General features: G+C 54.3%; 39 protein-coding genes, 1 tRNA gene and 1 pseudogene (2 of these 41 only partly in view). 15 read left to right on the top strand and 26 right to left on the bottom strand.

The window, feature by feature from the left end:
- From DOLE_RS09255 to DOLE_RS09180, 17 genes and pseudogenes are all read right to left on the bottom strand, one after another.
- On the bottom strand, positions 1-1,170 hold the 5' portion of the coding sequence (locus DOLE_RS09255; protein WP_012175221.1) for an O-antigen ligase family protein. The gene continues 273 nt to the left of window position 1, outside the view; the window shows 1,170 of its 1,443 coding nt (coding positions 1-1,170); the start codon lies at positions 1,168-1,170; its stop codon lies beyond the left edge, outside the window.
- On the bottom strand, positions 1,170-2,516 hold the full coding sequence (locus DOLE_RS09250) for a phenylacetate--CoA ligase family protein (RefSeq protein ID WP_012175220.1): 1,347 nt from the start codon (positions 2,514-2,516) through the stop codon (positions 1,170-1,172). Before DOLE_RS09250 ends, DOLE_RS09255 begins: the two co-directional genes overlap by 1 nt.
- A 1-nt stretch (position 2,517) precedes the next feature.
- On the bottom strand, positions 2,518-3,474 hold the full coding sequence (locus DOLE_RS09245) for a hypothetical protein (protein ID WP_012175219.1): 957 nt from the start codon (positions 3,472-3,474) through the stop codon (positions 2,518-2,520).
- On the bottom strand, positions 3,475-4,362 hold the full coding sequence (locus DOLE_RS09240; RefSeq protein ID WP_012175218.1) for a sulfotransferase: 888 nt from the start codon (positions 4,360-4,362) through the stop codon (positions 3,475-3,477).
- Positions 4,359-5,411, bottom strand: coding sequence for a CapA family protein (locus DOLE_RS17365; protein ID WP_012175217.1), 1,053 nt, complete (start codon positions 5,409-5,411; stop codon positions 4,359-4,361). Before DOLE_RS17365 ends, DOLE_RS09240 begins: the two co-directional genes overlap by 4 nt.
- Positions 5,408-6,769, bottom strand: coding sequence for a flippase (locus DOLE_RS09230; RefSeq protein WP_012175216.1), 1,362 nt, complete (start codon positions 6,767-6,769; stop codon positions 5,408-5,410). The genes DOLE_RS17365 and DOLE_RS09230 overlap by 4 nt, the downstream gene beginning before the upstream one ends.
- A 27-nt stretch (positions 6,770-6,796) precedes the next feature.
- The gene (locus tag DOLE_RS09225) at positions 6,797-7,741 is read right to left on the bottom strand and encodes a sulfotransferase (protein ID WP_083766566.1); all 945 of its coding nucleotides are present in this window, start codon (positions 7,739-7,741) and stop codon (positions 6,797-6,799) included.
- Positions 7,741-8,655: a sulfotransferase gene (locus DOLE_RS09220; protein ID WP_041280468.1), complete on the bottom strand. Its 915-nt coding sequence runs from the start codon at positions 8,653-8,655 to the stop codon at positions 7,741-7,743. Before DOLE_RS09220 ends, DOLE_RS09225 begins: the two co-directional genes overlap by 1 nt.
- Before the next feature lie 53 nt (positions 8,656-8,708).
- Positions 8,709-9,383 carry a fibronectin type III domain-containing protein gene (locus DOLE_RS09215; protein WP_012175213.1) on the bottom strand — a complete coding sequence of 225 codons (675 nt, stop codon included), beginning with the start codon at positions 9,381-9,383 and terminating at the stop codon, positions 8,709-8,711.
- Positions 9,384-9,587: 204 nt separating this feature from the next.
- Positions 9,588-12,386 carry an MSCRAMM family protein gene (locus DOLE_RS09210; RefSeq protein ID WP_012175212.1) on the bottom strand — a complete coding sequence of 933 codons (2,799 nt, stop codon included), beginning with the start codon at positions 12,384-12,386 and terminating at the stop codon, positions 9,588-9,590.
- Positions 12,387-12,779: 393 nt separating this feature from the next.
- Positions 12,780-14,789 carry a GEVED domain-containing protein gene (locus tag DOLE_RS09205; RefSeq protein WP_012175211.1) on the bottom strand — a complete coding sequence of 670 codons (2,010 nt, stop codon included), beginning with the start codon at positions 14,787-14,789 and terminating at the stop codon, positions 12,780-12,782.
- 158 nt (positions 14,790-14,947) lie between these two features.
- On the bottom strand, positions 14,948-15,988 hold the full coding sequence (locus DOLE_RS09200; protein ID WP_041280467.1) for a choice-of-anchor Q domain-containing protein: 1,041 nt from the start codon (positions 15,986-15,988) through the stop codon (positions 14,948-14,950).
- Between the two features lie 273 nt (positions 15,989-16,261).
- Positions 16,262-16,360: pseudogene (locus DOLE_RS18780) on the bottom strand (hypothetical protein); the annotation flags it as partial.
- Positions 16,361-17,359: 999 nt separating this feature from the next.
- On the bottom strand, positions 17,360-20,731 hold the full coding sequence (locus DOLE_RS09195; protein WP_012175209.1) for a golvesin C-terminal-like domain-containing protein: 3,372 nt from the start codon (positions 20,729-20,731) through the stop codon (positions 17,360-17,362).
- Between the two features lie 24 nt (positions 20,732-20,755).
- Positions 20,756-23,413 (bottom strand): choice-of-anchor Q domain-containing protein, encoded by a 2,658-nt coding sequence (locus tag DOLE_RS09190; protein WP_153304401.1) that lies wholly within the window; start codon positions 23,411-23,413, stop codon positions 20,756-20,758.
- A gap of 1,055 nt (positions 23,414-24,468) precedes the next feature.
- Positions 24,469-28,467: a choice-of-anchor Q domain-containing protein gene (locus DOLE_RS17360; protein ID WP_012175207.1), complete on the bottom strand. Its 3,999-nt coding sequence runs from the start codon at positions 28,465-28,467 to the stop codon at positions 24,469-24,471.
- A gap of 100 nt (positions 28,468-28,567) precedes the next feature.
- On the bottom strand, positions 28,568-29,053 hold the full coding sequence (locus DOLE_RS09180) for a MarR family winged helix-turn-helix transcriptional regulator (protein WP_012175206.1): 486 nt from the start codon (positions 29,051-29,053) through the stop codon (positions 28,568-28,570).
- A gap of 1,654 nt (positions 29,054-30,707) precedes the next feature.
- Here DOLE_RS09180 and DOLE_RS09175 point away from each other — a divergent pair.
- A complete protein-coding gene (locus tag DOLE_RS09175) occupies positions 30,708-32,231 on the top strand; it encodes a sigma-54 interaction domain-containing protein (protein WP_012175205.1) in 1,524 nt (507 codons plus the stop codon).
- Between the two features lie 625 nt (positions 32,232-32,856).
- Complete coding sequence (locus DOLE_RS17950; RefSeq protein ID WP_012175204.1) at positions 32,857-33,450, top strand: REP-associated tyrosine transposase; 594 nt, start codon at positions 32,857-32,859, stop codon at positions 33,448-33,450.
- 303 nt (positions 33,451-33,753) lie between these two features.
- Here DOLE_RS17950 and DOLE_RS09170 read toward each other — a convergent pair whose 3' ends face one another.
- The 5 genes from DOLE_RS09170 to DOLE_RS09150 all read right to left on the bottom strand — a co-directional run bounded on the left by DOLE_RS09170 (position 33,754) and on the right by DOLE_RS09150 (position 37,302).
- Positions 33,754-34,188, bottom strand: a complete 435-nt coding sequence (locus tag DOLE_RS09170) for a type II toxin-antitoxin system VapC family toxin (protein WP_012175203.1) — start codon at positions 34,186-34,188, stop codon at positions 33,754-33,756.
- A complete protein-coding gene (locus DOLE_RS09165; protein ID WP_012175202.1) occupies positions 34,188-34,424 on the bottom strand; it encodes a type II toxin-antitoxin system Phd/YefM family antitoxin in 237 nt (78 codons plus the stop codon). The genes DOLE_RS09170 and DOLE_RS09165 overlap by 1 nt, the downstream gene beginning before the upstream one ends.
- Positions 34,425-34,840: 416 nt before the next feature.
- Entirely contained in the window at positions 34,841-35,551 is a 711-nt protein-coding gene (locus DOLE_RS09160; protein ID WP_232362694.1) for a glycerophosphodiester phosphodiesterase, read from the bottom strand.
- A complete protein-coding gene (locus DOLE_RS09155) occupies positions 35,548-36,195 on the bottom strand; it encodes a hypothetical protein (RefSeq protein ID WP_041280465.1) in 648 nt (215 codons plus the stop codon). Before DOLE_RS09155 ends, DOLE_RS09160 begins: the two co-directional genes overlap by 4 nt.
- Before the next feature lie 321 nt (positions 36,196-36,516).
- Positions 36,517-37,302, bottom strand: a complete 786-nt coding sequence (locus DOLE_RS09150; RefSeq protein ID WP_012175199.1) for an endonuclease/exonuclease/phosphatase family protein — start codon at positions 37,300-37,302, stop codon at positions 36,517-36,519.
- Positions 37,303-37,421: 119 nt separating this feature from the next.
- Between DOLE_RS09150 and DOLE_RS09145 the strand changes: the two genes are divergently transcribed.
- Positions 37,422-37,498 (top strand) — tRNA-Val (locus DOLE_RS09145).
- A 101-nt stretch (positions 37,499-37,599) separates the two neighbouring features.
- Here DOLE_RS09145 and DOLE_RS09140 read toward each other — a convergent pair.
- The 4 genes from DOLE_RS09140 to DOLE_RS09125 all read right to left on the bottom strand — a co-directional run bounded on the left by DOLE_RS09140 (position 37,600) and on the right by DOLE_RS09125 (position 42,137).
- Complete coding sequence (locus DOLE_RS09140; protein WP_041281013.1) at positions 37,600-38,784, bottom strand: thiolase family protein; 1,185 nt, start codon at positions 38,782-38,784, stop codon at positions 37,600-37,602.
- Positions 38,785-38,817: 33 nt separating this feature from the next.
- Positions 38,818-40,215, bottom strand: a complete 1,398-nt coding sequence (locus DOLE_RS09135) for a sigma-54-dependent transcriptional regulator (protein WP_012175197.1) — start codon at positions 40,213-40,215, stop codon at positions 38,818-38,820.
- On the bottom strand, positions 40,202-41,761 hold the full coding sequence (locus DOLE_RS09130) for a sensor histidine kinase (protein ID WP_012175196.1): 1,560 nt from the start codon (positions 41,759-41,761) through the stop codon (positions 40,202-40,204). The genes DOLE_RS09135 and DOLE_RS09130 overlap by 14 nt, the downstream gene beginning before the upstream one ends.
- 178 nt (positions 41,762-41,939) lie before the next feature.
- Positions 41,940-42,137 carry an FmdB family zinc ribbon protein gene (locus DOLE_RS09125; RefSeq protein ID WP_041281012.1) on the bottom strand — a complete coding sequence of 66 codons (198 nt, stop codon included), beginning with the start codon at positions 42,135-42,137 and terminating at the stop codon, positions 41,940-41,942.
- 334 nt (positions 42,138-42,471) lie between these two features.
- Between DOLE_RS09125 and DOLE_RS09120 the strand changes: the two genes are divergently transcribed.
- The 12 genes from DOLE_RS09120 to DOLE_RS09065 form a co-directional block, all read left to right on the top strand.
- Complete coding sequence (locus tag DOLE_RS09120; RefSeq protein WP_012175194.1) at positions 42,472-44,919, top strand: efflux RND transporter permease subunit; 2,448 nt, start codon at positions 42,472-42,474, stop codon at positions 44,917-44,919.
- Positions 44,920-44,924: 5 nt separating this feature from the next.
- Complete coding sequence (locus DOLE_RS09115; RefSeq protein WP_012175193.1) at positions 44,925-45,881, top strand: tetratricopeptide repeat protein; 957 nt, start codon at positions 44,925-44,927, stop codon at positions 45,879-45,881.
- 310 nt (positions 45,882-46,191) lie between these two features.
- Complete coding sequence (locus DOLE_RS09110; protein WP_012175192.1) at positions 46,192-46,800, top strand: TetR/AcrR family transcriptional regulator; 609 nt, start codon at positions 46,192-46,194, stop codon at positions 46,798-46,800.
- Positions 46,801-46,882: 82 nt separating this feature from the next.
- Positions 46,883-48,748: an aldehyde ferredoxin oxidoreductase family protein gene (locus DOLE_RS09105; RefSeq protein WP_012175191.1), complete on the top strand. Its 1,866-nt coding sequence runs from the start codon at positions 46,883-46,885 to the stop codon at positions 48,746-48,748.
- 67 nt (positions 48,749-48,815) lie between these two features.
- The gene (locus DOLE_RS09100) at positions 48,816-49,787 is read left to right on the top strand and encodes an alpha/beta fold hydrolase (protein WP_012175190.1); all 972 of its coding nucleotides are present in this window, start codon (positions 48,816-48,818) and stop codon (positions 49,785-49,787) included.
- 267 nt (positions 49,788-50,054) lie between these two features.
- On the top strand, positions 50,055-50,957 hold the full coding sequence (locus DOLE_RS17355; RefSeq protein WP_332306760.1) for a C-GCAxxG-C-C family protein: 903 nt from the start codon (positions 50,055-50,057) through the stop codon (positions 50,955-50,957).
- The gene (gene lnt, locus DOLE_RS09090; RefSeq protein WP_012175188.1) at positions 50,954-52,582 is read left to right on the top strand and encodes an apolipoprotein N-acyltransferase; all 1,629 of its coding nucleotides are present in this window, start codon (positions 50,954-50,956) and stop codon (positions 52,580-52,582) included. Before DOLE_RS17355 ends, lnt begins: the two co-directional genes overlap by 4 nt.
- A 44-nt stretch (positions 52,583-52,626) precedes the next feature.
- Positions 52,627-53,734 (top strand): peptide chain release factor 2 gene (gene prfB / locus DOLE_RS09085; RefSeq protein WP_232362693.1). Its coding sequence is split into 2 segments (ribosomal slippage): positions 52,627-52,707 and positions 52,709-53,734, totalling 1,107 coding nucleotides; the frame shifts between segments, so codons are not numbered across the junction.
- 57 nt (positions 53,735-53,791) lie between these two features.
- Positions 53,792-54,373 carry an HDIG domain-containing metalloprotein gene (locus tag DOLE_RS09080; RefSeq protein WP_012175186.1) on the top strand — a complete coding sequence of 194 codons (582 nt, stop codon included), beginning with the start codon at positions 53,792-53,794 and terminating at the stop codon, positions 54,371-54,373.
- Positions 54,374-54,450: 77 nt separating this feature from the next.
- Entirely contained in the window at positions 54,451-56,070 is a 1,620-nt protein-coding gene (gene thiL / locus DOLE_RS17350) for a thiamine-phosphate kinase (RefSeq protein WP_012175185.1), read from the top strand.
- An 18-nt stretch (positions 56,071-56,088) separates the two neighbouring features.
- Complete coding sequence (gene miaA / locus DOLE_RS09070; RefSeq protein WP_012175184.1) at positions 56,089-57,033, top strand: tRNA (adenosine(37)-N6)-dimethylallyltransferase MiaA; 945 nt, start codon at positions 56,089-56,091, stop codon at positions 57,031-57,033.
- Between the two features lie 18 nt (positions 57,034-57,051).
- On the top strand, positions 57,052-57,671 hold the 5' end (the start) of the coding sequence (locus DOLE_RS09065) for an ABC transporter substrate-binding protein (RefSeq protein ID WP_012175183.1). It continues 1,414 nt past the right edge of the window; only the first 620 of its 2,034 coding nucleotides appear in the window; the start codon lies at positions 57,052-57,054; its stop codon lies off the right edge, out of view.

Here is a 57,671-nt window from a genome sequence, read left to right as displayed (position 1 = left end):
GTCGAGGAAGAGCGCCAGGAATGCATTATGGGCTGTGTTTACCTGGAATATCTCCCTGCTCAGGTAGGCGTTGCTTATGAGTATTGAATAGAGTCCACGGCCAAACAGTAATGCAGAGGGGTCGCGAAGCCGCTCTGTTATTAATGGCAGCCAGATTTTATCAATCCTGCCCGTGAAGATGGCGTTCGGATCGCCCGTGTCAAAACCGATCAAAAGAACGCGCTCAAGAAATTCCGGCAGCCAGAACAAAAAAAACAAAACCAGAATACAGGCAAAAAAGGCCATGGCTTTCCAGTTTTTTAAACAATAGAGCAGCAAAATGGTGCCGCCCAGGAAAACAGCAATGGTGCTTCTGGACTGAAGCAGCAACACGGCGATTCCTGCCAACGCATAATTTATTAATGGGAAGGGCCGGCCTGTCAGCGCCCGTAGTGCAAGAAGCGGGGTGCATGCGATATAAATACTGCCGATGGCGTTATAATGAACATTAAAAAAAAAGCTGATCGCATCTCTGACATATATCCGGCTGATAGTGATTTTGTCTATATTGGCAATAGATATAAACAGAACCATCCAGGATAATAAAAAAATTGCAATGCATATCATATCAATACACCGGTTGATCTCTTTTCCCGTTTTAATATGCTTGAGCACATAGACAAAAGACATCGTGAAAAGGGCCGGGCGGATAAAAAAGGTCAGCAGGTGGTTCACAGACGACCGGTGAAAATTTTCAGGAGAGATCATATTCAGCAAGGGAAGATGGTCAATCGACCGTATTACCGTAAACGCAAACAGGGAAAGGTAAACACAGAAAAACCAGACGGCTCTTTTCTCGAGCGCATCTTCGGTGCGAAACAGTGCGCCGTGATGGAAAAAAAGCATCAACAGCAGAAACGCGGCAATCAGGTTAAAGGGTTTGGCACCGGTGATACCCATGAGGTTTTCTGCCAGTAATGGCGAGGTATGATAGGGGAGCAGCAGCAGAAAAAGGAAAAGGAGGTTTTTCTTCTCAGTTATACCGAGCCATAACACAAACGGCAGGATACCGATTGCCATTCCCAGGCTGGGTTTTAAAACCAGCAGAAGACCGATCAGGCATGCCGCTCCCATGAGCGCTGCACAGCGTATTGAAGATTTACTCAGGCGGTAGATGCGGCAGGTCGTCATTACTGACTTTCCAGGTGTGAAATTACTGGCCGGTATTTACCCGTCGGATTGACGACGAAATCCTCTTCCATATTAACCGTGATGGTGACTTCATTATTGCATGCTTCGTTAATTTTCCGGAGCAATGGCTCGATATCATCCAGGACGGCGCCCTCCTGAAGCCGTAAACGGAGCTCGATATGATCGATACGGTCCTGAATGACCTGCCCCAAGGTGATCTGGGGATAATCTTTGAAAAAATGGGGAAACAGTTCGCCTGGAATCAATCTACCGGAAGGTGTTCGAATAATATCCAGAGTTCTGCCGACAATCTCCTTGAGCAACAATAAATTTCTGCCGCAGGCACATTTTTGGATTGAAAATTTTCCCCTGTCTCCAATTCTATAGCGGATAAAAGGGAAAGCAAGATTTTCCAGGTCTGTCACCAGAATATCCCCTACACCATCCTCATCGGGGTTAATGATTTCGATAATGTGGCGCTCCATGTGAACATGAAGGCCGGAATGGTTGGCACATTCGTGGGCAATATTACCCATTTCCCGACATCCGTATCGGTTGTAAAGATTCCGGGAAACTGTATCCTGAATAACAGTCCGCTGGAAATCATAAAGCACGCCGGCGGATGATATCGCCGCCGGAAGGTTCAACGGCGCTTTCCCGCTCTTTTTTAAGTAACTGGCAAATTCATAAAGAATGTTGGAATAAGATTCCAGCAGGAAAGGTGGGTTGCTTAAAAACAGGCCATGCTCTCTTTCAAAAAGGGCCGGGCCGGCATCAAATGCATTGATGGTTTTTTGATTATACAGGTAGCCCCATATTTTTGCCTTTATCCCTGCAGTTGCGGATTGAACATCCGTGGGCGCACCCCACAATTTTACATGGGGGTATCCCGGTTTCATGCCGCACCAGTTCATTTCTCTTACACGGATAGCAGCGGCAAAAATAAGGTCATGATGTGAGCGATAGAAACGCAAAGGGGCCCCACTGGAGCCACCAGTGGCGTTTTGGGTGATTTTGTTTACTGGATACTCCCGGTTTAGCATATCCTTGCAATGGCGGTGGACGGTAGCCCTTTCCAGCACCGGCAGGTTCGCAAGTGTGTCCAGGTCGATTTTTTGTGGGTCAAGTCCAGATTGGACAAAAAGGTTTTTGAAATAGGGCGATGTTTTAGCTGCATTTTCGCAGAGGCGGCAAAGTTTCTGCCGCTGGATATTGTAAAGCGCATCCAGTGATGCAAATTCGCTTTTTCTCAGTTCCCCTGCGATTCGGGATATCTCCCTGTGCCACCTATTGAAACGACCCCTGATTGGATGGAGCAACCTGCCTATTATCAACGGTGGGAACATATTAGCTTTCCGGGTGTTTTAAAATAGTATAAACAGCCGCTCTACGATAAGGGATATTGAATTGATCAACGATTTTTTCGTTTTGGTAGTCTATTTTAAGCAGGGAAGAGGGCATGAGTTGGTGGGCTCTGCCTTTTATAATTCCCTTTGCATACTCCTTAAATTTGGAGTGTCTCAGGGCCGATACCCCCAGATACGCATATCCGCCGTGAATCTCCAGTCCGCGGGTCCAGCCGATACCGCTGTCTGCATATGAATTGACATTGTAGTTTTTTTTAAGCCGCAGGTTGTTGCTGTCAAATTCAAGCATGTGACCGTTCACTGTGGTAAAGAACACGGAATCCTCTACCACCTTGCCGTCATGACACCCGACATCCACAGGCATGGAGATTTTTTGGGATATATCCCAAAGGGCCACTGCGTCTCTTTTTTGAAACCGTGTCACCCAGAGTTTTTCATTAAACAGGCAGATATGGTTGATGTGGGATTCATGAGGCTTTGTGTTGGGTATCGCCCGATAGTCTGTTTTGTCTGAAAACCGTTCCCATGTTGGTGTGTCCGCCATGCTGACCGTTTGGATTATACTGCCGTTTTTCAAGAGTTGGACCGCTTCCAAGCCGGTATTGCACAGGTAAGTGTAGTTATCATCAACAAATACTCCATGCAAATCGTTGAAGGATGGATGGGAAACAACCTGTTGCAGCTTCCAGTTGTTAAGGTCATATCCCAGGAGTTCTGTATTGGTGACCACATAATAGCGGTCTTTAAAAATACAGGCGCCTTTGAACATCCTGCTGATGCCGGGTCCCAGGTTTTCCGGTGGCGGTTCGTAGGCGATCTCTTTGATGACTTTTTTTCTCTTCCAGTCAATCACCAGGATGATCGCTTTTATAAAACGGCGCCCCTCCTCCAGAGTATCAATATTTTTATGAGGGATGCCCATGGAAAGGATCAGCATTTACTTTCTCCCTACCACCATTCGCTGTGCCTGCTCTTTTTGCGCTTCGCCAAACAGATAAAAATCGTCTACGGCTTGCCCAAAGGCAACGGTTTCCCCCCTCGTAAAGTTTGAATACACCAGTTTTTGATTTAAAAACATGAAAGGGAAAAGCAGGACGCTATAAAAAACAATGGGCAAAGAGGTCATCCATCGGGCGTCATATAAAATGGCCTTACGTTTTTCATTGTCTCCTCTGGCCACATTCCCTTTAACAACATGGCTGTGTGTGTTCCCTGGAACAAGCATGTCCGGGTGATATGCGATCCCAATGAATCGACAGATTTCTTTTAACATGACTTCAGGGTACAGGGCTATTTCTTCATAGCCCATTAATTTATATTTCAAGTTATTTTTTTTAATATATCTCAATTGCCCCAAAGTGGTTCTTGTCCATTGGAGGCCCAGCCTGAAAATATTTTTTTTCAGCCGGCTGTGTCGGGAATAACACCATGATCTAATATCCCTTACCAGAAGAATTATTTTCACATCATGGTTTTTGGCGAGTGCTGTTACGTGATCTGAAACAATTTTGGACGAATCCAGCAGGATCATATCCGGCCCGTACTTGGCCTGGAAATAATCAATGAGTGTTATGTACTTCTTCGCCAAGGAACGTTGACTATTCACCATCAGGAGCTCTTTTGCACCTTTCCAGAAATCGCACTGACTAAATGTTTGACCGCATGAGCATCTCAGGGAGTTATAGGTTGTCTCAAGTTCATCAGCCGTCGCCTTAAGAACCTGAAGCACCTCACCCAGTCCGACAATCTGTTCATTGCAACCCATCGCCATGTCGAGGATGGTCGACCCGGAATGTCCAAGACCGGCGATATAAACAATTTTCATTTTTTCCCCCAAGGCCACAATAATTGCAACTGTCGGGCCATTTGCCTGCTACCCTCTTTTGACGGTATTTTCGGGTTATCAAGATAGTTTAAAATACGCTCAAACACTTTTTTATAATCGGAACTCCTCAGCGACAGCATGTCGGCTTTTTCATAAACATTGTCTATATTGATGTGCAAGTATCGATGGAAGAAGGACCGGCCGTATTTAACAGCATCACCGCATCTTAAAAAATATTTTATTTCGCAGGCCGTGTTCGGGACATCAACCAGAATGCCGGCGGAACTGTTGTGCCATTTCCTTTGTTTTATAATTCTTCTGCGTGTCGGGTGTCCCCTGTCTGTATAGTGGGTCGGCAGATCGATATCCGGGAAAATAAAATTACCGATATTATATGCGATCAGACCGTTTTTGTATGTTTCCACAGGCTGAAGTGTATGGGCATGGTGGCCGATCAGGACATTGGCTCCGGCATCAATAACCGTTCTGGCCAGTTCAACCTCAGCTTTACGGGGGTAGTTACTGTATAGTCTGCCCCAATGCAGATTCACAATAATACGGTCACAACTCCCCCTGATAGCCGCTATGTCTCGTTTAATGCGGTCAGCGTCTAAAGGTGCAGGAGTGTACTTCATTTTGAATCCGGAATCCACCTGACCAAAATATGCATTGTAGCAGTATCCCAGCAATGCCGTACGATGACCGGCGATGTCCAGAACAAGGGGATTATTATGGTTGTTTTTTGGCGTGCCGGCACCGAAATAACCAATCCGGTTGTTTTCTAAAAAATTTATCGTATCTTCAAAACCCTTCACTCCATAGTCCATGATATGGTTGTTGGCAAGGCAGACCGCCGTCGGCAATGGATCAAAAGTTTTTTTTAAAAAATCGCCGGATGATTTTAAAACGATTTTATCTGGAAGAGGCTTATCGTGCTCGGTCAGCGGAGCTTCCAGGTTAAAAACAAAAGGGGTATCAAGAGAGGGAATCCGGTATGGACGATCCAGATAAACATCCCCGAGAAAAAGAATTGAGTTGCTTGTTGTCATTTGTTGAATGTCCGGCCTTTAAAACGAAAAGGGATATATGCAGTGGTTCTTCCAAATTTTATTTTATAGAAAAAGAGCACGGTGAAATTCCAGAATAATATGCCGGTGATTGTTGAAACGGCAGCTCCGACCATTCCAAAAACCGGGATAAAAATAAAATTCAGTACAATACAGAGGAGGGAAGCACATGCAATGATATTTCTCAATACTTTTTGATGTCCGGTCATATTCATGAAAATACCGGTGGAGCCGCACGCGCCATTGATAAACTGGCCGGTGACCAGAATAACCAGAACCCAATAGGCTACCATAAAATCATCACCATACAGGAGGGATAACACCGGCCTGCCCAGCACGATCAGAAAAACCAGTATGGGCGTAGTGGCCCAGAAGATAAGCTTGGCCGATTTCTGCGCCACATAAAAAAGTTCATCGGTTTTTCCGGTATGAAAAAGTTCAGAGAACTTCGGGGCTGCCATAGAATTAACGGCCTGAAACACAAATGCCGTCAAGGTCGCCAGCTTGACGGCTGCGGAATAGTAGCCTACATCCGCTTCGGGGCGGTAAATACCCAGCATGATAACCCCGATCTCTTTTAGAAAAAAAAACATGCTGGCGGTCATGAGCATGGGCAGGGAAATGTTCAGGATATCCTTTATTGGCATGGGGTGAAGAATATCCTGGGGGGATGCTTTTTGTTTAAACGCCCTGTCCATGATCCAGACCCCGGCAAGAGCGGTAATGGCAATGGAAGCAAACATGGCATAGACAGGGTTGTCCGGATGAAAGCAGAAAATGGTGATGGGGATCAGAATTGCCAGCTTGGAAAGGGAAGGCAAAACCTGCATGAACGCAAAAACCCGGATCAGGCGAACTCCCCGAACAGCCTGGGTGTTGAGGTTGGCCAGGGACTGGAACACAATAAACAGCGCGGCCAGGGCAAAATAAAATTGGAGATGGGGTTTGGAAAAGACCCGGTCCGCGATAACGCCTGAACCCAGAAAGAGCAGGGCACTGGTGATAAGCGACACGCCGGCCACAAAATACTGGGTTTTGCGGTAGACCCTGAAGGCGGCGGTGGGAGAGTACCGGGCCATGTATTCCGGAATCAGGCGCAGGATGGAGGTGCCTGTGCCCAGGACCGTGAAGATAGTGGCCAGCATGAGAAAGGAGTTGAGTACCGCCACGATGCCCATGACCTCGGCTCCGTAGAACCGGGCGACGATGATGCTGGTCGCAAGGCCAATGGCAGTGGCCAGTACGCGGGCCGACAACGCCCAGACCGATCCGGTCAGGATTTCGGAGAACCGGGTGTCGGAAGTTAGTCCGACACATTTTTGCTTTACATAAGAGATCATGTCTAAAAAATTTTAAAACAGTATTATTTATCGGACATAGCCAAAGGCTTGTAAGGCTGCCCCGGCATGGTATAGTATTGTTTTCTTGTCTTCCGGGTTTAATCGTTTGATCTGATTCTCATTGGCATCACTGACAAAATGGTTTCCGATTTTATCCAGATCATACCAGATTATTTCCTTATAGGGTTTGTTTTTGAAAACATTATGGGTCCCGTTGGCGCCGATTATTTTTGTGGCTTCCAGCCGCACCTTTTTTAATTTTTTTATATCCAGCCGTGCAAAAGAGAAAACCTCCGTAAGCGTTTCCTGCGGCCTGGAGATCAAGTCTTCGTAACGAATAATCTTATAATTTGCCAAATTTTCAGCGTCGTGAAGAATCTGATCGCAGCCCGCCTGGTAACGACGGGCAATCTCTTCCGCAGTGGCCTGCCTTCGTCGAATATGGCCTTCACATATTGCCAGACCGTTACGGATAAGGGCGATGAAAGTAGCGTCCGGGTACATTTCGGAAAATTCCCGGGACAGAAAAATCAGCCCATTGATGTTTTTACACAACAGGCGGGCATCGGCGATTTCGTTTAAAGTGTAGGGCACGTTTTCAGTTTTATAATAGTTCTGATTTTTGCCCCTGGCTTTAAGTTTTTCGTCATATAGAATCCGGTCAATTCTTACCCGGGTTGTTTTTTTAAATGGTTTACGAAGCGCCCAGCAGTTTTCATCAAAAATATCTTGTCGCTCTGAAACAAGAATCGGAAGATATCGGAGCCGCTTACCGACTACCGTGCCGGGCGGTTCACCATCCCACCGGTGCCGGAGCAAAAAATCACGGAAAGGTCGGCCCTTACCCTTGAACACCTGCTGCATTTCCCCCCTTGGGGAGCAGATATCGGGATGAGAGCGCAAAAGGTTCAGCAGGATATTGGTACCGCCACGGGTAAAACCGACAATAAAAATTGGTTGCAGGTTTAGCATTATTGATTCTGATCGACTTTGGGAAATAGTATGTTTTGCCTTTCCACAACCCCTTGTTCAATAATTTTTTTAGCCTCCTGATACCACCCCTCACAGTAGCCACCAAAACGGTCCGCTAGATTTTTTAGTTGCGCCAGGTGCCTGGAGGCCAAATAAAGGCGAATTGTCGGGTTGAATAGCTGGATGGGGCTTTTGTTAATCTGCTTAGTAATAAATGTCCCGGCACAAGGCGCAATACCTAGAAAGCGACAAAGCCGATTATAGAATTCATGAGGGGTTTCAACTAATTCTTCAAAAAAACAATATAAAATCTGATCTGTCGGGAAAAATTTTGAGTAGTGTTCGATGGTTCTCAGATAGTCTCCTCTTAAAATCATTTCGTCCCTGTCAAAATATTTGATTGAATTTACATTGTGGCCATGTTCGGTAATATTATAACGGGCAGCTGACCAGTCTCGATAGATGGGGTTGCGCATTATAAAAATGATTTTCATGCCAGGGTTCATGTCCCGGATTTTTTGAACATCTTCTTCACGTAAAATGGAATAGGCAGGGGTGATGTCTCCTTTGACCTTGTATTTTCGTTTGGTCGCAAAAAGGTTGGGATACCATTGATCATTGACTGTTAAAAAAAAGTTTGAAAAAAAACGGAACCGCTCAGTATTGACAGTTAAGATACTTTTTGCCAGTGCCCTGGCGATTTTAATATTTCGGGTCCGGTTTTTCTTCTTCATCAGCCGAGTAAATGGGCTGGGGGCCGCCAAGTAGTTACTTGAAGGATAACTTGGGTCCCGGTCAAAAAAATGGATCTCCTTCATGGGCAGAAATACGTCCGGATGGGTTTCCAGTACTTTTTGCAGCCAGGTAGTGCCGGCTTTATGGGCGCCTATACAAAGAAAGTTCGGACCGTTCATGAGTTGAGCCATTTTACGGGTTACGTGAATTCATTGTTTTCGCGGCATTCCGGTTAGAAAGGCGTGGGAAACTTTTGGGGCTCGTCATGGGGAGACCACTTCTGTGTTTCTCCTTCGCCGGGCCATTCGCTTCTGGGCGGGGGGGCCTCCTTGTTGGGGTCCCAGGTGGGCCGGCCTTCATCGGGCCACTCTTCCCTGGGCGGCGGGGTTTCCGCGTTAGGGTCCCAGGTGGGTTCTTCGGTGTCCGGCGGTTCCACGCTGGGCTGTTCGCTATTCATCAGCCGTTCCATCAACTGGCGCTCAAATTCGGCCTCTGCCGCGGATTGGGCATTTTCCGGAACAGTGTAGGGGGGCCAGGCCATGGCAGACACTTCCCGGCTGGCCGGGCTTTCCCCGTGGGCGTTGACGGCGGTGACGATGTAGTAGTAGGTGGTATCGCCGGCCAGGCCGGTATGAATATAGCGGGCGTCGGTACAGGTGATTTTGTTTTTGTCCGCCTGCGTTACCGGACTTTGCGTGGCCCAGTAGATATTGTAGGCGGCCGCTTCAGCCACGGGTTGCCAGGTCAGGGTGATCTGCCGGACCCCAGGAGAAGCGGTAACCATGGCCGGGGCTGAAGGCCGGGATGCCGGATTTTTTTCAGCTTCTTTATTTCTCAGTGGCGGAAAGATCAGAACGCCGGCGATAATAACCGCAAGCACGATGCCGAGGATGGTGATTTTTTTCATGCCTTTCCTCTGTTTGTATGGTTGCAGATCAAAATAAAACCGGTAGCTTGCCAGTTATAGCGAACTGCCGGGGATGTGTCAATTCTTTCAGGACAAAGGGACCATGGCATCGATTTTTATCGGGCAGAGGAGGGCAGGGCAAAAAAATGCCGGACCCGGACCGAAAGTCGGCCCAGATCCGGCATGGAGAGTAGGAGTTAAAAATCAGTCCGCGGTGCTCCAGGATTTCATGAAGTTCCAGGAGTCGTCATAGTAGTACACACCGGTTCCCGGTCCGAAGTCCACGGCCAGGAGATCGCTCCAGAGGGTCCCCTCATAGGCAATCATCTCCGACACATCACTGGCGTTTTTCATCCAGTTCCATGCGCCGTCATAGTAAGACATGCCCCGTCCGCCGCCGAAGTCAACGGCCAGCTTGTCCTCAACGCCGTCGTTCCATGTGACCATTTGGGCCACGTCATCCTTGTTGGTCATCCAGTGCCAGGATGTGTCATAGTTATACATGCTCCGGCCAGAGCCAAAATCAACCACCAGTTTGCCGTTCCACACCTCCATGGCGTTGACATCATCCTTGTTGGAGAGCCAGCTCCAGGTTCCGTTGTAGGTGTAGACGCGGCGGCCGCCGCCGAAGTCCACCACCAGGCGTTCGGTGGACCCGTTGTCCCAGACCACTGCCGTGGCCACGTCGTCTTTGTTGGACATCCAGTGCCAGGAGGTGTCGTAGTTGTACACACCCCGGCCGGCCCCAAAATCAACAACCAGCTTGTTGTCCCAGACGAGCATGCCGTTTACGTCGTCCTTGTTGTTAAACCAGCTCCAGGTGCCATTGTACGTGTAGATACGGCGGCCCCCGCCAAAGTCAACCACCAGTTTTTCCGTTGAGCCGTTGTTCCAGACGGTCATGAAGTTCACGCCGCCTTTGTTGGACATCCAGGTCCAGGAAGTGCCGTCATAGCAGTGCAGACCGTAGTCCGGTCCGAAATCCACCACCAGCTTACCGTCCCACACCGCCATTTGTCCCACATGGCCCCGGTTGGTCATCCAGTTCCATTGGGTACCGTCGTGGAACCACAGACCCCGGTCTCCAAAATCCGCCACGAGGTTGTGGCCCCAGCCCATCAGGTTGGGGGCGGTCTCTTCGCCCAAATAAAGAGGAGGCTGACCAAACCAGAGCCAGTCAGATACATTAAGTGTAAACACCGGGCTCCAGGTGATTTCATCCGGATAGTCGGGGTGGGTAACGGCGATGCGATACTCCCCTGCGGGGACATTAGAAAAAGAGAAATCGCCCCATCCGTTAGACATGGCAAATCCGGCGAAAACATCACCGGGTTGACTGTACAGTATGGCATTTGCGCGGCAGATGGATGCCATGGGATCGTTACGGTCCGCGATAATAGCGTTGATGTACCCCCCCTCATTGGTGTATGCCAGATTTTGTCCTGTCAGGACCTGGCCGGCAGTCGGCGTAGCGATGTTTGTCAGTGAATCAACCACCACCACAGACTCGGCGCCCTCGCACTCGCTTTCCCAACCTGTTACCAGATAAAGATCAATTGTCGCGGAAGGAGGTGCGAGTAAGGTATAATTACCACTTTCATCAGGCATTCCAAAACCCAGGGGAACCGCGCCACCTGCTTTATCGGGCGTAAATTCCTGGCCATGAGCAAAGGCCACAACCTGAAGTTCGCCTTCATAATAAAGGCCGTTGTCGGTTACTGTTCCGGTAATGGTAGCACCGGTAGCGGGATCATAGAGAGTCACGTCTCCGAGACTCTGCGGCACAGAGGTGTCTGCCACCGTGATTTGGACCGGCAGCATGCAGTATACGCCATCATCCTGATCATGTTCCACAGTCAAAGAATGGGTACCCAGCGGCAGCCGGATTTCAAAATAGCCGGTCTCGGTTTCCGCTTCACCGCCTTCAAACTTTCCACCCCATTCAAATTCGATATCAGGTATGGGGGTGCCGGTAGGGTCAGTAAACGTGCCGGTAATCAAAGCGCCATCTTCAAGGGTAAGGGTGCCGATATTGCGGTCCTCGCCGACGCTCTCCAGATAATAGTCCCTTACCAATTGGGCATACCCGGAAGACACGTCGGGTTGTGAATGCACATACCAGATTCCCGGCGCCAGACCGGTAAATTGAAAACTGCCGTCCGGGCCGGTCTGAATCGAATTCCAACCTATTTCCAGGCCATCACTGCCGATGTTTACTGGAACATTGGCAATGGGGTTGCCGGCGCTGTCCTTGATCACACCGGAAATCGAACCGCCATCCGCCAGGTAAAAATCAGCCCCCGAAACATCCGCGTCAATAATGTTTATCGATTCCGCATTTTCGCAACAGAATTCGCCGAAGAGACCCGGTTCAGCCCAGGAGCAGTACCATGCCGGGGCATAGTCAATGCCTTGTGGCTGTGCTGAAACAAAATAGGGACCACCGGCCGGGACCGTAAAGCAGTACTGGCCGGATTGATCTGTTAACATGCCTGTAAGCCAATAACCATCGCAGGCATCACCGAAATGCAAAACCAGAAAAACATCTTCTAACGGGGTGGTGCCATTCGGCGCATAAACGGTGCCTGAAATCTGATAGCCCGGTTGAAGGGAAAAATCCACATCCGCCCTGGTGGTGCTGACCGGTGTAGTGTTATCGCAGGTATGGGGCTCCATGTCTGTGTCGTTCCAGAATTCAGCCACATAATTTTGCAAGCAGGGATCAGGATTGTCGGTGACGGCAACAAAATAGGTGCCGTCTGGTATGTCCGTAAAACTGTAATCGCCATTGGTGTCGGTCATGGTCCCGTCATAGTAGCTCTGACAGTCAGTGTATAAGCCGACATACGCGTTTGCAATCGGAGCAGGAGTGGCTCCACTGTCGGTGACGGTGCCGCTGATCGTGATCGCCGCCAGCAGAGGAGATGCCGTGGCCACCAGCATGAAAAGCAGCGTGGATGCCATGGCAAGCGCCTTGATAAAGTTAAAGTTTCTTTTTTTCATTAAGACCTCCGGTTCAAAAGTTAAAAAAATTTCGTTTAAAAGAAGCCTATAAAAAACGGCCCATCTTTAGGCAAAAGACAGGCCGATTGTAACGACATTTTAAAAACATATTTTTTTATGGCGGAGTAACCGTCTTTTTGTTGAAAGAGGGTTACTTTTCGCATCCTTATAATCCAACTCGTTTCCAAGGTGGCAAAATCGCCGGTATCTTGGGCAAGTTGAAGAAGAATAATTGTCGACAATTTTAAGGCGGAGCCAGGCAAATGTCAAGATTTTTGAATTAGGAGATTCGGACCCGGCCCTTTCAGGACAGAGCAGGAGGGATAAAAAAAGCCGGATCACGGGCCGGTTTGAAGCCCGTGATCCGGCTCTGGTGTGTGCCGGTGTGAAAGATCAGTCCGCCGTACTCCAGGATTTCATGAAGTTCCAGGCACCGTTGTAATTGTAGATGCCCACGCCGGAGCCGAAGTCCGCGGCCAGGCAATTGTTCCAGGCCACCATTTCCGGCACGTTGTTGGCGTTTTTGATCCAGTTCCAGGCACCGTTATAGTTGTACATATTCCGGCCATTGCCAAAATCCACGGCCAACTGATCACCGGTGCCGTTGTTCCAGGGCACCATGTGCGCCGTGTCATCCTTGTTCGACATCCAGTTCCAGGTACCGTTGTTGTTATAGAGGCCGCGGCCGGCGCCAAAATCAATCACCAGCCTGTTGTTCCACACGGCCATGTCATTGACATCGTCCTTGTTGGTGAGCCAGCTCCATGCGCCGTTATAGGTGTACACCCGTCGGCCTCCGCCAAAGTCCACCACCAGGGGCTCGGTGGAGCCGTTGTTCCACAGGGTCCACAGCGCAATGTCGTCCTTGTTGGACATCCAGTGCCAGGAGGTGTCGTAATTATACACACCCCGGCCGGCCCCAAAATCGACCACCAGCTTGTTGTTCCAGACATTCATGGCGTTGACGTCGTCCTTGTTGGACAGCCAGCTCCATGCACCATTGTAGGTGTAGACCCGCCGTCCTCCGCCAAAGTCCACCACCAGCCTTTCTGTTGAGCCGTCGTGCCAGGTGGTCATGGCATTCACGCCGCCTTTGTTGCTCATCCAGGTCCAGGAAGTGCCATTATAGTACTGCAAGCCGTGACCGGCGCCGAAATCCACCACCAGGTTACCGCCCCAGACTGCCATCTGCCCCACATAACCCTTGTTGGTCATCCAGTTCCAACTTGTACCGTTGTGGTACCACAGGCCATTTTTCCCAAAATCGGCCACCAGGTTGCCGTTCCATTCTATCAGGTTGAGACCGATCCCTCTTTCAATGCGTACCGCATAGTCCTCCACCTCGCCATCCGTGGCAAGACCTGTGTATGACAATCCGCCGGTGGAGCTGAACCGGAACCGGGCAAAGGTTTTGCCTGGGACTGCATTCGTGGGGGGAGTAACGTTCAGGATGTTGGCCCCGGCCACTACAGGCTGGCTCACGAATATCTGCTCTCCGGCATCTGCCCAGTCGCCGTCGGCGTTGAAATCAATCCATGCATCAATAAAACCGGGTGCCGATGCCGTGACAATCAGGGGGGCTTGCATTCCAAGTGTCAGAACGCTGGGAATGGCCACTCCGTCTTCATCGTCAAGATTGTTGTTGTCATCTCCCAGGGCGTTGGGATCGGGCTGTCCATCAGGTTCGTTGTCTATGGAGTTGCCAAGATAGTATTGCGGCACAATGATATGACACGCGCCGTTATTGGCAAGCAGTGTCGGATAGGAAGGGTCGGGGGCATCACCGCAATCAAGATACTCTTCCAGTGACTCTTCAAGCCATACCGCGTAGTCCTCCACCTCACCATCCATGGCAAGGCCTGTGTATGACAATCCGCCGGTGGAGCTGAACCGGAACCGGGCAAAGGTTTGCCCTAAAGTCGAATTGCAGGGGACGGAGAAGTTTAAGGGATTTACACCGGCCACCACCGGATGGCTCGTAAATATCTGTTCCCCGGCGTCTGCCCAGTCGCCGTCTATATTGAAGTCGATCCATGCGTCGATGAAACCCGGCGCCGATGCGATGATGGTTACCGGAATCTGGGCGCAGGGCGTGAGAGCGGCGTTGAAAATCACACCATCTTCATCGTCATTCCCGTCATTATCATCTCCCATGGCATTGGGATCCGGTTGCCCGTCCGGTTCACCGTCTATGCCGGCACCCATAAAGTACGACGGCACAATGATGTGACCGGCTCCATTACTGGCCATCCGTGTAGGGTATGTCGGATCCGGTGCGTCACCAAAATCAATTTCTCCAATCTCTTCGGCGACGGCCTGCTGTGGAATGGCACATTGCCAAAACACCATCAGCCCCAGCAGGGCCAATACCGACAACAATTTTGCTGTTTTTTTTGTTCGCATGGCTCCCTCCTTTGTTGTTTGGCTGTTCCCTCTTTTATCCCAGAGGTTTTCATGATTTGATGTGAAAACAATCGTGTCGATTCCACGCGGATAAAACCCGGCAGGCTGAAGCCGTTTGGCCCCAGCTTGCGGGGTAAGGGATTGGATTGGAGCGATGGCTAATCCGCCGTGCTCCAGGTTTTCATAAAGTTCCAGGAACCGTCATAGTTGTAAACACCTGTTCCCGGTCCGAAGTCCACGGCCAGGCGGTTGCCCCAGGCTGTCATCTCCGGCACGTCGCTGGCGTTCTTCATCCAGTGCCAGGACCCGTCATAGTAGTACATGCCCCGGCCGGCGCCGAAGTCCACGGCCAGCTTGTCGGCGCCGTCGTTCCAGGCCGCCATTTTCGCTACATCGTCTTTATTGGAAATCCAGCACCAGGCCCCGTCATAGGTGTATATGCGGCGGCCGTTGCCAAAGTCGACCACCAGCTTGTTGTTCCACACGGCCATGTCGTTGACATCATCCTTGTTGGTGAGCCAGCTCCATGCGCCGTTGTAGGTGTACACCCGGCGGCCCCCGCCAAAATCCACCACCAGTCGTTCGGTGGACCCGTTGTCCCAGACCACTGCCGTGGCCACGTCATCCTTGTTGGTCATCCAGTTCCAGGCGCCGTTGTTGTTGTAAACGCCCCGGCCCTTGCCGAAATCGACGACCAGCCTGTTGTCCCAGACGAGCATGCCGTTGATGTCGTCCTTGTTGTTAAACCAGCTCCAGGCTCCGTTGTAGGTGTAGATACGGCGGCCCCCGCCGAAGTCAACCACCAGCTTTTCTGTTGCGCCATTGTTCCAGGCGATCATTTTTGCCACATCGCCTTTGTTGGACATCCAGTTCCAGCCGGTGCCGTCATAGTAGTGCATACCGTAATCGGAACCGAAGTCCACCACCAGCTTGCCGTCCCACACCACCATCTGATTAACATGGCCCCGATTGGTCATCCAGTTCCAGGATGTGCCGTTGTGGTACCACAGGCCATTGTCGCCGAAGTCGGCCACCAGGTTGCCGTTCCAGTTGATCATGTTGGGGTAGGGCAGGGACCCCGCGACTTCGTAGGCCCCCATGTCAATGATGTTGTTCTGAATGCGGGCATTGCCATCAAGGTCAAATGGTTCGGCGTTGGCGTTGTTGTCACCGGTATCAATGCAGGGTGATCCAGTCATTAAGTGCAGGTCGCCGTCCGTGGTGGGCGCGGCTGCCGGATCGGGCGGATCGACAAACAGGGGATCAGCATCAATATTGTTGCCGTTGTCCGTGCCCAGTTCGGTGTCCCAGGCGGCGCTACCGCCGCTGCCATCAATATTACAGTAAGAGTAAGTAGCAGTTGCGTTGCGGTTATAGACTTCAGCACCGTGTGTATAGGCCGCCCAATTGTTCCAAAGAATACAATTTTTCAGGACAGGCGTACATACTCCTCCATCAGTATCATCTTGATTATTATATATCCCACCACCATTATCAGCGTAATTGCCGCTAAAGGTACAGTTGATTAAAACCGGACTGCATGTGCCCGTCCAGTCACCATAATTATGCATCCCACCGCCATTTGCAGCGCGGTTTCCGCGAAAACTACAATTTATAAGCGTTGGGTTGACTGTGCTGCCATGCTCTATAGCTCTATTATACATTCCGCCACCGGAGTAGGCACTGTTACCGATGAATTCGCAGTTTATGAAAGTGGCGTTATTTATACCATTATATTGTCCAAGGTTTTTAACTCCGCCTCCGTAATATGAAAAAGGATTAGTTTTATTATCACTGAAGGTACATCTAATTAGCGTTGGACTATTTGTACCCCAATAACTACGATTATTTAGCCCAGCACCATCATTAGCAGTATTGCCGCTGAAAACACAATTCACCAAAGTTGGTTTACTTGTACCGGAATAAGCTTGGTTATACATTCCACCGCCTGCCTCACGGCTATGGTTACCGATAATATTACAATTAATTAATCGGGGATCGCTGTTCTTATTATAAATGCCTCCCCCCCAGCAGTTGGGTTGACTACTGGCGCTGGCGTTGCCCGCAGTAATCCTAAAACCATCCAATGTGGTCTGATCACTGCCCCCCTCAGAATAAACCACATGGTAAGCGTTTTCACTGTTATCGCCGTCTGTGTCGTCATCCTGATTCAAATCCCCACTTAAAACAGTGACATTTGTCTCCCAATCGCGTTCCTCTAGGCTGGTTTCCGTACCGTCAAATCCGCCGTAGACTTTCGAGTTGTTGGGGATATTAAAAGTTGAGGCGCGGTCACCGTCGGTCTGGCTTGCGCCTTCGTCCGGATAATATGTCCCTCCAGCCACCCAGACCTGATCACCGGAGGAGGCGGATGCCAGGGCATCCTGCAAAAAGATATAAGCGTCCGTCCATGATGTGCCGTTATTGCTTCCGGTGGCATCAGTGTCCACATAAATAATGGCGGCCTGAGAACTTGCAACCGGCAGAAAAACAAACAAACACAAAATAACTCCAAAGATCAAACACGCTCTGCAACAGCTACCGAGTCTTACTTTCATTCTCCCCTCTCCTTAATCCGCCGTGCTCCAGTTTTTCATCCAGTGCCAGGCACCGTCGTAGTTGTACATCCCCCGGCCTGAGCCAAAATCCACGGCCAGGCAGGTGCCCCAGGCGATCATATCCGTAATATCGTCCTTGTTGGACATCCAGTGCCATACACCGTCATAATAGAACATCCCCCGGCCTGAGCCGAAGTCTACGGCCAGTTTGTCGGCACCGTCCTTCCAGGTCACCATTTTCGCCACGTCATCTTTGTTGGTCATCCAGTGCCATGAGCCGTCGTAGTTGTAGACGCTTCGACCGTTGCCAAAATCGACAACCAGCTTGTTGCCCCAAACGGTCATCATGGCCACATCATCCTTGTTGGTCATCCAGTGCCAGGTGCCGTCGTTGTTGAACATTCCACGACCGCCGCCGAAATCAACAACCAGTTTGTTGTTCCAAACGGTCATGTCGGCCACGTCATCCTTGTTGGACATCCAGTGCCATGCACCGTCATAGTTGTAGACACTCCGACCGCCGCCGAAATCAACAACCAGTTTGTTGTTCCAAACGGTCATGTCGGCCACGTCATCCTTGTTGGACATCCAGTGCCATGCACCGTCATAGTTGTAGACACTCCGACCGTTGCCGAAATCGACAACCAGCTTGTTGCCCCAAACGGTCATCATGGCCACACCATCCTTGTTGGTCATCCAGTGCCACGAACCATCATAGTAGTGCATGCCGTGGTCAGCCCCGAAATCCACAACCAGTTTGCCGTCCCACACTACCATCTGGTTGACATGGCCCCGGTTGGTCATCCAGTTCCAGTTGCTGCCGTTGTGGTACCACAGGCCGTTGTCGCCGAAGTCGGCCACCAGGTTGCCGTTCCAGTTGATCAGATTGGCGGGGGTGGAAGGAATTTCCAGTCGCTGCGTGATATCCTGCCGTATTGCGGCCATGGCAGCAGCCAAATTATTTACATCCATGGCTGAAAAAAACGACCCCCGGCCATTTATGGTAGCATGCCAGAGATCATCAATAGTGCTGTTTGTATCAGGCACGATCTGAGGCCAGCCGATCCAGGATGGGGGCTCCGCGCCATATCTCAGATAGGGTTCGGTCATCTGACGATACGCTTCGCTGAAGTGTGCCCCACGAACGCCTAGTGCAACAGCGTATGTCACCATGTGTTGATGGGGGGCGAAATCAAAGTCACCTGGCGGCACAATATCATTTAGAATCGGGCGCAGGTCCCGACAATAAAAGTACATGGCTACATCCGCGGCAGTGTCAGAGTAGTCGTCACCGAAAACGCCGCCGGTGAAAGGCGGGTTGTACATCCAACCCCCGTCGACATTGCCCACCGGATATCTCAATGTGCCGTTCCACAGGCCGTCGGTCATTACAACGGTGAATGCCTGCTGATACGCACCACCGTTTTCCGGGGTAAAAAACGGGTAGTAATCCGGGCTGGAATATACCTGGAACGCCCCGGGCGGCAGGTTCTCCCATCTGTCCTCAGGCCAGAAGTCACTTCGGCCCAGTTCGAAAAACTGGCCGGCCTGGTACAGCCCTTCGCGCAGAAAGGTCCCGCCCCAGGGGTGCATCATTGTGTATAAATCATAAAGGATGTCGTCTTTTTCGTTGTAGTGGGTCAGTTCCCCATCGGTATTGCGGATCGTTACATCAACAGGAGAGATTCTTCTGAAAAAATTATCAGGCGGAAACGAGGTGATACGCAGAAAAACATTAGACCAGTCATTTATCATCTGTCCAAGGGTCGCGATACCGGTGAAATAACGCCTGCGGTAAAATTGATACCAGTTGGCAAAATTTTGTCGTTCCTCCAGGTAGGTGCGGCCGGTGACAAGCCCTTCCGCGCCGGCTTCTTCTTCCGTAATCTGGGTCAGTGCCTCGACGGTTTTGCCATCTGGCGCGAGCAGTGCCCTGAAGTAGGCGATCCCGCCGTTAAGATCGATCAGAAAGACATCGTCGGGGGATTTTTGAATAAAATAATGGGCAAAGATTGTATCTCCTGTCAACCGCAGCCCGGATTTAACAAATAAGACTGCGTCGGCGCAGGCACTGTCTGATGCCAAATCCGTGGGGGTATGGGACAAGGTGACTGTACCGGTGCAGCCAAAGCCCAGGCCGGAAGCCAGGAGGCACCATGCGCCGCCATTGAGGCGCTGGTTTACTGTTACAGCCTGGCTGCCGTCTATATGATCAATATTGTATTCAACAGCGGTTGAGCGGTCGCTGCCTTCCACCCAACGGGCATAGACATCATAGGTTATGGAAGGATCCAGGTTGTTGGCCTGCCATGTGGCGGAACAGGGGGTGCCGGTCTCCGCGGTAACAAGACAGTGGCTATTTCCAGTTGCGTCAGGGTAGGCCTGGCTGCTGCTGACTGTCTGCCATGGCCCGGTTGAGGAAAAAGCGACAGGCAAGTTGGCGGATGTGTCAAATTTTGGAACAAGCATGACAGCATCTACAGCCAGGTGAGTGAAAGCTTGACTGCTTATTACCATAATTTTTGCTGTATCAGTAAAATTATAACTACCCAAGGATATCCACTCCTGATGGGTATCGGCCCGCTGGCTGATTGCTTGCTCATTTGAACCGTTGTCGTGAAAAACAGTGTAATTGGCTTCTCGAGTCCGGTTTATTCCAAAGGGGACACTAATCAGGACCTCATATTCACCGCTGTTTGTTATATCCGTCTGCCAGGTCGCAGTTGTCGGTTTTCCACTATATCGTATGGTATAGTAATCATTTCCTATATAATCCGGATTTTCATATCGTATCCAGGAACCGATAGCCGGGTCTGATAAAAAACCTGCATCCATGTCATCCACTGTAATGGAGGGAATGTCTGAATTATCGACAACAACCTCCACGTCTTCCGGTTCCAAGCCGTCCGGCAGTACTAAATCCCAGGAAAAAAAATTGTCGTTCAGGTCAAAGACACCTTGTGAAATGTCGATGGGATGTTGAAGTGGTGTGTTTATATCAGCCTGGAAATTTTCAAATTCTCCGGCATGACCCTCCAGTGTGGTCCATCTGGGCCAGGGTGTGTAGTTTACTTCGGGATTGTAATACATGTAATTAAAGAAAGAACACTGGGGTTGCCAGTGGTTTCGGTTGTCGGCAGGCAAAGGCCGGCCATAGCTTGAACCATCATAATAGTATTCGGTTTCCGGAAAAACATACGCATACGGTTCTGAGTCGATCCAATAAAAAGTTTCGTCAGTAGCAATTGTCCAGACCATGCTGCCGGAGCCGTCCCAGACAATGTTAACCAGGCCGGGAACCGTATCGCCTGGTGTGTTTGCATGAGCAGTTATTGCCATCAGGCCAGACAATGCCAGCATAAAGAGTATTTTTTTCAGCCGCATTCCCTCTCCTCCCATTTCTTTTGGTCAGTCTGCCGTACTCCAGTTTTTCATCCAGTGCCAGGCACCGTCGTAGTTGTACATCCCCCGGCCTGAGCCAAAATCCACGGCCAGGCGGGTGCCCCAGGCGATCATATCCGTAAGATCATCCTTGTTGGACATCCAGTGCCATACACCGTCATAATAGAACATCCCCCGGCCTGAGCCGAAGTCTACGGCCAGTTTGTCGGCACCGTCCTTCCAGGTCACCATTTTGGTCACGTTATCCTTGTTGGTCATCCAGTGCCATGCACCATCATAGTTGTACACGCTCCGGCCGTTACCGAAATCGACAACCAGCTTGTTGTTCCACACGGTCATGTCGGCCACGTCATCCTTGTTGGTGAGCCATGCCCAGGCGCCGTTGTAGGTGTACACCCGGCGGCCCCCGCCAAAGTCCACCACCAGCCGCTCGGCAGAACCGTTGTTCCAGGCCACCATTTTGGCAATGTCGTCCTTGTTGGTCATCCAGTTCCAGGTGCCGTTGTTGTTGTACACGCCCCGGCCGGACCCGAAGTCGACCACCAGCCGGTTATCCCACACGGTCATGTTTGCCACGGCGTCCTTGTTGGTAAACCAGCTCCAGGAACCGTTATATGTGTAGACGCGCTTGCCTGCGCCAAAGTCCACCACCAGCTTTTCTGTTGCGCCATTGTTCCAGGTGATCATTTTTGCCACACCGCCTTTGTTGGACATCCAGGTCCAGCCGGTGCCGTCATAGTAGTGCACTCCGTAGTCGGAACCAAAATCCACCACCAGCTTGCCATCCCACACCACCATCTGGTTGACATGGCCCCGGTTGGTCATCCAGTTCCAGTTGCTGCCGTTGTGGTACCACAGGCCGTTGTCGCCAAAGTCGGCCACCAGGTTGCCGTTCCAGTTGACCAGGTTGGCAAAGGGCAGGGCTTCCGCGCCTTCGTAGGCCCCCATGTCAATGATGGTGTTCTGGATACGGGCTTCGCCATCCAGGTCAAACGACGTGCCGTTGGCAACATTGTTGCCGGTGTCCAGGCAGGGCGAACCGGCCATCAGGCGCAGGTCGGCGGCCGGGTTTGCAAATATGGGATCGGCGTCTATGTTGTTGCCGCTGTCCGTGCCCAGGGTGGTGTTCCAGGCCGCGCTGCCGCCGCTGCCCTTGATGTTGCAGTAGGCGTAAGCGGGAGAACCACCATCATTATATATTTCAGGGCCGGATATATCCGCATGGTTGTTCCAGAGGATGCAGTTGGTTAAGGCCGGGCTGATTATGCCTTCGAACCCGCCATTGAAAATACCGCCGCCGTTGTCGGCGGCATTGCCACTGATGGTGCAGTTGGTAAGGACAGGGCTTGATGTGCCCTCATTATCCGCGTAGTTACTGATGCCACCACCCACTTCAGCCGTGTTGCCACGGATAACACAGTTGGTCAGCGCAGGGCTGCTTGATGCCCCATTATTATGCGCATAATTACCGATGCCACCGCCTTCATAGGTTGCGGTGTTGTTGGTGATGGTGCAGTTTGTCAGGGCAGGGCAGGTCTCTCCGCTGTTGTTATAATTATACATTCCGCCCCCAAAACCCGTAGCGGCATTGCCGCTGATGACGCAGTTATACAGGGTGGGGCTGCATATTCCATGCTCTAAAGCGTTATTGGAGAATCCGCCGCCGGTATCGGCAGAATTGTCACTGATGGTGCAGTCGGTGAGAATCGGGCTTGTGGTTCCATTGTGTGCATAGTTATCCATTCCACCGCCTTCATAGAGAGCGGTGTTGTTGGTGATGGTACAACCGGTCAGCTCAGGCATGCAGGTTCCGGTATCGTCACTTTCGTTATGGAGCCCGCCCCCCATTTCAGCGGTATTACCGTTGATGATACAGTTCAAAAGGATGGGGCTGCTGTTGCCGTTGCTGCTGTTGTTGTAGATGCCACCGCCGTTGTACGCGTTGTTTTCGTTGATCGTGCAGTTGGTCAATACCGGGCTGCTGTTGCCATAACTGCCGTAATTATATATGCCGCCGCCGGAACCGGCATTATTCCCGCTGATGACACAGTCGGTCAGGGTGGGGCTGCTGTCCCCGGTAAGGCTGAGGGTGTCAGACCCGTTATTATATATACCGCCGCCGGCATTAAAAGCATTGTTCCCGCTGATGGTGCAGTTGTTTAAGCAGGGATTGCTGCTGTTTCCGCTGCCGGAACCGTCATTGTAAATTCCGCCTCCGTTCTTGTCGTTCCAGAGGCTCCCATCGGCGTTGCCGGCGGTTATGGTAACGCCATCCAGGCGGGTCTGGTTGCCGGCCCGGTCAAACCAGACCACATGGTAGGCATTTTCGCTGTTGTCGCCGCCTGAATCGTCATCCTGGCCCAGGTCTCCGCTTAGAATGGTTGGATTGTTTTCCCAGTCCCGTTCGTCAAGGGTGGTTTCCAGGGCGCCGCCGCCGGCACCGTCCGTGCCGTCGAAGCCCCCATAAACAGCCACACCGCTGGGGATTAAAAATGTTGACGCGCGGTCGTTGTCTGTCTGGCTGCTGCCCTCATCCGGGTAATAGGTGCCGGCCGCCACCCAGATCTGGTCGCCGGCCATGGCGGCGTTGAGGGCGTCCTGCAGAGAGACATAGGCGTCTGTCCATGATGTGCCATCATTGTTGCCAGTTGCATCCGAATCCACAACAATTTTTGCCGCATATTGCACCCGGAGCTGGGAACGCCTTTCAGCAGTATTGGCAATTCGTACATCTAAATACCCATCCGAACCGTTTGAAATCAGGTTAAACCCTATCGTTCCCGTAGTTCCCTGCATTGTGCTTATAAATTCAGTTACATCTATATAATAGTCCGTCCCACTGGTATGGGCAGGAAAATATTCAATAGCATTATCTGTATTCTCAAAATCATCAAGCCGGGCGGTGCAGTCCGCGTTATATCCATTTAAAATCACCCGATCGTACAGGTAGCCGTAGGAACTGTCGTTCGGCAAAAAGAGGGTAGCAGAGCTGATCGTTGAATCCATTACCTCCGTCGGCAAGTTGAACTCCAAAACGCTTCGATATTGAAATGATTTGTTATCCAGATATTTGATGACACGGAGAATAGAATTTTCTTCATACATACAGTCAAAGCTGTTATCCATCGCCCATCCACCGCACTCGCCACCATCAAGGCCCAGTATGGCAACACACGGATCAATGTTGATGTTTTGAGAAAATGCGGATAACGGTGACAGGCACAGCAATGCAAAAACACTTAGACCAAAAAAGAAGGGTGCTGCTTTCCATTTAAGCGCGGTCATGCTTTTCCCCTTTTCTTTTGAATGGTGTTATATCCCCACAGTAAAAGGCTGAACGGTAGTTGGAATGCCCAAGGCCGGATAAAGAGAAGAAAACGGTTTTTGTGCATTCAAACTTATGGATTGGAATTGTTCTAACCGTTTTTTAGTTGTTATGTCAACAGGTTTATGAAGGAGGGCAGGGAAGGGGGGTGTTGTTTACGGATGAGTTTTACCGGAATATATTCATTTACTGCTATTACTGTGCCTTTCCGATTATGTATGCGTCATTGCTCAACCGGATGGGTGTATTCGGGACAAAATTGACTTTTTTTAGCATTATCGGTTCACGGCACGGCAGTCAGAAGAAAAGGTTGGGGTGATGGTTCGGAAAAAAGCCGGATCACGGGCCGGTTTGAAGCCCGTGATCCGGCTCTGGTGTGCGCCGGTGTGAAAGATCAGTCCGCCGTACTCCAGGATTTCATGAAGTTCCAGGCGCCGTTGTAGTTATAGACGCCCACGCCGGAGCCGAAGTCCACGGCCAGGCGGTTGCCCCAGGCCGTCAGCTCCGGCACGGTGTCGGCGTTTTTCATCCAGTGCCAGGCGCCGTCATAATAGTACATGCCCCGTCCGGCCCCTAAGTCCACGGCCAGTTTGTCGGTACCGTCGTTCCAGGCCACCATTTTCACCACATCGTCTTTGTTAGAAATCCAGCTCCAGGCCCCGTCATAGGTGTACATGCGGCGGCCGGAACCAAAGTCGACCACCAGCTTGTTGTTCCACACGGCCATGTCGTTGAGATCATCCTTGTTGGTGAGCCAGCTCCATGCGCCGTTGTAGGTGTACACCCGGCGGCCGCCGCCAAAATCCACCACCAGTCGCTCGGCAGAACCGTTGTTCCAGGCCACCATTCTGGCGATATCGTCCTTGTTGCTCATCCAGTTCCAGGTGCCGTTGTTATTGTACACGCCCCGGCCGGAACCGAAGTCGACCACCAGCCGGTTATCCCATACGGTCATGTTTGCCACGGCATCCTTGTTGGTAAACCAGCTCCAGGAACCGTTATAGGTGTAGACACGCTTGCCTGCGCCAAAGTCCACCACCAGCTTTTCTGTTGCGCCATTGTTCCAGGCGACCATTTTTGCCACATCGCCTTTGTTGGACATCCAGGCCCAGCCGGTGCCGTCATAGTAGTGCAGGCCGTAGTCCGAGCCGAAGTCTACCACCAGCTTGCCGTCCCAGGCCACCATCTGATTGACATGGCCCCGGTTGGTCATCCAGTTCCAACTTGTGCCGTTGTGGTACCACAGGCCATTGTCGCCAAAGTCGGCCACCAGGTTGCCGTTCCAGTTGATCAGGTTGGCAAAGGGCAGGGCTTCGGCTCCTTCGTAGGCCCCCATGTCAATGATGTTGTTCTGAATACGGGCTTCGCCATCCAGGTCAAACGACGTGCCGTTGGCAACATTGTTGCCGGTGTCCAGGCAGGGCGAACCGGCCAAAAGGCGCAGGTCGGCGGCGGCCGGGTTTGCAAACATGGGATCGGCGTCTATGTTGTTGCCGTTGTCCGTGCCCAGGGTGCTGTCCCATGACGCGCTGCCGCCGCTGCCCTTGATGTTGCAGTAGGCATAGGAGGGCGTGGCGATAAAGTTGAAAATCGCTGAATCGTTCCAGAGAATGCAGTTGGTAAACTGTGGTTCGCAGACACCGAGTTGCACACCCAGTATGGTCAGAATATAATTATAAATTTCATTGCCCGCGTTGGCGGCGTTGTTGCCTGTGAAGGTGCAGTTGGTAATTGTGGGGCTGACGGTTCCGCCATAGGCATGGTTATACATTGCGCCGCCGTCATGGCCCGCGAAGTTGCCCGCAAACACACTGTTCATTACAATCGGGGAACACTCTATTACGGGGTCAAGCGTCAAGGCGTATGTATAATTACACATGCCGCCGCCGTTATAACCCGCGGTGTTTTCGGTAATGGCGCAGTTGAAAATTTGAAGGTTGCCTTTGTTAATATAGAGGCCTCCGCCATCCCATGTGGCACAGTTGCCTGTAATATGACAGTTGGATACACGCGGCGTACCGTCGGCGCTATAAATACCGCCGCCATCTTTATCGGTGCTGGATTGGGTGCTGTTTGCATTGCCACCGGTAATAACAAACCCATCCAGGATGGTCTGGTCGCTTACACCGCTGAAGTGAACCACGTGATAGGCATTTTCGCTGTTGTCGCCGCCGTTGTTGTCATTCTGGTCCAGATCCCCGTCCAGGACGGATAAAACTTCTACCGACAGGGCCCGTTGGTCAAGGCTGGACTCTGTTCCCGCAAAACCGCCGTAAACCGCCATGCCGTCGAGTACCCTGAAGGTTGCGTTGCGATCCCCGTTGGTCTGAACGCCCCCTTCATCCGGGTAATAGGTTCCGGTCGCCACCCAGATGTCGGCCCCACCGGAGACGGTTCCGGCTGCGGCCAGCGCGTCCTGGAGCGAGACAAAGGCGTTGGCCCAGGAGATGCCGTTGTCTAAACCGGCAGCAGCTTGATTGACATAAATGGCGTTGGTGTAGATATGATAGACCTGCGGATCGGTACCGGTATCGTACTCAGCCAGGTTGGTAATGCGGTCAAAGTCGGGATCCAGGCCGGTGTCATCCGTCAGGGGATCAAGGGCATTGGCCACTTCCCAGTCATCGGGCATGCCGTCACCGTCCGTATCCGGATCGTTCGGATCTGTGCCGTACTGGAATTCGGTTAAATTGTCCAGGGTGTCGCTGTCCCAGTGTTCGGCAGCGTCTGTGTCATCCATCGGATCGAGACCGTTGGCCACTTCCCAACCATCGGTCATGCCGTCATTATCCGAATCCGGGTCCAAAGGATCGGTCGGATAGGTGTAGACTTCTTCATAATCGTCAAGGCCGTCATCGTCCGTGTCGGCCAGGAGCGGATCGGTGCCGATCGCTATTTCATCCACATCGGGGATGCTGTCGTTGTCATCGTCGGCGTCGTCCAGGTTTCGCGTTCCGTCTCCATCCGTGTCCAGGGCCTCGTCCACGCCGATGTCATTCACATCGTCCCGGATTTCCTTGTCCATGTCATCCTCCGGGATATACGAAAGAGAGAAGTTCAGGATGGTATCGGTGCCGGCGTCGATGCAGGCGGAGGTCAGCGCGATATGAAAGTCGCCGGCCGTGGTGGGCGCCGACGCCGGCGAGACCGGCGCAAAAAACTGGGGATTGGCGTCAATATTGCCGCCGTTGTCAATACCCAGTTCGGTATCCCAGGAGGCGCCGCTGCCTTCGCAGCCGCCGATATCACAATTCTGATACACGGGCTCAGCGTCTCCTTCATTGTATATATCCTTCAGCGAGTTACCGCTGTCATTGTTCCAGATAATGGTGTTGGCCAGGTTCGAATTACAGTGGAAGTCCGTGTCCGCCAAATTGTACATGGCCCCGCCCAGATTGGAAGCGTAATTGCCGCTGATAGTACAGTTGCGGATCCGGTAGGGACGATTGGTGACATTATCATCGTTACCGGTGTAAAAGCCACCGCCATTTTCCGCGGTATTGCCGGTAACCAGGCAATTGGCCAGGATGGCCAGACTCGAGTAGCTGGCAATCGCCCCGCCGTTATCAGTGGCGCTGTTGCCGCGAAGCAGACAATTGGTCAGCATTGCTACCTCGCTATTTGTCATATACAGGGCGCCACCGAACATGGCCGTGTTCTCCCGGATATCACAATCAGTCAGGGAAAACGCATTGACCACATTGTTCACGCTCGATCCCCAGTTAGCCAAGCCGCCGCCATACTTACCGTGATTGCCCCGGATAATACAGTTTTTCACTTCCGGATTAACGGTGCCGTTGGCGCCGCTGTTATAAATTCCCCCGCCATAACTGTCGCTGGCGGAAGCGGCGTCGGCGTTGCCGGCGGTAACGGTAAAACCGTCCAGCAGGACCTCGGCGGTGTTGGCTTGCATAAACACTACATGATAGGCGTTCTCGCTGTTGTTCCCACCGCTGTCGTCATCGCCGGCCAGGTCGCCGCTGAGGATGGTCACATTGGCGGCCGGATTCCGCTGGGAGAGGTCTGTTTCCAGGGCACCGCCGCCGCCGCCGTTTGTGCCGTCAAACCCGCCGTAGACCTTCAGGCTGTTTGAGGGAGAAAAATAGAAGGTTTTATCGCGGTTGTCGGCAGGCGCGGCGCTGCCGTACCTGTCCCGGGTCGGATAATATGTGCCTGCCGCCACCCATATTTCGTCGCCGCTAACGGCGGCATACAGGGCATCACCGAGTTCGGGGCAGGCATTGCCCCACGATGTTCCGGTGCCGGCGCCGGTGGCATCTTTATCCACATAGATGATCGTGGCGCCGGCAATAATGGGTGTTAAAAGTAAAAACAAACAAAGAAATGAAGAAAGAACAAACACGGTAAAACGGTTTTTTCGATCTTTTTTCATGGCAACCTCCCCTTGTTCTAATTGATTGCTTATGCTACCCCTTGCTAGCGGAAGCAACCCATATCCATGTAAGGCTCGTGCCCTATATAGGCTTACTTGTTCATGTATGCTCATCCGGCTTATCGGGTTCAAGCAGGTCCGAAAGGCCCATCCATTTATCAAAGGTTTTGTTCGCCCGCACCACGGCTTCGGCCACCAGGTTCGACTCCTCCGGTGTCAACTGCAGGGAATCCGCGATAATCTGGGAAAGTTCCGCCTGGGATTGTCTTACCGGTTCCAGAGACTGACGTCCTTTTGGTGTAAGGGAAAAAATATTGGCTCGCAGATCCCTGGGGTCCTCCCTGCGGGCTACCAGTTTTTTCTGGTTGAGTTTTTTCAATGTGCCGGACATGGTGCTGGGGCTTACCTTTTTAAAAAAATCGGATAGTTCTGAGAAACCGGCCTCACCCTTTCTATCCAGATAATCCAGAAGAATAAAGTCCCTTTCACTGAGTTCTCCGGCCCCTTGTCTGCCTCCTGAGGTCTCAATAAAGAGTTGTACCCGGAACCAGAGCTGGTCAATCATTTTTCCCAGTTTGTCAGCCATGACTTGCGCTCCCTTTTTTTACTGGTTTTCCCTGGTTTCGTTGAAAGAATTGCCGCACGAATGTGTTATGCTTACAATCTGATCATTCCCGTTACTGAATAGTTTAATTTTTAAATAATTTTGAAGCAAAATATATGCCTTTTTGATCTATTTCCTGCTTGCGGTATAACTATAATGAATCATAAGCTATTATTTAGGCATCAGGTTCCAGGAGGGATTCTGAGCACCCAAATTTTTACAAATAGTGTCACTTTGGAGTGACGCTATTTGTCAATCAGAGACGAGATCAATCTGCAGGGAATGGTGAATGGGGGCTCAGGAATGATGAATGATGAGTGATGAATGATGAAGGAGATTCAGGAATGATGTTTGTAGTGTGCCCGTAAGGGCATCGCATCCGGACAGCTGAAAACGCCTGACGGCGTCACTACGAACAGGGGGAAGTGCTGGGCGGAGGCCCGTTTGTAGTGTGCCCGTAAGGGCATCGAACCCGGACAGCTGAAAACGCCTGACGGCGTCACTACGAACAGGGGGAAGTGCTGGGCGGAGGCCCGTTTGTAGTGTGCCCGTAAGGGCATCGCATCCGGACAGTTGAAAACGCCTGACGGCGTCACTACGAACAGGGGGAAGTGCTGGGCGGAGGCCCGTTTGTAGTGTGCCCGTAAGGGCATCGAACCCGGACAGCTGAAAACGCCTGACGGCGTCACTACGAACAGGGGGAAGTGCTGGGCGGAGGCCCGTTTGTAGTGTGCCCGTAAGGGCATCGAACCCGGACAGCTGAAAACGCCTGACGGCGTCACTACGAACAGGAAGAAGTGCTGGGCGGAGGCCCGTTTGTAGTGTGCCCGTAAGGGCATCGCATCCGGACAGTTGAAAACGCCTGACGGCGTCACTACGAACAGGGGGAAGTGCTGGGCGGAGGCCCGTTTGTAGTGTGCCCGTAAGGGCATCGCATCCGGACAGCTGAAAACGCCTGACGGCGTCACTACGAGCAGAAGGAGTGCGGAGCGAAGACCCGTTTGTAGTGTGCCCGTAAGGGCATCGCATCCGGACAGTTGAAAACGCCTGACGGCGTCACTACGAACAGGGGGAAGTGCTGGGCGGAGGCCCGTTTGTAGTGTGCCCGTAAGGGCATCGAACCCGGACAGCTGAAAACGCCTGACGGCGTCACTACGAACAGGAAGAAGTGCTGGGCGGAGGCCCGTTTGTAGTGTGCCCGTAAGGGCATCGCATCCGGACAGTTGAAAACGCCTGACGGCGTCACTACGAACAGGAAGAAGTGCTGGGCGGAGGCCCGTTTGTAGTGTGCCCGTAAGGGCATCGAACCCGGACAGCTGAAAACGCCTGACGGCGTCACTACGAACAGGAAGAAGTGCTGGGCGGAGGCCCGTTTGTAGTGTGCCCGTAAGGGCATCGCATCCGGACAGTTGAAAACGCCTGACGGCGTCACTACGAACAGGGGGAAGTGCTGATCCGATCCGGACCGGGTAATGACGGACATAGGGCATGATGAATGAGGAACAAGATTGCTTTTTTCCCTTTTTAATTGTCTTTCCCCGCGTAACGGTGTAATTTACAAAAACGTAACTTGGATAAAGCAGCCATCCGTTTTGGTAATATTCAACAGGCCGCCGGATTTTAAAAAGGAACCGCCGTGAAAGAACTGGAAAAAATAACTCTATTTTACGAGATCAGCAACGCGCTTAACGAGCACCTGGACCTGGAGCGGTCCTTGTATAATGTGCTGGGCATTCTGGCCGACCAGATGGGCATGGTGCGGGGCAATATCGCCATTTTAAACCTCATGCGTGACGAAATCACCATGGAAGTGGCCCACGGCATCTCCAAGCAGGCCATGAAAAAGGCCACCTACAAGGTGGGGGAGGGGATTATCGGCGAGGTGATCAAGTCCGGCAAAGGGGTGGCCATCCCGAAGATCAGCGAAGAGCCCCGGTTTTTAAACCGCACCGGTTCCCGGCAAAAGGGGATTGATGTGGAGATATCCTTTCTCTGCGTGCCCATCAAAAAAGGCAACCAGGTGATAGGCACCCTGAGCGTGGACAAACCCTATGATGCTGACTACTCCCTGGCCGACGGAAAGAAGATGCTCTCTGTGGTGGCCACCATGATCGCCCGGCACGTGATCAATCTGGAAAGCATCCGCGCGGAAAAGGAGCGTCTGGAAGATGAGAACAAGCGGCTTCAGGACGAGCTGGAGCGCAAGTACAGCTTCACCAGCATCATCGGCAACAGCAACAAGATGCGGGAGGTGTTCCAGATGGTCTCCCGGGTCTGCCGCAGCAATGCCACGGTGATCCTGCGGGGAGAGAGCGGCACCGGTAAGGAGTTGGTGGCCAACGCCATCCATTACAACAGCGACCGGGCCGGCCGGCCGTTTGTCAAGGTCAACTGCGCGGCCATTCCGGAAAACCTGATTGAAAGTGAACTGTTTGGCCATGAAAAGGGGTCTTTTACCGGCGCCATTCGCCGCCAGGAGGGAAAGTTTGAGCTGGCCGACAAAGGGACCATCTTCTTAGACGAGATCGGCTCCATGAATATGGATGCCCAGGCCAAGCTGCTGCGGGTGCTTCAGGAAAAGGAGTTCGAGCGCATCGGCGGCCATCAGGTGATCAAGGCCGATGTGCGGGTAATTGCCGCCACCAACAAGAACCTGGAGGCGGCGGTGGAAGCCGATACCTTCAGGGAAGACCTCTATTACCGGCTCTGCGTGTTCCCCATCTACCTGCCGCCCCTGCGGGAGCGCAAAACCGACATCTCCCTGCTGGCCGAGTTCTTTTTAGAAAAGTATGCCACGGAAAACAACCGCAAGATCAAGCGGCTCTCCACCCCGGCCATTGACATGCTGATGCAGTATCACTGGCCCGGCAATGTGCGGGAGCTGGAAAACTGCATGGAGCGGGCCGTGCTGCTGTGCGAGGGGGAGGTGCTGCACAGCTACCACCTGCCGCCCACCCTTCAGACCGGCGAACACTCCGGCACTCTGCCCAACCGGACCCTGGAGGAGGCCGTGGCCGCGGTGGAGCAGGATATGCTCATCGACGCGCTGAAGAACACCCGGGGTAACATCACCAACGCCGCGGAGATGCTGGGCACCACGGTGCGCAAATTTGCCTACAAGGCCCAGCGGTACGGCATCGATTACCGGACCTACCGGTAGAACGCCGAACCCGTCACTACGAACAAGGGGACTCAGGAATGATGAATGATGAATGATGAAGGGGGCTCAGGAATGATGTTTGTAGTGTGCCCGTGAGGGCATCGCACCCGGACAGCCGGAAAACGCCTGACGGCGTCACTACGAGCAGAAGGAGTGCGGAGCGAAGAAAATGTTTGTAGTGTGCCCGTGAGGGCATCGAACCCGGACAGCCGGAGAACGCCTGACGGCGTCACTACGAACAGAAGGAGTGCAAAACGAAGAAAATGTTTGTAGTGTGCCCGTGAGGGCATCGCATCTGGACAGCCGGAGAACGCCTGACGGCGTCACTACGAGCAGAAGGAGTGCGAAACGAAGAAAATGTTTGTAGTGTGCCCGTAAGGGCATCGCACCCGGACAGCCGGAAAACGCCGAACCCGTCACTACGAACAGAAGGAGTGCAAAACGAAGAAAGTGTTTGTAGTGTGCCCGTAAGGGCATCGCAATTGGACAGCCGGAGAACGCCTGACGGCGTCACTACGAACAGAAGGAGTGCGAAACGAAGAAAATGTTTGTAGTGTGCCCGTGAGGGCATCGCATCTGGACAGCCGGGGAACGCCTGACGGCGTCACTACGAACAGGGGGGATCATGTACACTTATAGAAACATGACACTTGAAGAGCGCACACAGATATTAGCCAGACGCAAAGAACGTGGATTCCCCTGGCATGCGCCACCCCATTACAGCGGAGAAATAAACATCTATCTCATCAGTGCAGCATGTTTTGAGCACTATCATATTATGGCAACCCCCAACCGCCTGACCGAATTCTCTGAAGCGCTCATCGGGGGTATGGAGAGCGATTTAAAGCTTCATTCTGTTGCATGGGTTGTGCAACCCAACCACTATCATGTACTGGTAAAAACAGACTTGGACACATTAAGGCCATGGCTCGGCAGACTACACAATGGAAAGTCCACTCAATGGAATCGTGAGGACAAAATGCCCGGACGTAAGGTATGGCATCGTTTTACGGATAGGCGGATACGTTCCGAACGGCATTTCTACGCCACTTTGAATTATATTCATGCCAATCCTGTCAAGCATGGATACGTAGAAGAATCAAGTGATTGGCCATGGAGTAGCCTGCATGATTATCTGACAGTTTATGGCCGGGATACCTTGGTTCAATGGTGGAATCGTTATCCAATTAAAGATTACGGCACAGGATGGGATGATTGAGGCGAAACGAAGAAAATGTTTGTAGTGTGCCCGTAAGGGCATCGCAATTGGACAGCCAGAAAACGCCTGACGGCGTCACTACGAGCAGAAGGAGTGCGGAGCGAAGACCCGTTTGTAGTGTGCCCGTAAGGGCATCGCATCTGGACAGCCGGAAAACGCCTGACGGCGTCACTACGAACAGAAGGAGTGCGGAGCGAAGACCCGTTTGTAGTGTGCCCGTAAGGGCATCGCACCCGGACAGCCAGAAAACGCCTGACGGCGTCACTACGAGCAGGGGGAGAGAAAACAAGTCTTTGCTGTGGGTTATTTCTTCCCCGGGACTATCAGTCGTGCATCCACGTCAAACTTTCCGGCGGCCTGAAAAAAAGATTTATCGGATGTCACAAGTTGTAGTCCATGGTCGGACGCAAGGGCAAGGTGCAGCGCGTCAAGGGTTCGCAGGGATGTTTTAAAGAATCCGATCCAGTCTTTTGCCATCTGCCAGTGGTGGCGCTCCACCGGAATAACGTGAAACAGGCCGGCATTCACATGGCTGCTGAATTTCATCAGGATGCGGTTTCCGTCCGTATCGTTCAGTTCCTTTGTTCGCACTTTTCTAGCCACTGCGGAAACAAGCTCTACCTCGGCAAGATAACTCAGGGCCGGTTTCGCCTCTTTTCTCAACAGTTCCTGGACCTGGCGGCTTAGAGGTTCCGGACAGTAATATGCCGCCAGAACACTTGTATCCACATAAATCATCAGTAGCGCTCCTCGTTGCGTCCGTCGATAACCGCCCGGCTCAAGGAGCCGCCCTTTGACGTGATGGACGCTCTGAAACTGTCCAGGTCCGGCAACCGTTTTTCCGCATCAGCCGCCGGCAGAAGCCGTGCCACCTTTTTCCCCCGCCGCAGAATGGAAATTTCTTCCCCTTTTTGTGTGCGGTCCAGCAGCGCGCTGATTTTCTCCCTGGCTTCTTTTACGTTAACCTCCATCATTACAAACCTCCTGTCTGAAAATGCCGCTCAATAAAAACATGATAATGTACATTTTAATATCATATGTACACATTGAATACAATAGTGTACATATTGTTTTCAAAGGCGGTATTGTTTTAGGGTTTGTAGTGCGCCCGTAAGGGCATCGCAATTGGACAGCCAGAGAACGCCTGACGGCGTCACTACGAGCAGAAGGAGTGCGGAGCGAAGACCCGTTTGTAGTGTGCCCGTAAGGGCATCGCAATTGGACAGCCAGAAAACGCCTGACGGCGTCACTACGAACAGGGGGGGGCTCAGGAATGATGAATGATGAATGATGAAGGAGACTCAGGAATGATGTTTGTAGTGTGCCCGTGAGGGCATCGCAATTGGACAGCCGGAAAACGCCTGACGGCGTCACTACGAACAGAGCATACTCAGCCCGCCTGCTTCACCCGTTCCGGAAAATTGGTAAATACGCCGTCAACACCCATGTCCCGCAGCCGCTTTATCTCTTCAACCGTGTTGGCGGTAAAGACAAAGGCAGGGCAGCCGAGGCCGTGGATCTCGTCAACCAGTTCGGTGGTTACGAAATCGGCGTCCACGTGGATGGAAAAAGGGGAGAGGTCTGCGACCAGCCGGTCCAGGTTCAGGGGCGGCCCGGTGAGGTTCGGGGCAATGGGAAGGCCGGGGCAGAGCGTTTTTGCTTTTTTCACCTGCCGGTGATCAAAAGAGGATACAAGGAAGTCTGCATATTGCCGCCCTTGATTTTTTACGTAAAATTCAATTAAAGCCGCCACCGGGCCGGCGGTGCCCGGTCCTTTTAATTCGATGTTGACCTTTATTTTTCCGGCGGCCAGCTCCAGCACTTCGGAAAGCAGGGGAATTTTCTGGCCATTGCCCGCGTCCAGGCTGCGAAGATAGGCAACCGAGCTGGTCATGACGTACCCGGCGCCGTTGGTGGTGCGCTCCAGCCGGTTGTCGTGAATCACCACCAGGGCGTTTTCCACGGCAAACACATCCAGTTCGATCCAGTCGGCCCCCAGCTCCACGGCTTTTTCAAAGGCGGCCAGCGTGTTTTCCGGCGCGTGGCCGCTGGCCCCCCGGTGGGCCAGGCAGATCAAGGGTTCTTTTGATAAAGAGGTCATATGAACCGCCTTTTGCTGGTGGCACTGGTGCGATAGGCCTGGGTGTACCGGATGGTCTCCCGAAACCATACCGCCCCGGCGATTGCAAGGAGCAGACAGCGGCTGTCCTCATTCAGATTTGCGCAGGGATTTTCTCCGCCTGCCAGAATCGGCGCCAGCGCCTGCATTTGCGGGTTTGAGACGGCCCCGGCCGCTTCCATGCCCAGGCGAGTTTCTTGTGCCACGGCAGAAAGGGTTTTCCACAGAAGGGTTTCGGGCACATGGTAATCGGCCCCGGCGCCGGCTCTGGTTGCTCCGTCGCAGGAAACCGCGTCACCCCGGCAGAGCAGAACGCTTTCCACGGGCAACCCCTTTGACCGGAGTTCGGTTTCAACGGCACAGGCCCCGTCACTGCCGCACACCACGATTTTAGGATGGGCGCTTACATCTTTTTTCGGCCGCCGGTCCTGACTGAATACACGCTTCTTTACCACCAGGTCCGGCCGGCGATACATAGCGGCAAGTATGCGTGGTGCATGGCCTGCCGGGGCCTGCCACACATCGACCACCTGATAGTGGTTGCGGACGTTTTTCAGGGTTTTTCGAATAACGGCAAACACAGCGGTCTGTGTGGAAGGGTCTATATGGGTGCCGATAAAAAACATTTGTGCCCTCAAAATCAGAAACGTGTCATTGCGCCTGTCTGCCATAGCCTTTGGCGACGGCGGAAGCGAAGCGAAGCAATCTTGAGCAGATACGAACGAGATCGCTTCGTCGCTACGCTCCTCGCGATGACGGGAAAAGAGTGTCATTGCGCCTTGCTCCTCGCGATGACGGGAAAAAGAGTGTCATTGCGAGCGAAGCGAAGCAATCTTGAACAGATACGAACGAGATCGCTTCGTCGCTACGCTCCTCGCGATGACGGGAAAAGAGTGTCATTGCGCCTTGCTCCTCGCGATGACAAAAGGCTGTCAATCCCGATGCCATTATAAATCCAGGGAAAACTCAGCGTAAACAGGAAAGTGGTCCGACGGAAAGATACCGGCAAACCGGTCGGTGATGATTCGCTTTTCTCTCGGGCCACCCATGTTGCGGCACAGAATCCAGTCAATACGGTCGGAAACAGCATCCCCTGTAAACTTGTGGAAGGTGCCGGAGTTGTCCCCGTCAAACACATCAAAAAAGGGTCGTGTCAGCCGGCCCGGATGGGTAAAGGCCCGGTGGCAATCGCTGCCCGGACCCGCGTTAAAATCGCCGGTGATCAGGACGGGCAGGGCGGTGTTTGAAAATTTTTCAAGGCGCGCCAGCAGAATGGCCGCGCTTTTGACCTGGACAGGTTCATCAAAATCAAAGTGGGTGTTGACGCAGACCATTCGGAGGCCTTCTTTTTCAAACGTCCCCATCACGCACTGCCGGGGCCATCGGCTGTCGGGCATGCGGCTGGGAATGTCCGGCGTGTCACTTAAAAAGAAGCGGTCACAGTCACGGCACTCCCAGTTTTTGTGGTAAAAGATCAGTACATCCTGCCATCCGGCCGGGGCCGGCGTCCGCTTGCCAATGGCATGATAATCGGAAAGCAGGCCGGCAAAAAAAGCGGCCTGAAACCCATTGACCTCCTGCATGCCGATAAAATCAGGGCGGTACTGCTTAAACAGCTCGACAAACGCTGGTTTTCTGTTCTCCCAGCTGTGTTCACCGGCATCGGCCAGGCCGAAGCGGACATTGAGGCTCATCACGGAAACGCGGCCCGTGCTCTGGGGTTGATCTTTCATCCGGTTACTATTACCCGGCCCACCGGGTGTTGTCAACGAGGGACATACCGGGTGCGGGACCGTTTTTTCTCCTTGACACCGGGACGGTCACCGATTAAATATAACGGTACATTTGTTCCGGGCGCGTAGCTCAGTTGGTTGGAGCGCTGCCTCGACACGGCAGAGGTCACAAGTTCGAGTCTTGTCGCGCCCACCACCGGAACTCTAAGGGCCCGTGCCGATAAAAGGTCACAGGCCCTTTTTCTTTGGGGTATGTCTGGATGCAACCATTCACCCACGGACGCTGTTAAGCCAGAATCAGTCCGGTATCTCCACGATAAGGGCGTGGGCCGGGCCACCACTGGCGCACAGGGCCGCGCAGCCGAATTTTTTCCCGCGCCGCCTGAGTTCGTTGATCATTGTAACAACCAGGCGGGCCCCGGTGGCGCCCACGGGATGGCCCAGGCTGATGCCGGAGCCCACGCCGTTGAGCCTTTCCGGATCCACCTTCAGCTCCCGGTTGCACCCGATGACCTGGGCGGCAAAGGCCTCGTTGAACTCAAAATAGTCGATCTGCTCAAGTTTCATGCCGGCAAAATTTAACGCATTGTGAACGGCCGGCACCACGCCCATGCCCATGATCTCCGGAGAGACGGAGCCGGGGGCCGATGCCACCACCCGGGCAAGGGGGGCAAGGCCCATCTCCTTTGCGGTGGTGGCGGCCATCAGGACCAGGGCGGCGCCGGCGTCGTTCAAGCCCGAGGCGTTGCCCGCCGTGACGGTGCCCTCTTTTTTAAAGGCGGGCCGCAGGGCCGCCAGCCGCTCCAGGGTGGTGTCGGCCCGGGGGTGTTCATCGGTGTCAAAGATGGTGTCACCTTTTTTTGTTTTAATGGTGACCGGCACGATCTCTTCGGCAAACCATCCTTTTTGAATGGCGGCAACGGCCCGCTGGTGGCTCATCAAAGCCCATTCATCCTGCTCCTGGCGGGAGATTTTGTATTTTTCAGCGATGTTTTCGGCGGTCACCCCCATGTGGTAGCCCAGCAGGGCATCCACCAGGCCGCCGATCATCAGGCTGTCCTGGACCGTCTCCCCGTCGCTCAGGCGGTATCCCCTGCGGGCCCCGAACAGCAGGTAGGGGGCGTTGCTCATGCTTTCCACCCCAACCACCGCGCCGATGTCGATCTTGCCCAGCATGATCTCCTGGGCCACCAGTTCGGTACCCCGCATGGAAGAGGCGCACTGCTGGTGAACGGTAAAGGCAAAGGAGGTGGCGGGCAGGCCCGCGCCCATGGCGATGTGGCGGGCCGTGTTGCCCGGTGCTCCGGCCTGGTTGCACTGGCCGCAGACCACCTCCTGAACAAGCGATTTGTCTATTTTCGCCTTTTCAAGGGCGCCGTTTAAGGCCACCACGCCCAGGTCCACCGGGCCGAGGGTGGAAAGCGAACCGGCAAAGTCTCCAATGGCGGTGCGCGCGCCGCTGACAATTACCACGTCTCTCATGCACATGTCCTTTCGTTTTTTATGTCCCGCCATTTACCCTTCAATGCCATACTCTTTCATTTTGGCCAGCAGGGAGGGGTGGCTGATCTCCAGCAGCTTTGAGGTCCGGGTGCGATTGCCGCCGGTTTTGGCAAGGGCCTTTTCAATCAGCCGCTTTTCAAAGATTTTCTGGGCCGCCTTGATGGAATAACCGTCAAATCCGGCCAGGGCGTCGCCCGGCCCGCCGGCAGAATCCGTGCCGAAACCAGGGGGCAGGTCGTCCGGTGTGATGGTGTCGCCCTCGGCCAGGACCACGGCCCGCTCGATGAGGTTTTCAAGCTCCCGCACATTGCCCGGCCAGGTGTGGGCCAACAGGCGGGAGAGGGCCGCCGGCGCCAGGCCGGTGATCGTTTTATCCAGCTTTTTATTAAACTCCTGGACAAATGTCTCTATCAGCAGGGGAATGTCCTCCTGGCGGTCGCGCAGGGGCGGCAGATGAATATGGAGCACGTTGAGCCGGTAGAACAAATCTTCGCGAAAGACACCTTCGGCCACGTCGGCCTCCAGGTTTCTGGCTGTGGCGGCCACGATACGGATGTCAATGGTCCGGGTGGCTGACGCCCCCACCGGCCGGATCTCCCTGTCCTGAAGCAGGCGCAGCAGCTTGACCTGCAAAGAGGCGGGCAGCTCCCCGATTTCGTCGAGAAAGAGGGTGCCCTTGTGGGCGATTTCGCACAGGCCGGTCTTGTTTTTGTCCGCCCCGGTAAAGGCCCCTTTCACATGGCCGAACAGTTCGCTTTCCAGCAGGTTTTCCGGTATGCCGCCGCAGTTGACCGGGATCAGCGCGTTGGGTGCCCTGGGGCTGTTGAAATGAAGGCTGCGGGCCACCAGCTCTTTTCCGGTACCGGATTCGCCGGTGACCAGCACGGTGGTGTCGTGGGCCGCCACCTTGGTGATCAGGTCGGTAACGGCCTGCATGGCCTTGCTTTTGGCAATGATCTTGCCAAAGGTGTAACCCCGGCCAAGGGTGGCGATCTGTTGTCGCAGGGCAATGTTTTCCCGTTTCAGCCGTTCCCGTTCCGACGCTTTTTTCAAGGCCAGCAGCACCTCGTCGGACTTGAAGGGTTTGGATATATAGTCGTAGGCCCCGTGCTTCAGTGCCTCCACCGCGGTGTCGATGGTGCCGTAGGCTGACATCATGATGACTGTGGCATCGGGAAAGTGCTCGGTCCGATGGGCCAGAAAGGCAAGCCCGTCCATGCGGGGCATCTTGATGTCGCACAGGATAAAGTCAAAGGGCTGCTTTGCAACCATCTCCAGTGCCTGTGCCCCGTTTGCCGCGGTCTCAACCTGGTAGCCCTCCCGCGTGAGCATGGCGGCCAGCATGTGGCGCATGTTCTCTTCGTCATCCACGACCAGCACGTTTTTTTTCGGCTCATCAACCGGTTTCATGGCCTGATCCTTTTTTTTGCGCGGCCGGCAGTTCAATTCTTAGAACGGTTCCCTGGCCCCGGTTGCTGTCGATGCGAATGGTACCGCCCAGGCTTTCGATGATCATGAAACAGACGGAAAGGCCCAGCCCCGTGCCTTTGCCCGGCTCCTTGGTGGTATAAAACGGATCAAAGACAAGATCAAGGTCCGGCGCCGCAATGCCCGGACCGTTGTCGATCACTGACGCTTCGACCATCTCCGGTCCGTTGCCGGCGTCGGGACAATGGTTTTTTGTGGTGATGGTGATGCGGCCCTCTTGCTGGTCGGAAACAGAGGCCAGAGCGTCGGCCGCGTTGATGACCAGGTTGACAAATACCTGGCGCAGCCGGTCCGGCGGAGCCATCACCGTGTCGTTGGCCGCGGCAAAATCGCATGAAAAGGTGATGTCCTTCATTCCGGGCTGCACATTCAGCATGCGGAGCGTTTCCTCAATGACACGGGAAAGGGCCACCGGGCAGGGCTTTTCTCCGGCGGGCCGGGAAAAGTCGAGCAGTTCCCGAATGGTGGTGTTGATCCGGTTTATTTCCGCCTCGCACCGTTTCAGGTAGTCCTGCCGATCCGCCGGGGAAAGGGCCGGGTCGTTGAGCATCTCCAGGTAGCCCAGCACGATGCCCACGGGGTTGCCGATTTCGTGGGCAATGCCCGCGGCCAGCCGCCCCACGGAGGCCAGCTTTTCCGCGCGGATCAGCTCGTTCTGCCGGTTCTGAATTTCAAGGTTGGCCTTTTCCAGGCCGGCCAGTGAGGATTCAAGGCGGTGCTTGTCGTCGCCGATGCGCTTGAGCATGCGGTTCAGGGCGCCGGAAAGCTGGCGGAACTCGTTTTTCCCCCGGTCGTAGAAAAACCCCAGGTCCTCCACATCCCGGTACTCTTCGGCCCGCCGCACCAGGCGATTGATGGGGCTGACCGAGAACCGGCCGATGATGTAGGTGCCCAGCAGGGTAAGCAGGATCAGGTTGAAAAGCGCGTATCCGAAGAGCAGGGCCTGGTCTTTCCGCTGGGCCGCGTAAAGATCGTTTAAGTCAGTCACCGTGCCCAGGCTGCCCATGACCGTGTCTGTTCCGGTCATCAGCGGTCCGGCGATTAAAAGGGACCGGGGGCGGGGCAGGAACACGCCCCATGTTTTGCCGTAAAGCCCTGTGACCTGTTTTTTTTCCTGCATAGCGCGGTCCGCCAGCTCAACCAGGGGAACCTGTTCAGGGGCGGTCATGCCGGTGATATGGGCAAACCCGCCGGATGGGTTTAACACCACCACGGCCTTTACTTCGGCTGCTTGAAACAGGGCGCCAAGGGCCGGCTCTGTGTCCGGCGGGAAAAAGGGCGCGGCCGCATCCTTTGCCGTCAGTTGGTGGGCCACGGCCAGGGAGAGAAGCCGGTGCTCGGCGATTTTTGTGCTGATAAACCGCTGCCGGTCAGTGGAGAGCGCCACCACGTCAAACAGCACGGTGGCGATAAGAATCAGCACCGCCAGGTTGATGGCGATTATGGTGCGAAGGCTCTGTGTGTTCACGCTTTCAGCGTCCAGTCCGGGTGATGGTGGTTGCGTGTCTTGTTAGAAACCGGATTTTACTTGTTTCTGTTTATCATGGGAGTCAAAAAAACACAATCACTCTGGCAGGTTGCCGGAATCACACCCACGGCCGGCGCTTAAGGGGAAAAGGGGGCGGACCGCCCCCGGCTCAGGTGGCTCATGAAAAGCCGGAGCCTGAAGGCGCGGCGCAGCCGGTACCGGCGGTGTTTCTGCCAACGGCGCCGGTGCGGCTGATCAGCTTGCTGACTTTGGCATGGTGACAACGGGGGCAGGCGATCCGTTTCTTTTTTTTGGTCATGACCAGCTCTTCGAATACATGGCCGCATTTTTCACACTGGTATTCAAATATCGGCATGGCGCCCTCCATGGCCTGCCCGGCCTTTTGGTTCCGGGCCGGGCCGGAAATTTTAAAAGAATTTTCTTTTCAAATCATTGTGCCCTGTACTAGAGTACCAAGTTTACGACGCTGGCTTTGTAAAAAGCCCGATATCTGCGTTGCGCTGCACCCCTCGTCACTGCGGCGTACGACAAGTACGCATCATTCCTCGGGGTTTGCGACGCCTTGATCTTGAACTTTTTACTTTGCCATCCCAAATAGACTTTTTACGAGAGTACCAAGTTTACGACGTTGGCTTTTTGAATGCAAACCTTATTGGGATCACTACACAACCAGAAGGGAAACGTTATCCATGGCCGGGGTAAAAGACCAGATTGAGCGCGGATTTGAGCAGCTGGCCCGCACACTTTATACCCATCGCCTGAAGGTGCTGGTTTTTTTCTGCGTGCTGCTGGGGGCGTTTTTCTACAAGATTCCCTCTATTACCGTGGACACCTCGGCCGAGGCCCTGCTGGACGAGCATGACAAAAGCCGCATCGAATACGACCGGTTCCGGGACCAGTTCGGCCAGGACCGGTTTGTCGTGATTACCATCACTTCCGACCATATCTTTACACAATCCTTTTTTGAAAGGCTTCACACGTTCCAGGCCGCGCTGGAGGAGCGGGTCCCTTACGTCAAGGAGGTGACGAGCCTGATCAACGCCCGGCATACATGGGGCGACAGCGACGAGCTTATCGTGGAGGATCTGCTGGAAGGGTGGCCGGACCGGACCGTGGATTTTGAGGTACTGAGAAACCAGGTGATGGCCAACCCGGCCTACCTGCACCAGTTTATCTCCACTGACGGCCGCACCACCTCGGTCATCATTGAACCGGATGTTTATCATACGGAACAGATGGATGTGCTGGAGGCGTTTGACAGTTTTGACGAGGAGATATTTGTCGGGGAAGAGGAGACGCAGCAGAAACGGTACCTGTCCGACATGGAGAACGAGGTCCTTGTGGAAGCGGTCCGGGAGGTTGTGGCCGCCTACCATGCCCCCGATTTTTCTCTGGCCCTGGCCGGCGGCCCGGTGGTGCTGGAGGTCTTTAACGACTATACCATGCTGGACCTCAAAAAATGCTTTCTGCTGAGCTTTGTTGTGATCCTGGTTTTTCTCTGGCTGCTGTTCCGCCGGGTTTCCGGCGTGGTCCTGCCTTCTATCGTTGTGCAGGGCGCCACCTTTTCCACCCTGGGGCTGTTGGGATGGTTCGGCGTGCCCATCAAGATGACCACCACGGTGCTGCCGGCCTTTCTCCTTTGTGTGGGCGTGGCCGACTCGGTCCATATCCTGGCCCTTTTTTACAAGGAGGTGGACCGGGGGGAGAGCAGGAAGGATGCCATCGGTCATGCCGTTGGCCATTCCGGCCTTGCCGTGGTATTGACCTCCCTGACCACGGCCGCGGCCCTGCTTTCGTTCTCTTTTGCCGAACTGACCGCCCTGGGCGACCTTGGCCTTTTTGCCGCCGCCGGTGTGCTCCTGGCGCTGTTCTATACGCTTTTCATGCTGCCGGCCCTGGTGGCGGTAGTGCCGGTTCGTCCGCGGTCAGCCGGGCGGCAGAAACAGGGCCGGTCCCTGGTCATGGACCGGGTCCTGTTGCGAACCGCCAATATCTCCATCCGCCACCCGCTCAAAATTATCGGCATCAGCCTGGTCCTGTTTGCCGTCTCCTTTTATTATATGTTTGACCTGCGTTACTCGGATTACGTGGTCGGTTTTTTCCCTGAGTCCATGGCCGTGCGAAAGGATATCGCCACCATCGACAAACAGTTGAACGGTTCCCTGCAACTGGAGGTGATCATCGATACCGGCAGGGAAAACGGCGTGTATGAGCCCCGTTTTCTCAACCGCATTGACAATGCCACCCATTACCTGTCTCAACATGAAACACCTGAAATTGTTGTTGGAAAGATATATTCCTTAAACGATCTTCTCAAGGAAATTCATCAGGCCCTGAATGAGAACAGGCCCGAGTTTTACGCGATTTCCCAGGACTACAACACCATTGCCCAGGAACTGCTGCTGTTTGAAAATGCCGGGTCAGATGACCTTGAACCCATCGTGGACAGCCTTTTTTCAAAGACGCGGGTAAGCATCAAGACCAACTGGGTGGACTCGGTGGTGCTCAATGATTTCATGCAGGAGACAAAGCACTATTTTACCACCCTGTTCGGCGACAGCGCCCGGATTACCATTACCGGCATGTCCGCCCTGATGGCCCGCACCATTTCCGCGGCTTTGAACAGCATGGTGAAAAGCTACGCCCTGGCCTTTGGGGTCATTGCCATCATGATGATGCTGCTGGTGTGGGATATCAAGACCGGGCTGTTCAGCATGATCCCCAACATTTTTCCCATTTTTCTCTCCCTGGGCATCATGGGGTTTTTTGATGTGCCCCTGGACATGACCTCCCTGATGATCGCCAGTATCGCCATGGGGCTGGTGGTGGATGACACGGTCCATTTTGTTTACAACTTTAGAAAATATTACCTGCGCACCGGGGATGCCCATGAAGCCGTGCGGGCCACGTTTATGGGCGTGGGCAGGGCACTGCTGATCACGTCGGTGGTGCTGGCATTCGGCTTTTTTGTGCTGATGGCCGCCACCCTCAACCATATCGTGCGGTTCGGGTTTTTCACCGGCCTGACCATCCTGTTCGCCCTGCTGGCCGACTTTCTGCTGGCCCCGGCCCTGATGATCGTGATCACCGGGTCACATAAAAGAAGTTCGTCGGCCGCAGCAATGGATTCCAGGTGATGAAAATGAGCGGGCCATTAAAACGGGAAGGTCGACCGCGCCACGATGCCATGGTACGGTACTTGAGTGTTTCTCTGGCCGTGGCGTTTTGTGCCGGATGCATTACCACCGGTTACGTGAGAGAAGGGCTTGAGCAGATGCGTCAGTCCAAACCGGACCAGGCCATTGCCCTTTTTTCCAAGGCTATTGAGGACAATCCAAACCGGGCGAAAGCCTACTACCACAGGGGGAATGCGTACGGTATCAAACATGATCTGGACAACGCCATTGATGACTTTTCAACGGCAATTGAACTGGATCCTTTGTTCCTGGACGCCTACATTGGCCGGGCCACTGCTTTTAACCAGAAGGGGGAAATTCAGAACGCCCTGTCGGATTTTGCAACAGCCATTGAGATTTCGCCCAAGAGCCTTGTTGCGTATCTGAAAAGGGGAATCGTGCTGTATGAACAGGGTGCGCTTGATGCGGCCGCGGATGATTTTACAAGGGTTATTGAAGACCAGCCACTGAGCGCTTCTGTTGCTTATTATCACAGAGGCATGATTTTAAAAAAGAAGGGGCAGCTTTTGCAGGCGCTTGCCGACCTTACCCGTGTTATTGATATCGAACCGGGCCTGACCAAGGCCTATGCCGCGCGGGGAGACCTTTATTTTGAACTCGGAGAGTATGATAAGGCGATTGATGACGCCGGACGGATGCTTACTGTTTTTCCCCTGGAAATGCGGGCTTTTGTTCTCAGGGGAGATGCCTGGAAGGCAAAGGGAGACCTGGCGCGGGCCATAAAAGATTATGAGCGGGCACTTTCCATTGATCCTGAGTTTGCGGCGGCGCTTGAAAAAAAAGGCATGGCGCTGCTGGAAACCGATGATATTACGGGCGCCTGTCAGGCTTTTGCGCAGGCCTGCCAAACAGAGGATTGTTCGGAAACAGTAAAGTCCCTCCGTCAACAGCATTGTCCATAGCCCGGACATTTTATGAAATTTTTCGACTTCATGTCCCGCGCCTTGCATCTGCGGCCAAATCAAGTCGTGACATATCCGGGCTGGAAGCATCGACCGGGAAAGGTTTTCCCGCTGCTGCTGTTCCCACTCCCATGACCCAGGCCGGCTTACCCGTCAGAAGTCCCCTGTATTTTGATCTTTTTCGCCCGAAAAAACTTGTTTCTTCAACTAAACTATGTTAATTCTAAATTTTATTTATTCTTTCTTCTGTCCGTACCAATCTTTCGAAGCTGATTTTAAATACACAATAATAAACCGGGAGGGCCATGTCATGCCTGAAGAAGCATCATTTAAAAACCTGCGGGAAGGTGAGCGCGAAACGCGCAAGGAGATCATTCTCAATGCCGCGGTAAAGCTCTTTAACGCCCACGTGTTTCACGAGGTCGGCATGCGGGATATCGCCGCCGAGGCAGGCATATCACCGGCCACCATTTACCGTTATTTTCCCAGCCGGGATGATATCCTGGTGGAGGCCCTTCTGCAGGACATCAACCGGATAGAAAAGCGGCTGGACACCCTGCTGGGCGGCAAACGCATCGGCATGGAGGATCTGGCCATTGAAGTGGTGGATTATTTTCTGGCCAATGAACCCACCTTTCACATGATGTGCCATTTTCTTACCAGCGGTATCGTGGATGCGGAGGCGTTAAAGAAGTTCAAGCTGATCCAGGAGTACTTTCTCAACATGTTCAACATGAAGCTCAAGCAGATCAAGGGCAAGAGCCATGATGTCTTTTACACTCACGCGTTTTTCGCGTCGGTCACCGGCGTGGTGCTGACTTTTCTCCATTATCCCGGCTTGAACAAGCAGAAAAAGAAAGAGTACATGCACCGGCTGGCCCTTGCCATCATCAAGGAGGGCGTCGAGCTGTCGGTATAGGACTGAAAGACTGCTTCATAACCCGGGTAGTGGTTTTCCCCGGGTAACGTGTACCGGTTTATCAATACAGTGAGGGGGATTCATGAAAAAAGAGATGACAGGCACCTCCAACCGTATCCTGGAGATTGACCTTTCCAGCGGCAAAAGTACTGTTTTCAAGGTTCCGGAATCGCTCCGCACCCTGTACCTGGGCGGCAAGGGGCTGGGGTTGAAACTGATTTTTGACCGTATGAACCTGAACGCCGACCCGCTGGGCCCGGAAAACATACTTGCTTTCATGCCCGGGGTGCTTATGGGTACCGGCGCGCCGTGCACCGGACGTTTTGCCGCTGTGACCAAGTCACCCCAGACCGGCATCATGGCGACCGCCTCCTGCGGCGGGGCTTTCGGCATGCAGTTGAAAACCGCCGGGTGGGACGGCCTGCTGGTCACCGGAACGGCCCAGGCCCCGGTTTACCTGATGATTACGGCCGACGGGGCCGAGATTCGGGATGCAGGGGACCTGTGGGGGCTGGAGACCACGGCCTGCCAGCAGCGCCTTGCCGCAGACAAAAACACCGGCGTGCTGGCCATCGGCCCGGCCGGGGAAAACCGGGTGCGGTTTGCCAACATCGCGTCGGGCCACCGGTTCCTGGGCCGGGGCGGTATGGGCGCCGTGATGGGCGCAAAAAACCTCAAGGCCGTGGTGGCAAAGGGGGGCGACTTTAAAATTCTACCGGTCGATCCGGCACTGTTTGAAAAGACGAAACAGAAAGCGGCCCGATACATCAAAGGCAACGCCATGACCTCGGCCACCTACACCACCTTCGGCACCCGGGCCAACGTGACGCCCAGCAACAGGGCCAATATCCTGCCCATCAACAACTTTTTCGACGGCCAGGACGACCGGGCCGTCAATCTTTCCGGAGAGGTGATCAACAAGGCCCATCACACCTCCCACAGCACCTGCAAGCCCTGTTCCATTCTGTGCGGCCAGAAAGGGGAGTTCGGCGGAGAGGTACTGCCGGTACCGGAGTTTGAGACCGTGGGCCTGCTGGGCTCCAACATCGGCATTTTTGACACCAACCGCATTGCCGAGTTCAACCGTGTCTGCGGAGAGATGGGCATGGACACCATTTCCGCCGGCGGCACGCTTGCATGGGTGATGGAGGCCGCGGAAAAAGGCATGGTGGAAAGCCCCCTGCGGTTTGGCGCGGCCGAAGGCGTGTCCCAGGCCCTGCTGGATATCGCCCACTGCCGGGGGTTCGGCGCCGAGATGGCGGAAGGCGTACGGGTTTTGTCTGAAAAATACGGGGGAAAAGAGTTTGCCATGCATGTCAAGGGCATGGAGATGGCCGCCTATGACCCCAGGGGATCGGTGGGCCAGGGCCTGGCCTATGCCGTGGCCAATCGTGGCGCCTGTCACCTGTCGGCTTACATGATCGCCCAGGAGATCTATTTCAAGCTGCTCGACCCTTACCGGACCCGGGCCAAACCCGAGTTCGTCAAATTTTTCGAAAGCATCACCTGCTGCGTCAATTCGCTGCACACCTGCCAGTTCACCATGTTCGCCTACCTGCTGGAACCGCCGTCGGCAAAGTATTCGCCGGATCTGGTGCTGGGCTTCTTCATGCAGAACGTTCCGGAGATCGCCATTCGGCTGATTGATTTTTCCGTCTACACCCGCCTGTGGAGCGCGGTCACCGGCATTCCCATGTCCAACGGCGCGTTTTTAGCGGCCGGAGACCGGATTCATGTGCTGGAGCGCTACATGAACACCCGAATGGGCATCTCCCGCAAGGACGACACCCTGCCCGGCCGCCTGCTCATGGAGGGCCGGGCTTCGGATCCCCGCAAGCGGGTGGTGCCCCTTGATAAAATGCTGAGCAAGTATTATAAGCTCCGTGGGTTTGACGACAATGGCATTCCCACTGAAAAGACATTAAAGCGTCTCGGCATTGCCGCATGACCCGCAAAGATGCGCGGCACACGTTGTGTTGATTCTGTAAGCCAGAGTTGAAAAGGAGAAGAGATTGATGAAAGGGCTGTATCGGACCGGGGGAGGGCTGATTGCCGGTGTTCTGGTGTTGCTGATGGTGTCCGGCTGTTCCATGCTGGGGATTAAAAATATTCCAGTTGAAAAGCTGGAAAAAAAATATTTCAACGAACATTCCCAAATGCTGGAATTTCAGGGCCTGAAGATCCATTACCGGGACGAGGGCCAGGGCCCGGTGCTGATTCTGATCCATGGCGTGTGCGCCTCCCTGCATACATGGGATGGGTGGGTGGAAGAATTAAAGGACCACTACCGCATCATTCGCGTGGACCTGCCGGGGTTCGGCCTGTCACCGCTGACCGACAAGAATATCTATGAGCGTCAACGGGCTGTCGCAGTCATCGAAGAGATGGTCAAGACCATGGGGCTGGATCGGTTTTCCATTGCCGGTAACTCCCTGGGCGGCCATGTGGCCTGGATCTACACCCATGCCCATCCGGAGCGGGTGGAAAAACTTATCCTGATCGATTCGGCCGGTTTTCAGATGAAGATGCCCTGGATACTGAAGTTTGCCTCCACATGGCCGGTTTCCATGGTTTCCCGTCGCATGATGCCCAAGGTGATCCTTTACGAGGCGGTCAACCAGGTCTACGGCGATCCCAGGCGCATGGAAAAAGGAACCAGGGAACGCTATTTTGAGCTGGCCATGCGAAAAGGGGCCAAAAGCGATTATGTGGATATTTTTAAAAAGCTTGATCATGAACTTTCAAAACGGAGCGTGTCCGACGGGATTGACGAAATCAGCGTTCCCACCCTGGTGATGTGGGGGGACAAAGACACCTGGATTCCCTATGCCGAGTCCATTGCCAGGTGGCGCCATGCGCTTCCGGATGCCCGGTTTATTGTCTATGCGGGTGCGGGCCACGTGCCAATGGAGGAGATTCCGGTGGAAACCGCCAGGGACGCACGCGCGTTTCTTTCCGGCAGAATAACCGGCGCGAGAGCCGACTGAACTGTTGAACCTCTACAGGGGCCGTAATCCTTCGTTTAGCGTGGGAGCGGCCCTTTTTCACTTGTATAGTTCACAATTTTTTTGGCCCTCGACCCCTTGCCTTTTTTGGGCCGGCTGAACCAGGAAGAAACAGGTTTCATCGCATGCTCGGGCTGGCATCATCATGCGTGACAGACAGATCGGGAGAAAAAGAAAATGCACCGGCAAAAAACCGAAGACTGGGGCAGGCGCGGCATGCTCTACCTGCTCAAGGATCTGAATTGAGGGCTGGCCGCTCTGGAAGTTGTCCAGAACATGATCGGCGCACCTCAAAACCGGATGCTGAAGGCCGCCACCGGCCTGGAAGGCGGCTGCGTGGCAAGCGGCGCCACCTGCGGCCTGGTTACGGGCGGCTCCCTGGGCCTGGGGCTGGTTCACGCAGAGGCGCTGGAAAGCGGTGATAGGAATTCGGAGGCCGCACTGCTGGACCGGGTGGGCGAATATGTGAAATGGTTTGAGACCGCATTCGGCTCCCAGTTCTGCCGTGAGTGTACCGGCATTGACTTTTATACCCTTTCCGGACAGGCGCGCTACCTGATCCCCGGCGACAAGGTGGCCGGTTGCCTGGCCCGGGTTCGGGGCGCCGCCCGATATCTAAGTGAAGCCAGGGATTGGGAACTGCCGGTTCCAGGCTCCTTTGAGGAGCCGGCAACCGGCCCGGCCTATCACTGCGCGGGGGATGTGCTCAAGACCATCCGTCAAAACACCGGCCTGGGAGATCCTTATCTGGAACAGGCTTCCGTTGTGCTGGACGGCGGGGTGGGGCTCTCCGGCGGCCTGTGCGGGGCTCTGGCCGGCGCGGTGATGGGAATCAACCTGCTGTTGGGCCTCAATGTCCGAAACACCCCTTACAGCGGCATCGTCCGCGCGTTTCTGACCGGCCATATCAACCTTCTGCTGGAAGAGACCTCCCCCAAACGGGAACCCTTTGCCGTGGGAAAGGAAGTGGTCGCCCGGTTCAAACAGGCTGCCGGCAGTACCACCTGTGCCGCTGTCACGGGGAAACGGTTTGCGTCCCGGAAGGATTTTCAGGCCCACATGGCCGCATCGTCCCGTTGCCGAATGCTCATTCGCCACGCAGCGGGCCTGGCAACCGATGAAATTGAAAAATGGAAGGGCAGCGGAAAATGAAGCCGCAATCCCCGGAAAATCGACAGCACCCGTTTTCCGCACAAGGCGTTTTTTTTGCCGTGGTGTCGGGCCTCCTGCTCACCGGAGCCTTCCCTCAAACCGGCATGGCCTGGCTGGCCTGGGTCGCCCTTGTGCCGCTGCTGCGGGTTCTTGACAGCGCTTCGGTCCGGCAGGGGTTTTATGCGGGCCTGGCAGCCGGGTGCGCCCACTATTTTTCCCTGCTCTACTGGCTGGTGCCCACGCTACGCACCTACGGGGCACTTCCCTGGGTTCTGGCCGTCGGGTGTTTCCTCCTGCTCTCGCTTTACCTGGCGTTTTACCTGGGTGTATTTGCAGCGGTTTACGCCGGTGTCAGAAACCGGCCGGTTCTTCGCATTCTTGTCGCGCCGGTGGCATGGACGGCCCTGGAGTATGTCCGCGCCTTTATCCTGTCCGGGTTTCCCTGGGAGCCGGTTGGCTGCTCCCAGTACCGGATACTGCCCCTGATCCAGATGGCCGACCTGACCGGTGTCTACGGCATCTCTTTTCTGGTTGTGCTGTTCAACAGCCTGCTGGCCTGGGCCATATACCGGCTGCTCAAAAAAGAAGCGTTTCCTGCAGCTGAAACGGTTGGGGCGTTTCTCCTATTGGTCCTGTTTCTTGTCATGGCCGTCAGTGCCTGGTTTTACGGCACATGGCGTCTGAAAGAGGTGTCCGGAGCCATGGCTGATGCGCCCTTAAAAAGGATTGCCGTGGTCCAGGGCAATATCGACCAGAACCAGAAGTGGGATGCCGCTTTTCGGGACGCAACGGTTGAAAAATACCTTGCACTGTGCCGCCGGGCCGCTGATACCGGTCCGGACCTGGTGGTGCTGCCGGAAACCGCCATGCCGTTTTATTTTCTGTATGACGGTGTGGCCACGCGCAAGGTCCTGACGGCGGCCCGGGAGGCCGGCACCTGGTTTCTGGCCGGTGCCCCCGCGGCCGCCACGGAGAACGGCGCGGTGAAATATTATAACAGCGCCTACCTGATCACGCCCCAGGGCCAAATCGCCGGCCGGTACGACAAGACCCACCTGGTGCCTTTCGGAGAGTTCGTTCCCCTGGGCCCCTTGCGGGAGTGGCTGCCCTTTGTGCGGACCATTGTGGCGGCAGCCGGTGATTTTACGGCCGGAAACGTCGGCCAGACCCTGGAGATGGGCGGCCTGCCATTGGGAGTCCAGATTTGTTATGAAATTATTTTTCCCTACCAGGCCCGGCGGATTGTTCAGAACGGCGCCGGCCTGATCATCAATATCACCAATGACGCCTGGTACGGCAGAACCAGCGCGCCCTGGCAACATTTTTCCATGGTGGTGTTCCGGGCCGTGGAGACCCGGCGGGCTGTTGTGCGATCGGCCAACACCGGGATCAGTGGATATATCGCGCCCACGGGACAAATCATCGGCGCCACCCCGCTTTTCGTGGAAAGCGTGAAGACCTGGGCCGTGCCGGTAATGCAAACAACGACCGTTTATTGCCGGTACGGTGACCTGTTTGCAAAAGGATGCCTGGTGGGTTTGATCCTTGTTTTGTGGTATATATTCAGAACGGCCCGGGGTTCCGGGAAAGCAGATCAAAAACTTCAGGGAATCTCTAAACATTGAATTTTTTGAGGTTCTTTTTACCGGTGTTTTTAATGGAGGATAAAATGGTGTTTAACAACAGCGCGGAAATTCGGCAGACGATTCGGGAGTCTTATGAAAAGGTAGAACAGTTTCGGAGCTATCTTTGACGAACCGGTCATGAGGGAACGGCTGGCCGAGATCGAGGCTCTGGTCGCCAGGGAAGGGGCCTGGGACGATCCGGAAAGAGCGGCCACCCTGTTAAAGGAGCGATCCCTGCTGTCGGACCGGCTTGATCTGCTTTCCGAACTGGGCCGGGAGGTGGAGGACGCGGAGGTGCTGCTGGAACTGGCGGAGGAAGAGGCGGATTCGGATGCCGCCGCCGAAGTGACCCGCCGGGTGGAAGGGGTTCGGAAAAAGATTGAAAAGCTTTCCATTGATCTGACCCTTTCCGATGAGGACGACCCGGCTGACGCCATTGTGGCCATCAACGCCGGGGCCGGGGGCACCGATGCCCAGGACTGGGCCGAGATGCTGTTTCGCATGTATACCCGCTGGATCGAACGCAAGGGCTACAAGCTGGAGATGATCGACCATCAGCCCGGTGACGAGGCAGGGATCAAAAGCGCCACCTTTTCGGCCAAAGGGCTCAATGCCTTTGGATATCTGAAGAACGAATCCGGTGTTCACCGGCTGGTGCGCATTTCCCCCTTTAACGCCAGCGGCAAGCGGCAGACCTCCTTTGCTTCGGTGTTTGTGTTTCCCCAGATTGACCGGCAGATCGATATTGATATCGACGAAAAAGACCTTCGTATTGATACCTTTCGGGCCAGCGGCGCCGGGGGCCAGCATGTCAACAAAACCAGCAGCGCGGTGCGCATCACCCATTATCCCTCCGGCGTGGTGGTCCAGTGCCAGCAGGAGCGGTCCCAGCTTCGGAACCGGGAAATTGCCATGGCCGTGCTGCGGGCCCGGCTTTACAAGCTTGAAAAAGACAAGCAGAACCAGAAACTGCAGGACATGGAGGCGGGTAAGGACGATATCGCCTGGGGCAGCCAGATCCGGTCCTATTTTCTGCACCCCTACCAGAAGGCAAAGGATCACCGGACAGACTTTGAAATCGGAGATGTTTACAGTGTGCTGGATGGCGAGATTGATCCCTTCATCGAGGCCGTTCTTATGAAGGGACGATGATTAAAGCGCCAGGCCGATTGAACCGGCCGGCCGCAGTAAAACAGGAAAAAAGTTAAGATGACCTTGAATTCAAATAGAAGCGACATCGCTCCCCTGGAGATCATAAAGCGGTATTATGATCCGGGCAGCCGGGCCTTTGAAAGCATGATTCCCCACTGCACCCGGGTGATGGAAAAGGCCCTGGCCGTGGCCCGGGTCGTGGCCGCCATGCACCCCGATATGCGATTTATTGAAGAGGCGGCCCTGCTGCACGACATCGGCATTTTCAAGGTCCACGCGCCGGACATCGGCTGCACCGGGGACGCGCCCTATGTGTGCCACGGCGTACTGGGCCGCGAGCTTCTGGAAAAGGAGGGGCTGCCCCGTCATGCGCTGGTGTGTGAGCGCCATGTGGGCACGGGTATTACCGCCGAAGAGATTGTCGCGGCCGGCCTGCCCCTGCCGGTGCGGGACATGTGCCCGGTCTCTCTTGAGGAGATCATTGTGGCCTATGCGGACAAGTTTTTTTCCAAAAACCCCAAAGCCGGCAACCGGGAAAAACCGGTGGATGAAATTGCCCGGGAGATGGCAAAATATGGCCCGCGCCAGAAGGAGACCTTTCTCTCCTGGGTCAGGCGGTTTGAACCCGGCATGCTGTAGGCGTCACAACGCAACCCTTTGCGCCGTTGCGGTCGGGAAAAACAAAATACCAACTATCAAGGGAAGGGACGTATCCCGTGCTTCCTGAAGATCTGAGAAAACACCTGCGGTTCTATTTTATCACCGATGACAGCGGTGGCCCGGCGCCACTTGAACAGGCAAAAGCGGCCATTCTCGGCGGCGCCACCATGGTTCAGTACCGCAACAAGGCCTTTGACGGCCGGTTTTTTGAAGAGGCCACGGCCATTTTGCGTCTGTGCCGGGTCAATCAAATTCCTTTTATTGTCAATGACGACCCGGTCCTGGCACGGGCATTGGGTGCTGACGGCGTTCATGTGGGGCAGGCCGACGGCAGCCTGAAGACGGCACGAAGCATCGTGGGAAAAAACGCGCTGGTGGGGGTGTCGGTCTCCACTCTTGACGAGCTTGCCCGGACCCCTGTTGAGTTTTGTGATTATATCGGCACCGGACCGGTGTTTGCCACGAGCACCAAGCCGGACGCCAGCCCGGTGATCGGGGTGGCGGGGCTCAAGGCGGTCATCGACCGGTCGAAAAAGCCGGTGGTGGCCATCGGCGGTATCAATGCCGCAAACGCCGCTGCCTGCTTCTCTGCCGGGGCTGCGGGCGTGGCCGTGATCAGTTGCGTGAGCCGTGCTGACAGTCCCCTTGAAGACGCCCGGTTTCTGGCAGGGGCCTGCGGTATTGAGGTTTTTTCTGAAAAGCTGAATGTGCCGTGGAACGATGAGTTCGGCCTGATCGACAGGCTTCTGGCCGGGGATAAGAAGGCCAACGCGGCAGAAGAGGAAATTTTGAAGGTGGGACCCGGGGATGACGCGGCCGTGCTGCATGCCCTGAAAACACCGGTGATCACCACCGACGCCCAGGTGGAAAATGTCCATTTCTCTTTTTCCTGGCAGCGGCCCGGGGAGGTGGGGCAAAGGGCCGTGACCGTGGTGTTAAGCGATCTGGCCGCCGCCTATGCCCGTCCGGTGTCCCTGTTTGTCAACCTGACCCTTCCGCACGACAGGCCCGAGTCTTTGGCCATAGACCTTTACGCGGGGCTGAAGAAAGGACTTGCCGTCTATGATTGTGCGCTGGGCGGTGGCAATCTATCCGGCGGCCGGGAAGTTTCCCTGAACCTGTTTGCCGTGGGAGAGGCAAGGGCGCCTTTTTATCCGGCCCGCGCCAATGCCCGGCCCGGTGACGATTTGTATTGTACCGGCCCCCTGGGCCGATCCAGGGCCGGGCTGCTGGCATTGGCGGCCGGCCTGGAGGGATATGATTCTCTGGTCGAGGCATTCAAGTTTCCCCGCGCCCGGTTTGACGCGGCTATCGTGCTGGCGGATTACAATGTGCGCTGCGTCATGGATATCAGCGACGGCCTGGCCGGGGATGCCCGCCATATTGCCAGGGCTTCGGGCATTACACTCTGTTTTGACGTGGATACCGCCGTCTGTTCCGATGACCTTCAGCGGTTCTGCGAGAAAACCGGCAACCGGCCCGAAGAGATGATCTTTTCCGGGGGTGAAGACTATGAGCTGCTGTTTGCCTGCCCACCGGAAACGGCCCGGCGCATCGGGGATGTCATGCCTGTTTACCGTCTGGGCCGCTGCCTTTCTTTTGATGGTGAATACCTGCGCAACCTGCCTGAAGGCGTGGCCCCGTTTCAGCATGGCCATGCCGGTTCCGGAGACTGATATGGTGGAGATTCCGGCATGACCGGCGGATGCCCGACACGACCCAGAGTGATTGTGCTGTGCGGCCCCACCGGTGTGGGCAAGACCCGCCTTGCTATCGCCCTTGCCGAGGAGTTCGGCGGCCAGATCGTGGGGGCCGATTCCATGCAGGTTTACCGGTACATGGACATCGGCACGGCCAAGCCCACCCCGGCCGAACAGGCCCGGGTGCCCCATCACATGATTGACGTGGCAGACCCGGATGAGTCCTTCAGCGCGGGCCGGTATGCGCGGATGGCCCGGCCCATTCTTATGGATTTGAACGAACAGGGCGTACTGCCTGTACTTGCCGGCGGCACCGGCCTTTACATCAAGGCCTGCCTGCATGGGTTGTTTCGCAAGCACTCGGCGGACAAAGCTGTTCTGGAAAGGCTTGAAAGGGAGGCAAACGATCAGGGGTCGGCGGTCCTGCATCAGCGGCTTGCCGTCTGTGATCCGGAAACCGCGGAACGCATTCACCCCAACGATCGGTTCCGCATTGTCCGGGCACTTGAGGTGTTTGAGTCCACCGGGCTGCCGGCCTCCGGCCACCGGCAGGCCCACGGCTTTGCCGAAGACCCCTTTGACGCGCTGAAGATCTGCCTGCACCTGGACAGAAAGACGCTTTATGGGCGCATCAACCACCGCGTGGATCTCATGCTGGCCGACGGGTTTGAAAAGGAGGTGGCCGGCCTGCTGGCCAGGGGATATGCGCCGGAGTTGAAGGCCATGCAGTCCATCGGGTATCGCCACATGACCGCATGGCTGGCCGGCGGCATCTCCCGTGAAACAGCGGTGGAAAACATGAAGAAAGACACCCGGCGATACGCCAAACGGCAGGAGACCTGGTTTAAGGCCGACCCGGACATGGTGTGGGTCGACCAAAAAGAGGGTTTAGAAAAAGTGCCTTTTCTGGTAAAGAGGTTTCTGCGTTATGGTAAATAAGAGAAGGGTCCATAATTGATGAAACAGCAGCAGTCGTTCTTCCCTGTTCTAATTGTGCTGGTCTGCGTTGTCCTTTGCGCGGCGTGCGCTCCTTCGAAGATGTCCGGGCTTTTCGGCCCTTCGCCGGGGGACCAGCTGTTTGCCCGGGCCGAGGCGGCTTTTTCCCGGCAGGACTATAACGAGGCCCTCACCCTTTATCAGGCCTACCTCACGGAGTTTCCCGGCGGTTCCCACGAACCCGACGCCCGGTTGCGAAAGGCCGACATCCGGTCCCGGCAGAACCGGTTTGCTGAATCACGGGATGGGTACGAGTCGGTGATATCCCGTTACCCGGCCAGCCGGTACGAAGCCATGGCTGTTATCGGCATTCTGGAGAGCTGGCTGCGGCAGAAGGCGTTTTCGACCGTAATTGAACAGTCCGGCAGGCTTGATGACCGTACCGCGCCGGAGCCTATTATTGTCCGTAAATACGCACTGGTAGGGGAGGCCTACCTGTCCATGGGCAGGCCAATGGACGCGGCCCAGATCCTGATCGCGGCATTGAAAAAAGTGGGGGAGGAGAACCGGAAACGAATGCTGGTGCTGTTTGACCAGATCGTTGCCGCCATCGACCCGGAAGGGGTTAATTCTCTTCTGGC

Origin of the sequence: Desulfosudis oleivorans Hxd3 (genome assembly GCF_000018405.1) — a bacterium.
GTDB classification, from domain to species: domain Bacteria; phylum Desulfobacterota; class Desulfobacteria; order Desulfobacterales; family Desulfosudaceae; genus Desulfosudis; species Desulfosudis oleivorans.
Note: the sequence above shows the minus strand (reverse complement) of the source record. Positions and strands in the feature narration are given on the sequence as shown.

Coding starts and splice junctions, on each gene's coding strand:
- DOLE_RS09250 (WP_012175220.1), bottom strand. CDS start 2,516: ATGTTCCCACCGTTGATAATAGGCAGGTTGCTCCATCCAATCAGGGGT.
- DOLE_RS09245 (WP_012175219.1), bottom strand. CDS start 3,474: ATGCTGATCCTTTCCATGGGCATCCCTCATAAAAATATTGATACTCTG.
- DOLE_RS09240 (WP_012175218.1), bottom strand. CDS start 4,362: ATGAAAATTGTTTATATCGCCGGTCTTGGACATTCCGGGTCGACCATC.
- DOLE_RS17365 (WP_012175217.1), bottom strand. CDS start 5,411: ATGACAACAAGCAACTCAATTCTTTTTCTCGGGGATGTTTATCTGGAT.
- DOLE_RS09230 (WP_012175216.1), bottom strand. CDS start 6,769: ATGATCTCTTATGTAAAGCAAAAATGTGTCGGACTAACTTCCGACACC.
- DOLE_RS09225 (WP_083766566.1), bottom strand. CDS start 7,741: ATGCTAAACCTGCAACCAATTTTTATTGTCGGTTTTACCCGTGGCGGT.
- DOLE_RS09220 (WP_041280468.1), bottom strand. CDS start 8,655: ATGAACGGTCCGAACTTTCTTTGTATAGGCGCCCATAAAGCCGGCACT.
- DOLE_RS09215 (WP_012175213.1), bottom strand. CDS start 9,383: ATGAAAAAAATCACCATCCTCGGCATCGTGCTTGCGGTTATTATCGCC.
- DOLE_RS09210 (WP_012175212.1), bottom strand. CDS start 12,386: ATGAAAAAAAGAAACTTTAACTTTATCAAGGCGCTTGCCATGGCATCC.
- DOLE_RS09205 (WP_012175211.1), bottom strand. CDS start 14,789: ATGCGAACAAAAAAAACAGCAAAATTGTTGTCGGTATTGGCCCTGCTG.
- DOLE_RS09200 (WP_041280467.1), bottom strand. CDS start 15,988: ATGACTGGATCACCCTGCATTGATACCGGTGACAACAACGCCAACGCC.
- DOLE_RS09195 (WP_012175209.1), bottom strand. CDS start 20,731: ATGCGGCTGAAAAAAATACTCTTTATGCTGGCATTGTCTGGCCTGATG.
- DOLE_RS17360 (WP_012175207.1), bottom strand. CDS start 28,467: ATGAAAAAAGATCGAAAAAACCGTTTTACCGTGTTTGTTCTTTCTTCA.
- DOLE_RS09180 (WP_012175206.1), bottom strand. CDS start 29,053: ATGGCTGACAAACTGGGAAAAATGATTGACCAGCTCTGGTTCCGGGTA.
- DOLE_RS17950 (WP_012175204.1), top strand. CDS start 32,857: ATGTACACTTATAGAAACATGACACTTGAAGAGCGCACACAGATATTA.
- DOLE_RS09170 (WP_012175203.1), bottom strand. CDS start 34,188: ATGATTTATGTGGATACAAGTGTTCTGGCGGCATATTACTGTCCGGAA.
- DOLE_RS09165 (WP_012175202.1), bottom strand. CDS start 34,424: ATGATGGAGGTTAACGTAAAAGAAGCCAGGGAGAAAATCAGCGCGCTG.
- DOLE_RS09160 (WP_232362694.1), bottom strand. CDS start 35,551: ATGACCTCTTTATCAAAAGAACCCTTGATCTGCCTGGCCCACCGGGGG.
- DOLE_RS09155 (WP_041280465.1), bottom strand. CDS start 36,195: ATGTTTTTTATCGGCACCCATATAGACCCTTCCACACAGACCGCTGTG.
- DOLE_RS09150 (WP_012175199.1), bottom strand. CDS start 37,302: ATGAAAGATCAACCCCAGAGCACGGGCCGCGTTTCCGTGATGAGCCTC.
- DOLE_RS09140 (WP_041281013.1), bottom strand. CDS start 38,784: ATGAGAGACGTGGTAATTGTCAGCGGCGCGCGCACCGCCATTGGAGAC.
- DOLE_RS09135 (WP_012175197.1), bottom strand. CDS start 40,215: ATGAAACCGGTTGATGAGCCGAAAAAAAACGTGCTGGTCGTGGATGAC.
- DOLE_RS09125 (WP_041281012.1), bottom strand. CDS start 42,137: ATGCCGATATTTGAATACCAGTGTGAAAAATGCGGCCATGTATTCGAA.
- DOLE_RS09120 (WP_012175194.1), top strand. CDS start 42,472: ATGGCCGGGGTAAAAGACCAGATTGAGCGCGGATTTGAGCAGCTGGCC.
- DOLE_RS09115 (WP_012175193.1), top strand. CDS start 44,925: ATGAGCGGGCCATTAAAACGGGAAGGTCGACCGCGCCACGATGCCATG.
- DOLE_RS09110 (WP_012175192.1), top strand. CDS start 46,192: ATGCCTGAAGAAGCATCATTTAAAAACCTGCGGGAAGGTGAGCGCGAA.
- DOLE_RS09105 (WP_012175191.1), top strand. CDS start 46,883: ATGAAAAAAGAGATGACAGGCACCTCCAACCGTATCCTGGAGATTGAC.
- DOLE_RS09100 (WP_012175190.1), top strand. CDS start 48,816: ATGAAAGGGCTGTATCGGACCGGGGGAGGGCTGATTGCCGGTGTTCTG.
- lnt (WP_012175188.1), top strand. CDS start 50,954: ATGAAGCCGCAATCCCCGGAAAATCGACAGCACCCGTTTTCCGCACAA.
- DOLE_RS09080 (WP_012175186.1), top strand. CDS start 53,792: ATGACCTTGAATTCAAATAGAAGCGACATCGCTCCCCTGGAGATCATA.
- miaA (WP_012175184.1), top strand. CDS start 56,089: ATGACCGGCGGATGCCCGACACGACCCAGAGTGATTGTGCTGTGCGGC.